Origin of the sequence: Pseudoalteromonas sp. SWYJZ98, from assembly GCF_015864495.1 — a bacterium.
Taxonomy (GTDB): Bacteria; Pseudomonadota; Gammaproteobacteria; order Enterobacterales; family Alteromonadaceae; genus Pseudoalteromonas; species Pseudoalteromonas distincta.
Map to the genome: position 1 here is coordinate 1 of NZ_JADYXA010000008.1, position 57,671 is coordinate 57,671.

Genomic DNA, 57,671 nt, shown 5'->3' on the forward strand with positions numbered 1-57,671 from the left:
CAAGCGCACAGGGCGTGCATCTGTGAAAGTGTTATGGAAAGGATGGCTTAAGTTACAAGCCATCCTGGAAGGCTACGATTTAGCAAAATCTCTTGAGTCAGACTTGTGATCAAGAGACAGCATAAATGAGCCTTTTTAATCTCTACTTTAAATTTAGCCTAAATCACCGCTAATTGCGTATTTTAAAACCCAGTTTTTTATAGGGCCTGTATTATTAGCCATTTTTAAAAACTGGCTACGTGCCCATTTAAGTGGCGCAACTTGGTTAGAAAAGCCAAAGTAACACGCGTCCATCATGCTCATCATTAATAAATTAGCCTTACGGCGAGCTCGCTCGTATTCTTTAAGCGTTAACGGGCACCCTATATCCGCTGCATTGTCTAAAACTTCAGCAAGTGCCACTACGTCCTGAAAACCTAAATTAACGCCCTGCCCTGCAAGGGGATTTATTGTATGTGCAGCGTCACCGACTAAAACTAAGCGCCCTTGTGAATAATTGTTAGCATGTTGGCGAGTAAGCGGAAATATTGCATGGGTTTGTACTTCAAAGTCTCCAGCAAGTTCAGGAAATTTATTAAGTATGTGCATTTTTAGCTCAGCTGGGTTTAGCCCTTTAAATGCTTGCAGTGTATTTGCATCATCGTACCAAATTAAATTAGCGTATGGTGCCTGCATTGGCAAAAATGCGAGTGGCCCACTTGGCGTAAACTGCTGCCATGTTTTTATTTGTTGCGGCGCATCGAGTTTAATTAATACCCCCATACAATGTTGCTGATACTGCCAGCCGGTAATTCCTATATTAGCTTTAGCACGCAGCTGCGATTGTCCGCCATCGGCGGCAATCACTAAATCAGCGGTATAGGTTTGAGCTCCATACACAAGCGTAATTAAATCATCCGTTTGCTCTATTTTAGTAATAGGTGTGGCTTGCTCAATAACCTCAATCTTATAATGATCAAATTGCTGCCATAAACTTGCTTGAATTAAACTATTTTCAATTAAGTGGCCTAAATGCGTGGTGTTTATATCGGCGCAGTCAAACAATAAATTATCACCACCGCGCTCAAATGCCTCCAATTGCTGATAAGGCGCTATGCGGTTTTGCCTTAAAAGCGGCATTGCTCCTAATTCATCAAGTAAATTTTCTGAAAAACGATTAATAGCCGACACTCTAATATCAACCTTATCACTACTAAGAATCTGTGATGGGTCTATTAGGTATTTTTCGATTATGCGTACGCCAAAGCCCTGCTGAGCAAGCTTTATCGCCATAGCCGCGCCAACCATGCCACCACCAACTACTATCACATTATTTTTAGTCATGTTTTTCATCATTTTATTATTACTTGAGTCTGTTTTGATTGTATCAAAATTAATTTGTTTTATACCAGAGGATATCCCTAACCGCTGATTAAACTCGCCTCGTATTGATTTGAGATCACAAACATGAAAACTATACTTGGATCTGGACGGGTATCCAGCTAAAATACGCCTCCTTTAAGTGAGCATGCTTGCTCCTTAATCCTGTTTCAAGCACATTTTTGTGCCACTATCGAATTGAACACGAGGCTATATTTCAATGAGCAAAAAGCTGCATATTAAAACCTGGGGTTGTCAGATGAACGAATACGACTCTCAGAAAATGGCTGAACTTTTAGATGCCACCAACGGCTACCAGCTAACTGAAGATGCAATAGATGCCGACGTAATCTTACTTAACACCTGTTCAATTCGTGAAAAAGCACAAGAAAAAGTATTTCACCAATTAGGTCGCTGGAAGTTATTAAAAGACGACAAGCCAGATTTAATCATTGGTGTAGGTGGTTGTGTTGCCTCACAAGAAGGTGACTCTATTCGCCAACGTGCGCCATTTGTAGATGTTATTTTTGGTCCGCAAACGCTACACCGTTTACCAGAAATGATTAAACAAGTGCAAGGCGACAAAGGCTCATCGGTTGTTGATATTTCATTCCCAGAGATTGAAAAATTTGACCGCCTACCAGAGCCAAAAGCAGATGGCCCATCTGCGTTTGTATCAATTATGGAAGGCTGTTCTAAGTACTGTACTTTTTGTGTTGTACCTTATACCCGCGGTGAAGAAGTTAGTCGCCCAGTAGATGACGTACTACTTGAAGTTGCACAACTTGCAGAGCAAGGCGTACGTGAAGTAAATCTTTTAGGTCAAAACGTAAACGCATATCGCGGCGATACGCACGATGGCGAAATTTGTTACTTCTCTGATTTAATTCGTCTTATTGCAGCTATTGATGGTATTGACCGTATTCGTTACACCACATCGCACCCGGTAGAATTTACCCCAGATATAATCGACGTTTACGCCGATGTACCAGAGCTTGTAGATCACTTACATTTACCAGTACAAAGTGGTTCAGACCGTATATTAAACCTAATGAAACGTGGCCATACGGCAATTGAATACAAATCGACAATCCGTAAGTTACGTAAAATTCGCCCTAACTTAAGCATGTCGTCAGATTTCATTATTGGTTTCCCAGGCGAAAGCAAAGAAGACTTTGAAGCAACCATGAAGCTTATTAGCGACATTGGTTTTGATATGAGCTTTAGCTTTATTTACAGTGCACGCCCAGGTACGCCAGCGGCAGATTTGCCAGATGACGTAACAGAGCAAGAGAAAAAAGAACGCTTATACTTATTACAAAACCGTATTACACAAATGGCGCAACAAATTAGTCGCCAAATGTTCGATACAGAGCAACGTATACTTGTTGAAGGTCCTTCTAAGAAGAACCCTATGGAATTACGTGGCCGTACCGAAAACAACCGTGTAGTAAACTTTGTTGGCCCGCACACAGTGATCGGACAGTTTGTTGATGTACGTATTACCGAAGCACTACCTAACTCTTTACGTGGTGACTTAATTCGTACAGAATCAGAAATGAACTTACGACGTGAAGTCGCTCCTTCAGCTATTTTAACTAAAGCTGCAGCTGCAGAGCCAAAACCAGACACTGTTAACGAAATTGGCGTAGCTACTTTCGTTCCTTAGTCACACAATTAGCGCCAGTTAACGCTGGCGCAGTACTATAGGAAGCAATTTTGAGTAATCAGTTAAAAACATTAGAGATTTATTTAGAACCTGCCGATAACAAACGCCTATCTTCTTTATGTGGCCCGTTTGACGAAAACATCAAACAAATTGAACGCCACCTAGCTGTTGAAATAATTCACCGTGACAACTTTTTTAAAGTAACCGGTAAACTACACAACTGCGCCGGCGCTGTAGAAATCTTAAAAAACCTTTATGTTGATACTCAGCCAGTTCGTGGTGTTTTAGGCGAAATAGAACCCGACGCCGTTCATTTAGCTATTACCGAATCAAAAGCTTTAGAGCAAGATGCATCCAGCAGCGCTTATGGCAAAGAAATGGTTATTAAAACCCGCCGTGGTGTTATTAAACCACGTAACGACAACCAAGGTGTTTATGTGGCTAATATTTTAAACCACGACATTACCTTTGGTATTGGCCCTGCAGGTACTGGTAAAACTTACCTTGCAGTTGCAGCCGCCGTCGACGCTCTTGAGCGCCAAGAAATACGCCGTATATTACTAACGCGCCCTGCTGTAGAGGCTGGCGAGAAGCTTGGCTTTTTACCTGGCGATTTAAGTCAAAAAATAGACCCATACCTGCGCCCTCTTTACGATGCTCTTTTTGAAATGTTAGGTTTTGAAAAAGTAGAAAAACTCATCGAAAAAAATATCATCGAAGTCGCACCGCTTGCTTACATGCGCGGACGTACTTTAAACGATGCCTTTATTATTTTAGATGAAAGCCAAAATACTACCGCCGAGCAGATGAAAATGTTTTTAACCCGTATAGGGTTTAACTCAAAAGCGGTGATTACAGGCGATATTACACAGGTCGATTTACCTCGTGGGACACGCTCAGGCCTTCGCCATGCAATTGAAGTACTTGATGGCGTAAACGAAATTAGCTTTAACTACTTCAAAGCCCACGACGTAGTACGTCACCCTGTTGTAGCACGCATAGTTGAAGCCTACGAGCGAAACGACGAAAGCGAGCGACTTAAGCGCATTGAAAAGCAAAATGCAAAAGACGCACTCGCTGCTCTTCAACAGCCTACTACTAAAGAGTAATACTTTGACAACCGAACTTGATTTACAAATAGCCTGTGAGTTTGACAACCTCCCAAGCGAAGAACAATTTTCACTATGGGCCGACAAAGCCCTTAGCCAATACCGTGACGAGTCCGAACTCAGTATCGTTATTAGCGACGAAGCGCAATCGCAACAACTTAATAACGACTATCGCGGTAAAAATAAACCGACCAACGTACTGTCGTTCGAATTTGAAGCACCACCAGGCATAGATATTCCTTTGGTTGGTGACTTAATTATTTGCCCAGCCATTGTATTAGCTGAAGCAATTGAGCAAGAGAAGTCATTTCATGACCACTTTGCTCACATGGTTATTCACGGATGCTTGCATTTGCTTGGATTTGACCATATAAAGAGTGAAGACGCTTTAGAGATGGAAAGCATCGAAAAGCAATTACTTGCAGAGCTAAACATAGCAGACCCATACCGGGACGATATTTAAATTAACGGAGCAATTAGACGCAATGAGCGACGGTAACTCGCAATCTAGCCAGGGTTCTTCTGGCAAAACGTGGTTGGGCAGAATAGCCCAAATGTTGCAAGGGGAACCCCAGAATAGAGAAGAGCTGGTCGAAGTTATTGCCGATGCGCAAGAACGAGACGTAATCGATCCAGAAACAAAAGAGATGATAGAAGGTGTGCTTGGCGTGTCTGAGCTTAAAGTGCGAGACATAATGGTCCCGCGCTCACAAATGATCACTCTTGAGATCGACAGCCCGCTTGAAGAACTAATTCCAATGATGGTTGACTCAACTCACTCACGTTTTCCAGTGGTGATTGAAGACAAAGATCATGTAGAAGGTTTTTTACTCGCTAAAGATTTATTGCCACTGATCTTAAATAAAGACGAGCATTTACCATCAATACGCGATTATTTACGCCCAGCAATGGTAGTACCTGAAAGCAAACGTGTTGATACATTGCTAAACGAATTCCGTCAGCAACGCTACCATATGGCTGTTGTTATTGACGAATACGGCGGCGTATCGGGCTTAGTAACGATTGAAGATATTCTTGAAATAATTGTTGGCGAAATCGAAGATGAGCACGACGAAGAAGAAGAACATCAAGATATTCGTCAACTTGCTAAACATGTCCACGTAGTGCAAGCACTCACTCCTGTAGATGACTTTAACGAGCATTTTAAAACAGGCTACAGCACAGACGAAGCCGATACTATTGGCGGAACTGTACTGCACGCATTTGGCCATATGCCAAGCCGTGGTGAAACGATTGACATAGAAGGTTACCAATTTAAAGTAACCAACGCCGACAATCGTCGTATTTTGCAACTGCAAGTCACCGTTCCTAAGGCTGATGATAACGACAGTGAAGAAACTGCTAACTAGACTTACCCTATTAGCAAAAGATAAAAAAGCATGGCTCGCACTCGTTGCGGGCCTTGTTTTAACTTTTGGCTATGCCCCTTTTGAAATTTGGCCCATCGTATTTATTAGTCTTGGCGCCATAATTTTTTGCATTAATCCCAATAATACCGGTAAAGCACACGCAAAAACCGGTGCTAAATATGGCTTTATATTTGGCCTAGGCTGGTTTGGTGCAGGTATAAGCTGGGTACATGTTTCTATTGCCACCTTTGGCGGTATGCCGCTTATAGCGTCGCTCTCGTTAATGGCTTTTTTGTGCTCATACTTAGCATTATTTCCCGCACTTGCCTTTTGGGCAACTACACGCTTTGCCAGTGGCCCTAAAAGCTTTGGCGCATTATTAATTGCCTGCTTTGCAATTAGTGAGTATTTACGTGGCACCGTACTTACCGGTTTCCCGTGGTTAAGTTTTGGCTACACACAAACCGACGGACCTTTAAGGCTGCTTGCCCCTTATATTGGCGAGTTTGGCCTAACCCTCGTGTGTATCGCGATTGGTTTTGCACTTTATCGCTTAACCCAAAAAGACTTTAAAACCCCGGTGGTTACTGCGACAGCTGTTGCGCTTATTTTTACAGGCGCAAATACCACAGGCAGCATTCATTACACAAATAAAAACATGTCAGTATTGCTCGTACAAGGCAACATACAGCAACACCTGCGCTTTGAGCCAAGTGAGTTTTGGACCACAATGAGCAAATACCAAGACATGACACGCCCACATTGGGATGCCGACTTAATAGTATGGCCAGAAGCCGCAGTTCCTGAAATAGAAATGCTTGCTGATTCCTACCTAGCCAATTTAGACAGTGCAGCCTCGTTTAATCAAACCGCCCTTGTAACCGGTATTGTTGACTACCAGCGAGACACCAAAAATATATTCAACACACTTATTGTGGTCGGTAATAAAGAACGTGGCGACGAGCATGGGCATTATCATTACCTTGATAAAAACCGCTATCAAAAACACCAGCTATTACCCATTGGCGAATTTGTGCCGTTTCAAGACTTTTTGCGCCCTATCGCCCCATTATTCGATTTGCCTATGTCATCGTTTACCCGTGGCGACAAAGTGCAAAACAACTTACGCGCCAATGGCTATAACTTACTCCCTGCTATTTGCTACGAAATTGTTTTTGCCGACTTAGTACGCGGTAATTACAAAAGCGACTCCGACCTACTCTTTACTGTAAGTAACGATGCCTGGTTTGGCGACTCTATTGGGCCTTTGCAACATATGCAAATAGCCCGCATGCGCGCGCTCGAACTACAACGCCCTCTAGTGCGTGTTACTAACAATGGTGTAAGCGCCGTATACGACCCCATAAGCCACACACAACAAACCATGCCTCAGTTTGAAGCTACCATATTGAAAGCCAACATTAAGCTCATAAAAGGCGACAGCGTGTACAGCCAATACGGAAACATATTTGTGTGGGGATTGGTGTTTTTGATGGGGCTTGTTGGGTTTGGGGTTAGGTTGAGAAAGTGAATTAAAATTAATAGCTGTCGGTGGACAGCTATTTAAAAAAGTGTTTATTGTTGGGTTTCGCTTCGCTCTACCCAACCTACGCAAATTTACTTTTTAATCTAGCCTATGCTAAAAATATAACGAGCTTCGTTCTATTTTTAATGCTTGGTGTTGCTCAATATCAGGTTTAAAAAGTTAAACTCGACTGAAATTTATAATTGGATTTTGACAGATAAACTCACCACCTTTAACGGCATACATCAATACAATATTGAGATTGAGCCTGAATGCCGACCGACTTTAACTTTATCGGTATGCGACTTTATTTCACTTACTTGCGGGAGTTTAATTAAGTATCAAATTTAAATGAGGTTAGCATACAGCATAGTAACATTTTATCGTAACCCGACTATTGGCGTCCTCGCTCCCAACTAAATAACTTTTTAGTCATAACTACTCGTTATGCTTTTTGCTTTCTATGGGGGTAGTTTACAGCAACTATCAAAACCACTTAAACTTTAGCTTTGCTGAGTGTACTCTGCTCACCTGTGGCCTCAGTAGATTACAATGAATATCAATATAGCTACTTTTATTTGGTTCTATAAAAATATCATCGCTTTTACCTAAACAATTACCAACAAACTTTCCGTTTTTATCGAATGTAGATGCTATAACACCACCTGCATATATGCTTTCATTGGTGATATTTTTTAACTCGGCAGTTATTCTTACTCGCCCATTTTCTTTAAAGATATCAGAAAGGGTAAGTTTATAATCACTATTTAAGTCGTCAGTGCCCTCCAATGCTTTATTTGATACCTGCTCTTTAAAGCCACTATCAACTTCTGCGGCTATTGTTAGCGCGTACACACTGATACCACCGAGTGTTGCTATTACAAACCCTATCCCCCAAAAAAAGCCCTTTATAGCCTCATTAAAATTATTACTCATTTAATTCCCTTTTAATTTTTCACTACTAAATTTCGTTAACAATATACCCAAAATTACTCCTTTCACTAACCTAGTATATAAATTAAGACTTATTTTTGTAATAAGCTTTTTAAACCATAGTACCAACTAAGCGCTGCCACCGTGCCATGAGTTTCTTCTTCAAAGTAACGTTGATTTATATATAAACTGTTACTCGGGTGCGCTTTTAGTTTTTTAGCAAGCTCTAAGCCCCATTTATAATTAGCCTCTCCAATTTCACCAAAAGCTGCATTATTAGCAAAAGTAAAATATACATTGCCTTTAAGCTGCTTATTTATAAGCTGTTGCTCGTCAAAATAACGATTGAGATAATTATTATCCCAAAGGTAGGTTGCATCAATAATTAAGTAATCAGTAAATAAAGAGTGATTTGTAAGTAAAACATAACTTGCGAACAAGCCGCCGAAAGATTCCCCAATTAATACCTGCTTATTTGATGTACGGTAATTTTTATTAATGAAGGGAATAAGTTCTTTTTCAAAAAAAGCGGTGTAGTTTGCGGCATTGCCAATGTTTTCAAATTTTTCGAGTAGCTTGCCGTTAAAAGTCCAATCGATATTGGTAGGGGTAAAGTCGCGCTCTCTTATCGCATTTTTACTATTAGGAACAGCGACAATAATTGCTTGTTGAATTTGTTTTTCTAGCCGCTCAGTACTGAGTGCTTCAACAAGCCCCGCTAAGGCTTTTAAATGGGTTGGGTCGCCATCAAGCAAGTAAATAACAGGATATACTAGTTCGAGGTTTTGCTTGTAGCTTGGCGGTAAATAAACACTATAACTGCGCTGCTCACCTAAAATAATAGACTTAAGCTGATGTTTTTTTGCTAACACAATATTTTCTGACGCATACGAAGCAGTAATAAAATACAGATAACTAAACGCCATTAATAAAGCTTTCATAACCATCCTTGTAATTAATAAGAGCAAACTTAACTTTTTACAGTCTCTTCTACCGTTTCAACATTTACAACTTGATTCAAGTTACCTTTAATAACCACAGTGGCTGATATTTTATCTTGAATGGCTTGTCTGTTTGGATCCCAATATATCTGTAAAAACCCTAACAAGCCTGTGGCAAAGCCTGCACCGTAGCCGCCGTAGCGACCAAAACAATCTAATAATCCTAATGGCTCACCGCTTAAGGCAACCACACGAATATTACATACCTTTTTACCCGGTGTTTGGCCGCGCCAAAGTAACGAGAACAACGTAAAGTAAACAGCAGCCCAGCCAAAACCTAAGCCCAAGTCTTGAATAATGCCTTTGCTCCACTGCAAAATACTATTTGTGCTTGTTTGTGCAGGTTTTTCTTCTATTAACTGTGCAGGCTTTATTTCGTTATTTTCACTGAGCACTAATAATTGTAAAAGTACGGTAGCAAGTTGTGGGTTTTGTAGGTCGTCCATTTCTGCTAATTTGGGAACTTGCCCAATTAAATTATCAAGCGCGTTTCGTTGACAGGGTTGCTCACAGCTGTCATCGGCTGTTTGCGCTAAATAAGTATTTAGCTGTTGTTTTTCTGTGGCGGTAAGCTGAATTTCATCTTGTATTTTTACGCCCTGAACAGCTAAACCTTGATCAGTGTTATCGTCTTCTAGGTAATCAATGCCAATTGAAAGCACAGTAAGTGCGCTTACAAATAAAATACTTGCTGCCGTTATTTTTAAGATTCTTCGCCACACATTCGACATTTTTGGAAGGTATTGCTGTGCTGTACCTTTATAAAAAGCCATTGCAGCAACAAATGCTATTAAAGCAGCGCTAAGTTTGGCTGCTAAAAATATCAGTGCAACATCAATAATAATCGCTAGTGCACGCTGAATAGGTGTAGCTAAAGGCAAGCCCAGTAAAGCGCTGTCAATTTTAAAAGCGTAGGGTGTAATAACTTCTCGGGTTTCAGAATTTGATAATTCTAATTGTTCTATTTCTGTGGCTTTCATTTATTTTCTTGTTATTAAAATAGGTAACCCGGTTAACTTACGCGTTTTTTATTTTTTGCTCAAGGTAAAGCTATTAGAATCAATGCACAAAAAAGGGCTGCATAAAATGCAGCCCTTCATGTTTTTACTCAATGTTTATTACTTACTAGCAATTATACCGTTGGATAATCGGTATAGCCTTGTTCTGCGCCACCAAATAAGGTGTCGGGGTTGTGGCTGTTAAGAGGCTTGCCTTGCTTTAAGCGTGCTGGTAAGTCTGGGTTTGATACAAACGGGCGACCAAAGCCAATCATGTCGGCCCAGCCTTCGCTAAGTGCTTCGTCTGCGCGCTCTTTGGTGTACTTACCTGCGTAAATTAATACACCACTGTAGGCTTTGCGAATCGATTTTTTAAATTCAACACTCATTAAAGGTGCGTCATCCCAATCGGCTTCGGCTATATGCATGTAACCTACACCGGCTTTATTTAATGCCTCAGAAACCGCTAAGTAAGTTTCCTCAGGGTTTTCGTCTACTGTGCCATTAAGGGTTGTTAACGGGGCTAGTCTTACGCCTACTTTGCTGCTACCAATTTCGTCGCTAACAGCATGTACCACTTCAATTAAAAAGCGTATGCGGTTTTGCACACTGCCACCATATTCATCGGTGCGAGCATTTGACTCTGAGTCTAAAAATTGATTAATAAGGTAACCATTTGCAGCATGAAGCTCTATGCCATCAAACCCTGCATTAACTGCATTTTTAGCTGCTTGGCGAAATTCGCCTATGACATGCGTAATATCTTGTTTGCTCATTTCGCGTGGGAGTTGGGTGTCTACAAACCCCGGTGCGCCGTTTGTATCTACAAATACTTTTACGTCTTTTGCGGCAATGCCCGAGGCTGAAATAGGCTGCACGCCACCAGTGTTGTCACTGTGGGTAACACGGCCAACATGCCAAAGCTGAGCAAACATCACTCCACCAGCGCTATGTACTGCGCTTGTTACTTTACTCCAGCCTGCAACTTGCTCATTTGAATAAATACCCGGAGTCCAAGCGTAACCTTTACCAAGCTCACTAATTTGTGTGCCTTCGCTTACAATTAGTCCGGCACTTGCGCGCTGTGCGTAATATGTTGCCATTAAGTCGTTAGCTATATCGCCAGGCTGTGTTGAACGCGAGCGAGTCATTGGGGGCATAACAATACGGTTTTTTAATGTTTTACCTGCAAGTTCTATTGGTTCAAAAAGTAATGTCATAATGCCTCCTAAGTTTGATTGCGCTCATAATAACGTAACCAAGCACATGCAAAAACAACAAAAACTGCAAAATAGTTTTGTTGTATCTGCAATAAAGCCACAAAGTAAAACACATTAACTTTAGGTGAACTAAATGTATTTTATTGACTCTTAACAGCACTATTAAGTTGAGGGTTTGATGTGAATAAAGGGAATGCATGGCCGTGGGTTATCTCGTTGTGTATACACGCTATTGTGTTGTACTTTTTGTTTTCGCAATCTATTAAAGTTGCGCCGCCAAAGGAGGAAAAAAACGCAATAATACAGGCCTATGTTACGGTTAATTTAGCAAGCCTACCTAAGCTAAGCTCAGTTGTTACAACAACCAATGCGCCTGATATAAAAACTGTAAACACTAAAACTGATGCACCAAATTCAGCGACCTCTAACACTACACCTATAAAAAAAGATTCTACAAAAGCCAAAGTAAGGGCAACTAAAAAAACGCAAGCCAAAACCATCACGTTACCAAAGGCACAAACAGAGCTTAAAAAAGCCTCTGTAAAACCTGTTGGACCCCTGGTAGCCGCGCCTTCAGAGTCTATAACAAAAGCCTCTCAAACATTTAAAAAGCTAAATCCATACGCGCCGCTATTTGGCACTCCTGTAAATAATATGACTCATAAAAAAATGGTCTCCTTTGGTGAAGATAAAAGCTCTGGAAATGAAGAAATAAACAATAAGCCCACAATTAAAACACCAGTAAAATCTGATAATTCAGAAGTTATTAGCCAAAATACAACAGGCACACGACGATTAGAAAAATTTAATGGTAAATGCTATTTAATTGATACTTCCACCGTATTTGGTAGCAATGGTATGCCTCAAGGTAGCGGTAAACCCTGCCCTGAGGATAAAACTGATAAAGAAATTATATTTGAAAAAATCATGAAAAAATGGAGCCGTAAAAATAATTAGCTTTAAATAAGTGAACAGATAATATGTTTATCCGTATTGATAAGCTTAAAGTAATTAGGAGTAAGCCATGATCACCAAACAACTATCCTCACTTTTTGTATTTAATTTATTAGTTGTAAGTGCACAAGCGAATGCAAACCAGCGCTGGTACGTTATTAACGACTCAGTAATGGGCGGTGTATCTAATAGCCAAGTAACACAAACTCAAGAAAGTTTGCTTTTTACAGGCAATGTTTCGCTTGATAATAACGGCGGTTTTGCATCAATACGTACAGAGCTAAATACACAAAGCCAAAATACTAAAGCTATAGCGCTGCGTGTTAAAGGTGATGGACAAACCTATCAGCTTAGGCTCAGAACTACCAATTACCTTAATGGCGCAGCGTACACTCACTCATTTAAAACAGTAAAAAATGAATGGGTAGATATAAAACAGCTAGGCTTTATGATTGCAGGCAAGCAAGAAGGTAAATTTAAACTTGAAGTGGGTAAAATTGAGTTTAAAAGCTAGCTTCTCTTATATTTAGCTTTAAGCTAAAAACTTTTCAAGCTCAACACCTTCAAACGCTTTAGGACGACGGCCACGGCCAGTCCATTCAATAGTCTCACCATTAAGTTCCATACGGTACTTAGGCTTAACTTTGGTGCGCTTGTCTGATGCTCCATCTTGTAAATCTTCTAGCGTAAGTCCTTTTTCTTTTAAAAGATCCAAAACTTCCTGTTTCGCTTTTTGCTGCTGGGTATATTTTGAAATTGCATCATTGATAAGCTGTTGAGCTTTTTCAAGCTCTGTTAATGATGCTGTTTTAATAAAAGATCGGACTTCTTTCATTTGTATCTCACTAAATAAGTAAATCAAGTTTGATAGTATTGTAATTTAATACGTTAGAACAAACCAAGTAATACTTTAAATTACTATGTTATATTAAATTTAAGTCAAATATTACAAATCAACTGGCCTCATAGCCTGTGTTAATGTTGGATCAGAAAACTGCCACTGCATATCTCTTATAAATCTTTCAATTTCAGTTGGATCGACAATAAATCCGCAATTGGAATCTTGATTTCGGCAACCCATTCCAACTACATTTGAACCCGTAGGTTTGCCTGGAGCAGGTATATATCTCAGTGCAGCTAGTAATTCATCGAACATGTCGTTTAACGATTCTGATTTAACTTCAATCCTCTCAATTGATAAGTTAGGATCTGTTTGTGGCAATTTTATACCTAAAGAGATCAAACGAAGATTAGACTCTTCTACAAAATATGCTGACTTTTTATAATACTCAACAGCTTTTTCTTGGTTATTTTCCTCTAATTCATAATACTTTGCTAAAACAAACTGAGCTTTATGATAATCATCATTGGACGCAGCCTCTAAATAAGTCTTACCTTTTTTATAATCTTTATCAATTAGCTTACCATCAATATAAAATAGACCTAAAAAGTAATTTGCTGCAGTAACGTCATTTTTAGCAGCCCACTCTAACCAATTAATTCCTTTTTTAACTTCAACATTTCCACCTTCACCATTTAAATACATTAACCCTAGTTTAAATTGGGCTGTGGGACTTCCATATTTCGCACTATTCAAAAAATAACGTCGTGCCTTACTATGATTTTTTTCTATACCATACCCTTTGTAATAAAATGTCCCTAATACCTCCGTCGCCTGTGGAATATCTTTGCGCGCATATTTTTTAAAATCTTTAAAACGTTGCTTACATACTTTTGTATCGCACTCAGTAATTTCTTCTGAACGGCCATTTTGACTAAACAGTAATACACTGAAAATGAGCAGTAACTTTACTATCGCTTTCATATTTCCCTCTTTATAAGAATTATATCCATTAATCAGTCTTAAACTCTATAAAATACTAAGTTTAAATTATATACAACATTTAATATAATCAATAATTAAGGTATTTCCAACTTTAATTAAAAATAAAAAGTTAAATACAGAAGCTTTGAGAGCTCTTGAATAGCTCCTTGGCTATGTGAGAGGCGAATTACTTTGAGAAATTCAGGTTTTTTAATGCAAACTTCTAGCTCACTCAAAATTATTAATAACATCAAACCTATTAAGTAGAAAAACTCGTAGACTTGCTTCCTTTATCGCTCACCTAAGAAACTTATAAAATGACCAGGGTTGTTACTTTAAGGTAAAGAAGGCTGACATTAGAATCAACAGTTTGATTTTTGATCTGCATAGTTATTGATAATGACAAAAAGCTGATAATAAATCTCATTTATAAATTCCACTTAAAGAATATTCTATATAAAGTTATTAACGCATTAGCATAAGTGATAAATCAATTCAACTTACATTGAGCCAGTTAACCAAGGCTTCCTTATATACTTATTGCTAGGTTAGTTAATCGAAAAGAAAATCATAAGTATACTGACCTTGATGACAGAGCCAATGCGTTACCTATCAGCCGAATATTAGCAACTTATATAATAATTGGTCATCAAGAAAAAGCATTATATGCTTGATAATCTATTAATATTAAGAAGTTTTTTACATACAGATAATGGGGTGCACAACACACTTAAGGGAGATTTCTTACGGTACCAACTGAGTTTTATTAGTCGTTTATTTAAAATAATAAGGTTAGTATATTCCTTAGTAGCGGCAATAATACCTAGTTATTTTATGCGACCACAGAAAGCTTACTTTTACGGCTTTTAGGAGAGGAAGTTTCGTCAGAATCAGCCAAGCCCTGAAAGCAATGGTATACCAGAAACAAAAATGCCGCTCACCTTAAGTGAACGGCATTACTAAATAAATTCTGCATTTGGTTACTGCTATCAGAATTTTATAGTATAGCTAACTCTATAGTCACGACCGTAGTTGTTGTACAACTCAGGGTTTGTATATTCACCCTTAGAATTTAGAACTGGATCTTCATCTGTTAGGTTATTAACAGCAAGACTGATCGAGCCTAAATCACCTGCATCATAGGTATAGTTAAGATTATGAACCAACCAGCTATCTAAGCGACCAGTCTGAATTAATACACCATCTTCATTTGGAATTTCATTTTCAGATGTTGATGCTGTGTAAGACATATTCCATGCAACACTGTGCTCATCTAATGACCAACTTATCGTTGTATTCGATTTATAATCCGGCTGGCCACTCCAATCCGCTGTATTATAGACCCTACCTCCAACTTCTTCCTCATAAGAAAAGGTAAAGCTGTTGACAGAGTTAAAGCGGAACATACCTACATTAGTATCAATATTACCATACAGAGTTAAATCTAGACCTTCAATTTCGAAACCATTACCATTGAAATATCCCGTACCAGCTTCTAGTAAGCGACCATTTTCAGCACGGATTAGATAAAAGGTCTCATTAGATGTATCTGACCCAGGTAAGAACGAAGAAATTAAGCCTGCCGACTCATCTGATAATAAACTTTGAACGGTTTTAGTTTGTATTACGTCATCGATTGATAAATTAAAGTAATCTACTTTAACGCCAAAGTTTTCAACAATATCCCAAGCAACTCCAAAGTTTAAGTATTCTGAAGTTTCTGCGCCTAAATCAGGATTAGATTTATAATATGTATCAACTTGCTGATCTGATGTACTTCCTTGAGCAAAATCTGTTGCATCCTCAGCGCTAAATGTTGTTGCAGCATTTAATTCATCTAAACCTGGAGCACGGAATGCCTCAGAATATGAAGCGCGAACAACAACAGTATCCGTTGCCTGCCAACGAATTGAAGCTTTTGGTGCTAAATTATCGCCAAAATCTGAATAGTCATCATACCTAACAGCTAAATTTACTTCAACTGAATCTGAAACCGGTAGAGCCGCTTCGTAGAAAAAGGCTGTTATATCACGCTCCCCTCTAGCACTATTACCGGCTGAACCACCGATTAGTCCTGCCTCAGATTGACCATCATAAATGTCGGCATAAGTTTGCTCTAAATACTCAGCTCCAAAATAATGTGCTACATCGCCACCTGGTAATTCAAATAAATCAAAGCCAAAACCTGCGTTAATTTGATTAAATGTTGATGATGAATTTTGTAAAGTGGTAGCTTTCATATTAGCTACACCAACGTCTGATGTAAGAGGAATACCATTCGCTTCGTTATGTGCAAGCCCACCATAACTCAGGTAATAGGTGCCAACCGATTTGTTATCAGCTTTATTTGTATGAAAATAAATATCCCAAGTAGCATTGTTCCAATCTAAATCTCCGCGTAAACCAGTTAAATAATCTTGGCTATAATCATCTACATTACCATCACGCGTACCTAAATCAGCCCAGCGCCATAAACCTAATGCTCCATCTTCGCCATAAGGATTTACTGGGTTATCAGCACTCAATGATGCCCATTGTGCAGCAGCCGGTGCGTAACGGCCGAATGAACTATTTTGTACAAACATTGCACGTCCGTACCACTCAACTGAATCACTTAACTCATAATTTGAGTCTATGTAAACTGTATTACGATCAATAGAAGCTTTATTATAAGATACATTAGCGTGCGCATACATGCAGTAATTAGAGCCTGGTGCATAATCAGTATCTGCTGCTATTTCTTTAAACGCATCGTCACCATATTTTGCAGCTTGATCTGCACAAATTGGAGATGCTTGTGCCTCAGAATAATCAGGTGATAAAACTGTTGCGCCATACCAAGACCAGCCTACAGTTTCATCATATGCTTGAATAGTACCATCACCATCACGGTCGATTAGTTGTGGTGCTGTATAAGATCTGTCGCGATCAGCAATCCCCTCTCTTTTTTGATGATCGAATGCAATTGTTACATTACCTTTATCGGTAGAGTACCCTGCCGTTACAGAAAAGCCTGTATTGGTAGTACCTTCATCTTGCTCGCGATGACCGGCTTCAGCTTGAAATTGTAAACCCTCATAATTCTTTTTCATTATGATGTTTACTACACCAGCCATTGCATCTGAACCATAAGTAGATGATGCACCATCGGTTAATATTTCGATACGCTCAACAGCAGCCATTGGAATAGAATTCAAATTTGCAGATTGACCACCTAATGTAGGTGAACCAGGCATGCGTTTGCCGTCCAGCAGAACAAGAGTTCGGTTCGAGCCAGCTCCACGTAAATTGATAGTAGCTTGAGATTGAGCTGAACTACCCGAGCGCTCAGAGAATGAGCCAAAAGAGTTAAAACTACTTCCTCGTAATGCATCAGCAACAGTAAAATTACCCTCAACCTTCATATCCGCTGAAGTAATTATATTTACAGGTGATGCACCTTCAAGATCAGTTCGCTTGATACGAGAGCCTGTTACTTCAATACGCTCTACTTTATCCACTCCCGTCTCGGCAGCAAATGAACTTGCAGAAAAAGCTGCTGTTGAAGCAGCACCAAAAGCGATCGCCAAGCGAACAGCATTTGAAACTTTATTGTTTAACATTTAATTTTCCCTAGAATACTATTTTAATTGTTTTATTTTCAAAACGGTCTGTAATTAATCACAATACCTATTTCGATTTGAATAGTAGTCCCAACTTATGCAAAAGGTCAACACTTAGCTAACCAAATAAACCCCTTTATTTACAACGCTTACAACGCTCTAACGCAACAAAAAACAAACATGATGTTATTTTTGCATTATTGCAAAACATTAACTTTTGTTTTTTTTGCAAAATTAAATCTTAATAATCATCTTAAGTAAATTACTAATTTTCTTTTAGGGATGAGAAATATAGATATAAAAGTAGCAAAAAATGATGAGATAGAAGCGAACCGGAAGCACGCACAGATATCCCGATAAAAAATGCTTAGGCACAGTTTTAGGGAACAGTAGTATAAATATGCAACATACATTGTCCCTTATTCAAAGCAACATAGGAGATATGCTATCGTTATGACTGGAGCAATGTGACGCAAATAATGACTTTTATAACTCAACGATATTAAAACACTGCCCTGATTCGTTGGACTATAGAGTAAATTTGAAGTTTGCTTTCAACAACACAATTTAATAAAGCTTTGTTTAAAGAATACGAAGACGGCTGCGACTCTATCAGTTGAAGTGACAGCCTCATTAGATATGCCCCAAGATAATTATAGATGGGGAGATTTTATTGCTTTTTAACAGGTAGGGATATTAATATTAGAATAGGCTAATAAGACTTAATTTTAGCGTTTATAGCCCCTGTAAAGTGTGCCTATATACTCTTTATTTGAATCAACAAGAACTTCTTTATACACATCCCCTCTTGAAGCTAACAGTTGTTTAAGCTGCTGGGCATTCAAAGCGGCTTGCTTTAAATCAGTTAACCTATAAATCAGCCCTTCTAACTCTTGAGAAAATAGGTAATAAGCTTTCTCGAGATCTATCTTTCTATTCTTTAAAATAAAATGATAAAAATCAGTGTACCTGGTACCTTTTATTGCAAGTGGGTGTATCTTTTTTTCTAACTCCACATATTCATTAATAATAGAAATATTGCTATTAATCAGATCTTTATCCTCTTTTTTTAGTGCGCTTATTAGTTGTTTTAAAGGAACTAATAATTCACTCTGCACCCGAATTGCAGACTCTAATATTAGTACATTTGGCTTCACTATATCCGAATCCATTTCGTGACACACAATTTGATATAGACCTCCTTTCTTTAATACCCTAAAAAGCTCTGGGATACTTCTCGCTAACTCGCTATATTCGATAGCAAACTGTGTTACTATCGCATCAAATTCTGCTGTTTCAAAAGGCAAGACTTCAGCGCTTACATTAGATAAAATATTTAATGACTCTATACCGGCTACTTTTTCATTAACAATAGCTTTATCTACACCTATGACATTAAATTGAACGCTACTATTCTCTTGAATTAATCGAATAAGAGCACCATTCCCTGTACCAATATCAAGTACTTTGTCATTAAAATTTAACTTTTCAGCAAACTCCAACCAACAAGACTTTAATTTACCCGTATAATTACTCTCTATATCTTGTCCAAATGAGGTTAGATAGCCTTGAGCCCAATAATCACTCCAATAGTTTTTCATCATTATTTTGTCCTGTTCTGAGATAAGTTGAAGATTTTAATAGAGAGCCAGTGGCTCAAGTGCCGAGCTTTTTATGCACTTAATTTGATATTTTATTTCTAATAATTAAGTACAGTCTCATTTTATTGTATATAAATATTGGCTGCTAAACGAGTATTATTATACTTTTTAATGAGTTACATTTATTCAATAAAATTTAGCTTAAACCTCCTAACCATTCTCTATGCTATGCCAATACAACTGATATAAATTGTAACTAATGAGTAGCACAGCAAACAGATTCTGAGTTGTTATTTCCAGAGTCGTGCATTACTAGAGAAATCTGTTTCATATTTCTTCTTATATTTGCACCACACTCTTTATCAATTACAGAAAGCATTTTATTATGAATGAGATTTTTCATTTTCTTTTCGAGTTGGCGTTTGTAGTGGTACAGTGAGAGGTGTAAAATCTTCGTGCGAGGATTTGGACATATTAGCTTCAAGCAACCCAGTCTATTTCAGATAAAATATACAGTATTAATCATAGGCACTCTTATACTTAGGGCTTGTTATGGTAACGATGCCTTCACTTTATCTACTTCTGCTAATTTAAAGTTCTGGATATAGTCTTATTTTAGGTATGTAGTACGCGAAGTTTTTAAGTTTTTCATTTAAAAATCCTGATGCATAAACAGACATTAATACGAAGCATTTTTATAAAAAAAGGGCTGAATAAATTCAGCCCTTTTTTATTAAAAAATTAACAAGTTAAAAGTTAATTGTATAGTTGATACGGTAATCGCGACCATAGTTGTTATATAAATCAGCGTTATCGTAAGCGCCTGTAGATGTAAGTACAGGATCTTCGTCTGTTAAGTTGCTTACTGATAAGCGAACTGTACCATAAACACCTGCGTTATAGCTGTACGTAAGGTTATGAATCAACCAATCTTCAAGTTCACCATCTTGCTCTAAAATACCATCTTCATTTGGTGCTTCATTCTCAGAAGTAGATGACGTGTAGTTCATGTTCCAAGCTACACTATGGTCGTCAAGCGCCCAAGTTAATGTAGTATTAGATTTGAAGTCAGGTTGACCACTCCAACCAGCAGTATTATAAACTCTACCGCCACGCTCTTCATCGTAAGATAATACAAAACTATTTACAGTGTTCATGCGGAACTCACCAACACTAGTATCGATATGACCGTAAAGAGTTAAATCTAAACCTTCAATCTCAAAACCATTGCCGTTGAAGTAACCAGTACCAGCTTCTAATAAACGACCAGTTTCTGAACGTATTAAGTAAAAAGTTTCATTACTTACATCAGAACCAGGTGCGAAAGCAGTTATTCTGCCAGCCGCTTCATCCGATAGAAGACCTTGAACAGTTTTAGTTTGAATAACGTCATCAATTGATAAATTAAAGTAATCAGCTTTAACACCGAAGTTCTCAATCACATCCCAAGCTATACCTAAGTTAGTGTATTCTGATGTTTCAGGACCTAACTCTGTATTTGATTTGTAGTATGTATCAATTTGCTTAGACGATGTATCACCTTGAGAGTAATCAATCGCTGATTCAGCACTAAAAGTAGTAGCGGCATTTAATTGGTCAAGACCTGGTGCGCGGAAAGCTTCAGAGTAAGAAGCACGTACTACAACAGTATCCGTTGCCTGCCAACGAGCAGATATCTTAGGAGCAACATTATCACCAAAGTCAGAGTAGTCATCGTAACGTACGGCAATGTTAACTTCTAGAGAATCTACTACTGGCATTGCAACTTCATAAAAGAAAGCGGTAATGTCACGATCACCAAGCGCAGAGTTACCTGCAGAGCCGCCTATTAAACCAGCTTCTGACTGACCATCGTAAATATCAGCATACGTTTGCTCTAAAAATTCAGCACCAAAATAATGCGCTACCGTACCGCCTGGTAATTCAAACAAATCAAATCCGATGCCGGCATTGTATTGATTGAAAGTAGAAGATGAGCTTTGTAGAGTTGTTGCTTTCATATTTGCAACACCTTCATCAGAACCTAAATCAATTCCATTTGCTTGGTTGTAAGCTAAGCCACCGTAGCTAAGGTAATAAGTACCTACAGATTTGTTATCAGCTTTATTGGTATGGTAATAAACATCCCAAGATGCATTATTCCACTCTAAATCACCGCGTAAACCCATTAGGTAGTCTTGGCTGTAATCATCAACGTTACCATCGCGATTACCAATACCTGCCCAACGCCAGTAACCAGTTGTTTCTTCATCATAAGGGTTTGCTTCATTGTCTGCAGCTAAATTATTCCATGCTGCGGCAGGTGGAGCATAACGACCAAATGAGCTATTTTGAACAAACATAGCACGGCCATACCATTCTATATCGTCATTCAATTCATAATTTGCATCTAAATAAACAGTATTACGGTCGATAGAAGCTTTATTATAAGATACATTTGCGAAAGCAAACATACAGTAAGTAGAGCCTTCACTGCCCCAGTCATTGTCAGCTGCAAACTTACGGAAAGTATCCTCACCGTACTCTGCTGTTAAGTCGTCACATATTGGTGATGCTTGAGCCTCTGAAAAATCAGGTGAAGCTACAGTCGCACCGTAGATAGACCAACCTTTAGTCTCTTCGTATGCCTGAATTACGCCATCACCATCAAGATCTGTTGCTGAAGCTTTAGTATAATCACGATCACCATCAGATATACCTTCGCGTCTCTGGTGGTCAAAAGCAAATGTTACATTACCTTTATCTGTAGAGTAACCAGCGGTTACCGAGAAACTAGCTGAAGTTGTACCTTCATCTTGATCACGGTGTCCTGCTTCGCCTTGGAACTGAAGACCTTCATAGTTTTTCTTCATGATGATGTTAACAACACCAGCCATTGCATCAGAACCATAAGTTGAAGATGCGCCATCAGTTAAAATTTCGATGCGTTCAACAGCAGCCATTGGGATTGAGTTCAAATTTGCTGATTGACCACCAAGTGTTGGTGAACCCGGCATGCGCTTACCATCTAATAAAACTAACGTTCTGCTAGAACCAGCACCACGTAAGTTAATAGTAGCTTGAGATTGTGCAGAGCTACCTGAACGCTCTGAAAATGAACCGAATGAGTTAAAACTGCTGCCTCGAAGTGCATCAGCCACAGTGAAGTTACCTTCAATCTGCATATCTTCTGCTGTAATAATGTTTACTGGCGAAGCACCTTCTAAATCTGTACGTTTAATACGTGAACCAGTAACTTCAATTCGTTCTACTTTTTCTACGCTATCTTCTTCTGCAGCAAACGAGCTTGCCGAAAATGCAGCAGTAGATACTGCACCAAATGCAATCGCTAAGCGAACTGCCTTTGAAACTTGATTATTTAACATTTGATTCTCCCTGGTGTTACAACTTTATAGAAGCAACTATTATTTAATTATTTTTTATTGCCACATGCCATTAACAGCGACCAAACAAATAGTAAACAAAAAAAACTAAAAAGCCAACCTTTGTTAATCAAACATTAACCGCAAAGAGGTTTTTTATGATATTTTTAGTGAAATAGGGGGTATCGTACGATTTACAAGCATAAAAGTGGATTGTTTAATCAAAGTCATCTAATTGTGATACTAATTAGAATAATAAAAACTGATTCTTCTTCGGATTATTTACATTTTGATTGATTAGCGGCTCTACCATATCCAAAAGCGGTACAATTTGCTTTTCTAAATAAATTGCATAGTCATAGCTATGAAGGCCTTGATACAGCTCAACTCCGCCAGTTGTGTAAACGAATGTAACAAATTCACCTCTATTAACTGTAAATTCGCTATTTTTTTTCTGATGTTTCTTAACTGCCTGAATATGAGGAGGGATATTCTTTTTATAATCGATTAAGTTTTGACCTAATCTCTTTTTAAAAATGAGTAAATGATCAAAATCACCTTGGTATAACTTTGTTGTATAGTCTTTAACAAGGTCATTTATATTTAAATTTCCATCGAAAAGACAAGTAAATAGATCGAACTGGAATTGTTGGGCAAGTTTAGTCCAATCACTTCTTACTGTTTCTAATCCTTTAAATACTAGTTTTGATTCGTTTAGTTTAATTAATTTACCTACGTAGCGCTTTTTAGAGCCAACTAGCTTTCCCCTTATGGTTGGCAAAAAGAAAGGGCTATAAAGAGATTCAAATTCTATTTCTAAATGACTTGTTAAGTTGTGCGTTTGTTTAATCTCGTTAATCCAATCTGCAGTTATCTTTTTAGCTAAAAACGCACCAATTTCATTACACTCATCTGGTGTTAAATCATTATCCAACTTAATAAACGTAGAATCGGTATCACCATAAATAACGCTATAGCCAAGTTCTTCTATCCATTTTTTAGTTTGTAGCATTATTTCGTGCCCTCTTAACGTAATAGAGCTCGATAACCTAGGATCGTAAAACCTGCACCCTTTTGAGCCTAAAACACCATACAAACTATTCATTATTATTTTAATTGCTTGAGAAAGCATTTGATCTTGATTGTCTTTGGCGAGCTGCCTTTGGGATGCTAAGCTTTTAACAAGCAAAGGTAAGTGATGCTTGTCTCGCGAGAATAGGGCTTCATTAAAGCCCTGCACACTGTGGTTCGGGTTTTTTAAACCTTCTATCAGTCCGAGTGGATCAATGTAGAAAGTTTGCATAATACTGGGGTACAAGCTTTTAAAATCTAAAACAATGACATTTTTATAAAGCCCAGGAATAGACTCCATTACATAACCGCCTGGGCTTTCAAATGTAAGTCCATGATCGCCCATATTTGGGGCGACATAACCGCTGCGATGCAGTAATGGTAAATACATATTAATAAAAGCAGCAACAGAGCCGCCCTTTTTTTCGAGCTCTAATCCTGTGAGCTTTGTTCTTATAATAGAAAAGTCGAGTAGCTTTAATTTATCAAAAATTTTATTTACCAAAATACAATCTTGTCGATTATATTTTGCTAAAGAAAGCTTATCTTCATTAAATTGCCTAATAATTTCCTGCAGACTATTAGCCGAATCGATTAATTTAGACTCACCCAACACTTGATTTGAAACATTAGCTAACGAAAAACTCTCAAAGCTATATGTGCCATTTTTTAAAGTGTCTATTCCATCAACCACACATCGCCCAGGGATTGATACTCGAGTAAAGTGTCCTTTGCGAACATATAAAGGCTGATTCCCTCTACCCAGTAATAACTTAACCCCGAGTGCTTCAGCTCTTTCGTGAATAACAGCAAAGTCGAACTCAATTACGTTCCAGCCAATTATTACATCAGGATCGCTAAGCTTAATAAAATGCTCTAACCCCTTTAACAGCTCAGCCTCATCTACACACCAAATAATATCAAACTCGAGGTTTTCAGCCTCTCTATCTGGCTCGCCAATCATTAAAACACAGTCTAAATTACAACCCACAAGTCCAACAGAAAACAAGACTCCACTTTCGTTACATTCAATGTCTAAAGAGAGCTTATTAAGGGTTGGGGAATATTCTTCATTCGCTTTTAATTTAGCGTCGGTTATTAATGTATAGCCATCTTGTTTAAATACATTACCCGTTATCCACGCTCCACCTTTTATAAAGCGCTCCATTAAATAGCGCTCTATTGGTCGAATATCTTCTTCAAATAATACAACTCCACGTTGCTTTAAAGCTTTAGCAGCAGAATAAAAGTGTTTGAGTGATTTGAAGTAACAGGCCGACATACCTTCTTGCTGAAAGTTTTTTAGCTCAAGACTTTTAATATTAAAGTTAAGTGATTCAGCTACTAATATTTCATTCGCTATTTCAGCATCTTTGCTTTTGATAAAAAACAGTGCATTTTCGTTAGCCGACACCGTTTTTATAGGTCCTTTATCACTACAAAACCACGCTTCGTAACATATGCCGTTTGCAGTATCATAAGCATGTGAGGAAACAATAAAACCGGCTGTTAGGTACACTATTACTAAACCTTATACATATATATGTAAGTTCTTACTTAATTCAAAATGCTTTAAAGCTATACATTCAACCAAAATAAACACTCAGAGACTTTATTTTGCTAAATTAATCTCATCACTTCTTGTAGTTACACTCTTATAACTCTAAAATCCATAGCACTGTAATTATATACATACTTTAGGTAAATCATCACATGCTATCGAGCTCACTAAAAAAAACAATTAGGCAAGTACACCAGCATGTGGCTAGCAACCTAAACGATTATCGCCCTCGTAGCAGTCAAAACTACCTTGTAGCCGAAATAGCAAAAACGCTTGCTGGCGAATACCATAAAAAGCAGCGTATTTGCGTAATTGAAGCAGGCACCGGTACCGGTAAGTCTCTTGCCTATTGTTTAGGCGCATTACCGCTTGCCTTAGCGCAAAAAAAGAAGCTCGTTATTTCTACCGCAACCGTTGCACTGCAAGAACAATTAATAGCAAAAGAACTCCCATTTTTTAAAAAGCATTCAGGCCTCGATTTTAAATTTGATTTAGTCAAAGGTCGCCATCGTTATATTTGTGCCCACAAATTACATAATGCTGTAAACGGCGATAGCCAAACACAAATGGACTTTATGCCAACGCTTACTTCACCATTGAGCGCAATGGAAACCAAGTGCTTGAATGAGTTATATAACGCTTATGTGAATAAAAAATGGCAAGGCGATAGAGACAGCTGGGCCGATACCGTACCCGACAGAGTATGGAACTTAATAGCGTGCGATAAACATTCATGCCAACGCCAAATGAAGGCCCATCAAACGTGTCCGTTTCAGCTTGCTCGTAATCAATTAATGCAAATGGATGTGCTGGTAATTAATCACTCTTTATTACTAGCTGATTTAGACTTAGGCGGCGGTAAAATTTTACCCGAGCCCGACAGCACCATTTATGTAATTGATGAAGCGCATCATTTAGCACATATAACACGCGACTTTTCATCAGCTGCTGCCACAATAAAAGGTACAATAGAATGGCTTGATAAGCTCACCAAGTTTAGCGGAAAAATGGCAAAGGTTTTAGTGGGGCAAAGAGCCATTGGCCAAAACTTTAAACTTTGCGACAGTATTAATGACGCGAATAAAGATTTAAAAGTAGTTCGCGATATTCTAGATAATGCCGATTTTGAATACTCAAAAGACGATACTTATCGCTTTGAGCACGGTGAAATTCCAGAATCGCTGCACAGTAAAGCAAAAGACATAAGCGAAGCCACGCAAGATGCGCTGCGCTGTTTAAACAAAATGCACGACACCCTTACCCAAGATGTAAGCGACGGCGACATAAAACCTTACGTTGCCGACCCAATACTAGGCGAAAGCGGTCAATACATAAACCGCTTAGAGCAACTAAACAAACTATGGTTTAGTTACGCAAAAAAAGGCGAAGGTGCTCCCCATGCACGGTGGATAAAACGTCTTGAATATAAAAGCCATCACGACCACTTATTAAGCGACTGCCCTATCGAGGTCGGTTATTACCTAAAAGATAAATTGTGGCGAGAATGCGCGGGCGCTGTTTTGTGCTCTGCGACATTAAGTGCACTGGGCTCGTTTGATCACTTTGCTTACGAAACAGGACTTGCTAAAGAAGAAGGCGTTAAATTTATTAAAGTACCTTCTCCTTTTGATTACCCAAAACAAGCCACTTTACGTATTCCGGTATCTAAAGTAGAACCTACCGATAAAGACTTTAGTGATCACCTAGCTAAAACTTTACCAGAGTACCTAAATGATAAAAAAGCGAACCTTGTACTATTCGCTTCTTACTGGCAAATGGGCCACGTAACAAAGTTTCTTAGAACAAAAGGTTTTAACTTATTAGTACAAGGTGAGATGTCGCGAGAAGCGTTGCTTAAATTACACACTAAAAATGTAGACGAAGGCAAAGGCAGTATTTTATTTGGAACCCAGAGCCTTTCGGAAGGTCTTGATTTACCTGGTAAATATTTAGAGAACCTAATAATTACTAAAATTCCGTTTGCTGTACCTACTTCGCCAATAGAAGAAGCGCAAGCAGAATTTGTACAAAGCAAAGGTGGTAACCCATTTTTAACGATTACCGTACCAGACGCCGCAAAGAAATTGGTACAAAGCTGTGGTAGACTGCTGCGAAAAGAGAGTGATGAAGGCTGTATTACTATTCTCGATAGGCGCTTAGTTACTAAGCGATACGGTAAAGCCATGCTCGACACCCTACCACCTTTTAAAAGACAAATAGATTATTAATGTTTGAACTCGCACTCGATCCAACAACCTGGGCTGTTTTATGTGCTGTTGCACTTGCCGCTGGTTTTATAGACGCTATCGCCGGTGGCGGTGGCATGTTAACTGTACCCGCTTTATTAACTGCTGGCTTACCTCCACATTTAACATTAGGCACCAATAAACTAGCAGCAAGTTTTGGCTCGTTAACGGCAAGCTATACATACTATAAAAAGAACTTATTTAGTCCTAAGTTTTGGGCAGCCTCTATTATTGCTACCGCAATAGGTGCATTGATAGGTACTGTTATTGTTGATCATTTAAGTATCGATTTTTTAAACAAACTACTCCCCGTTATTATTATTTTAGTTGCTGGCTATAGCTTATTTGGTAATTTAAGCACCACCGAAGGCGATGAACTTCCTAAACTAAACAAAGCGATGAAAATAAAACAATGGCTACAAGGTTTAGCATTAGGCTTTTTTGATGGTTTAGCAGGCCCAGGTACGGGTACTTTTTGGACTGCTTCTAATGGCATGCTTTACAAAATGAACCTGCTACTCAACTGTGGTTTAGCGCGTTCAATGAACTTTGTGTCTAACTTTATATCTTTAATTACCTTTGTTGCACTCGGCCATGTAAACTTTTTACTTGGCATAACAATGGGCTTTTTTATTATGCTAGGCGCATGGTTTGGGGCGCATTCAGCAATACGTTTTGGTAGCAAATTTATTCGCCCAGTATTTAATACTATGGTTATACTTTTAGCATTAAAACTAATTTACGAGGCTTACTTTTAATATGCATTCAATGGCTTTAGATAAACTACGTCAACAAGTTGCAACGCTAAAACAACAAGCTGAGCAATTTGATAAAGCTAAACTTTTTTCTAAAAATCGTTACATGCAAGCACAACCTAGCTTGTTTGACCGCGCAGTTTTTAGTACCAAAAGCATGAACCTAGTCGATTACGTGATAGAAATAGAAGATGAAGTTTCGAGGTTACCGCCAAGCGAGCATCGCCATGCTTATACCTACGCGCTTGAACGTATTGCAGCTCAAATACAAGCTGTATTCAATGTTATTAAATCAACGCCTATTTGGGTTAAAGAAAACAAAAGCCATTATAAACCACGCCCTAAGCAAACAGTTTATAAGCAAGCTGTGCAAAAAGTAATGCAATCATCCCATGAGCTTTACGACGAATTAAAACAAAACCATGAGTTTGAACGCCGTTTAGTACTTATGATTGAAGAGCGAAAAATGCAAATGGATAAAGCGTCGCCTGCTAAAGCACAAAAGCTTAACCTTGAAATATTAAGCACACACGCTCGATTAGGCCGCTGCAGAAAAGCAATTTCTGCCACCGAAGATAAAATTCAACAAGTCGAAAAACAACAGTTACGCTGATGCAACTTTTTTACCACCCGCTATATTCTGCTTTAACGCTTCCTGAGCGCCATCGTTTTCCAATACAAAAATATCAAAAGCTTAAAGCAGAAATTGAAGGCTTAGGCTTAACGCCCAATAATTTCACTTCACCTATAAAAGCAACGCCTGCTCAGCTTTCGCTATGCCATAATCAAACTTATATAAATAACTTTTTAAACGGCACGCTTAGCAATAAAGCCATAAAAAAATGGGCTTTCCTTATTCAAATGAATTGGTAGAGCGCACATTACTATCAGTTGGGGCAAGCATCCAAAGTAGTGAACACGCGCTAAAACATGGTTTTTCGGCTAATTTAAGTGGTGGCTATCATCATGCATACAGTAATTATGGCAGCGGTTTTTGTATTTTTAACGATCTAGCTATTGCAGCAGCACATTTAATAAATACAGTAATTATGGCAGCGGTTTTTGTATTTTTAACGATCTAGCTATTGCAGCAGCACATTTAATAAATACAGAGCAAGCCGACACTGTTTTAATTTTTGATTGCGACGTACACCAAGGCGATGGCACAGCACAAATCACTCAAAATCATGACCAAATTATTACCTGCTCAATTCATTGTGAACAAAATTTTCCTCGCAATAAGCAAGAGTCTACTTACGATTTTGCATTGCCCGCTAAAACAACCGACACTGAGTACCTCGCTACATTAGAGCAAGCACTCGATTTTTGCGTGCGCATTCATAACCCCGATATTATTTTGTATAATGTAGGTGCTGATATTTACACAAAAGACGAGTTAGGCTTGTTTGATGTATCGCTCAATGGCGTATATAAACGCGACTTTTTTACTCTCAACTTTTGTAAGCAACACCAAATCCCACTAATGTTCGGCCTAGGCGGAGGTTATCAGCGTAATTTGAGCTCACTAATTAATGTTCATAAACAACTATTTAAAGCCGCTATCGATTTATAGCAAGCCATAGTATAGACTCAGTTAAACGGATTATTTTAAAGCGGTGGGAATATGCGATTACACGAAGACATACACAACTATTACGAAAAGATTGTAGTCGAGGAAGTTATCAAACTTAAACTTGATGAAAAATATGATGAAGATGTAATGGCTGACTTTTGTTGTACGGTACTAAATCAGCTCCCGCCACGATATATTCGCTACGATGTAGATATGGCGTTTTATTTACCGCAATCAGAACGTATACATATGGAACAACGTGTACAAACCGCAATAAACGTTGCCATTAGCCAAATATCAAAAAAGAAAGAGTTAAATGACAAGTCCACTTGATCAAGCCCCTACACATATTAAACTTGCAGTAGATTTAATTATGATACTAGAGCAACACGATGTTGCTCCAGAAGAAGTACTAAAAGCACTTGAAATAGTTAAAAGCGACTTTGAAAAGAAGCAAACCGAAAGTTAGTTTTATTCAACCAACTCAATTAGATAAGTTGTTACAGTCCCTTCGCATTTCTCACAATCAACTTACATTTTGTGCTTTTAAACCCGATGCAGTTTAATAAAGGAACTATTTAATCAAATTGCTACTGTTGCTTTAATGAACCTGCAGCTACTGAGAATTTTTTCATTCTTATCGTTAATTTATTATTTTTATATGCCGGTTCCGAATATGGCTTACACTTTTTATAAACCCTGTTATTCTAAAATCCAATCCGCATAATTAAAATACTATCATGACCTTAGCAAGCTTACTGCGATTATTTTTTCTGGCCGCTATTTGGGGCGCTTCTTTTTTATTTATGCGAATGGCCGCCAATAGTTTAGGGCCTGCGGTATTAATTGAGTTTAGAGTAGGCTTTGCCGCACTCACCCTCTTTATTGTGGCGCTGTACTTAAAACGCCACTTAGCCTTTACTGAACACAAAAAACACTTTTTTATTATAGGCGCGTTTAATTCAGCTCTGCCGTTTTTATTTTTTGCTTACGCAGCTCAAACTATCAGCGCATCCACACTCTCAATTTTAAATTCTACAACACCAATATGGGGTGTTGTAGTTGGAATTTTATGGACTAAAACAAAGCCCACAAAAAGTATGGTGCTGGGTTTGATAGGTGTTGCAATACTTGTTGGGCAAAATCATTTTGTATTAAATAGCCAATCAATTTTGGCCATAGTAGCGGCATTAAGTGCATCACTTTGCTATGCCATTGCATCGCATTACACTAAAAACGCTCCTAAACTGGCCCCATTTGATAACGCCCATGGCTCAATGTGGGCTTCAACCTTTATGGTATTACCTCTTATCTTATTTATGCCAATACGAGAAATACCAAGCACCAACGTTATGCTAGGTGTACTCGTATTAGGAGTAGTGTGTACCGCACTTGCTTATATTTTATTTTTTAAATTAATCGACGATATAGGCCCTACCTCGGCGTTAACAGTCACGTTTTTAATTCCGCTATTTGGCATTTTTTGGGGGCATTTATTTTTAGATGAGAAAATAGGGCCAAATACGTTACTAGGCGCATTATTTGTAATTGTAGGCACTATGCTGGTTACTGGCTTCTTACCACGAAAAAAGCACTTAGCTAAAACAAGCTAAGTGCTTTTAATTTATACTACTTCTTACGTTAAGATTTACTGCTTATTCACTAATTTGCGATTGCTGAATAAGTAATAACAGCTCTGCAGTGGCGGTTGCATCAGCCAATGCGCGGTGATGGCTGGTTAAATTTAAATTAAAATGCGATGAGAGATTCCCCAGCGAATACGACTTTAAGCCTTTAAACGCTTTGCGCGATTCAACCACGGTGCACATTTTTGGCATTTTAAAAAAGTGCCCTGCAACCTCACACTCTTTTTTAATAAAGCCGTAGTCAAAGTTCACGTTATGGGCTACAAAAATACTGCCTGCGAGTTTATCTAATAGTGGCTGTGCTATATCGGCAAATACAGGCGCGTTGTAAACCATGCTATCGCTTATACCAGTTAGTGACGTTATAAATCCAGGTATATGGCGCTGCGGATTAATAAGAGTCGTCCAAGTATCTATTACTTTACCGTGCTGCACTTTAACGATGCCAATTTCGGTAATTCGGTTACCGCCTTTTAAGCCGCCTGTGGTTTCTATATCGACCACACTGTAAATACGGTTAGGATCTACAAACCATTTAACCGCAGCAATGTGTACTGTAAAGCCCACATTTTTTAAATTATCAATAGTGGTAAGTTGGTTGCGCCTAAGTTTGTCTCCCGGCGCTTTTACTTCTTCAAAATGTACTTGGCCATTATTAATTACCATTAAGTCGGGGTAGCCGTCTTTTAGCTGTAAATAATGTTTGCTCATGGCTGTTAAGTGCGCAATTAGCGCCTTAATAGGGCTGTTTAAAATAAGCGCCTCTAGTGGCTCTAATAAATTGCTGCGCCACCTAAACAAACCGTTAGGTTGCTCAAAGTATTGCGCTGCATGTTTGCATACTAAATTAAGTAATGCTTGCGACGTTTGGCACTGAGCTAAGCGCTCGTTTATCTGTGTTTGCTGCGCTTCATAAAAATTACCAAGCCTTAATACTTGCGGATAAATATCAAACTCATTGCATGGCGGATAAGGTGACTCCACAAATAACTCATGCCAAAATACTAAACCAAACAAACTTTGCCAAAGCGTGTTTTCGGTATTAAATACCTGCATACCTTGGCGAGTATAATAATCGTTTACGCCCTGCTCTACTTCACCTCGGTACAGTTCATCTATTTTTAGCACGCATTGGGTGTCGGCAAGCATGGCACTTAAACGCGAACGTGTTTTTTTATTAAACTTACGCATTAAAAAATCGTCAGCAAAATAAAGTAAATCATCAGTAAGTGGATTTTCGATAATGGCTTCTAATCGTGCTTTTACCCACTCTTTATTGCCAAGCCTGTATTGCTCTCTTATTTGAATTTCTTGTGCTTCGCTATCATCCGCGCACCCTTCAAGTAAACTAAAAGCAAGTTCGCTATCAACTGTTTTTAGCTGCCTATAAAGCCTAACTAATAGTTTGTTTTTTAATACAACGGCTATTGCACCATGTGCAGCTTGCTCTAAAACCTGCGACGCTAAAGCGACGTAATCGCTCTCATCTGTAATATTTTTAAATGCTAACCGGTAACGGTTTAATAAATAGTTTGATTGCGCTTCGTCAAGTGTTTCAAAACGCGACAAGCTCTCGCTGTGTCCTTCGCGCGTAGCGGTTAAGCCTAAGTCTCGCATTACAAAACGGTTTTGATGATTCACATCACCACTGCTTAGTTTGCCTGCAAATAAAAACTCAAAATACTCGTAGTAATCACTGCGGTTGTTAATTACATACTGGCTATAAAGTGGCGCAAGCTCTTGTGGGCATGCTTTAAAAAACTCACGCGCAACATCCACCAGCGCGCCTTTAGCGGCGCTCTTTTTAAAGCTTATTTGCTCACTGTAATTACTTAGCAACTCAACCAAAGAAGGTTTAGTTAAGTGCGCTAAAAGCTGCTGGTAATGCTGCTCGTTTGGCTCAAATAAAATACCCGCTTTTTTTAGCGTATAAATAGCCTGATGCGGCGAGGTTATTTCTTCATAATTAAGCGATTGCGCCTGCACTAAATAAGGCTTTCGCGAGTACACACGCGCCAACATGCATTGGCTTTGCTCATCTAGCTGATTAATTTTACTAATAAATTCGCGGTGTTTGGGCTCAAGTAAATGCATACATTTACTTGTTACAAACTCAATAAGCTCTCTAAAATGCGCTAAATAGTATTTTGCTGGTAATTCTTTTTTCATAATATCGCCACAACTGTATATAAAAACAGTATCTAGCATTTGTGCTTATTATTCAATCTTAAACTTGTAACTAAAACACGCTATAGTGAGCTTATAAAGCAAATTCATTAAAAATAAAGGACTTACCATGAGCGCGCACCCGTACGATATTTTATCACTCAATAACGGCGCAAATATTATTTTTACGCCTTGCCCTGGCACAAAAACACAAAACTTAGCGGATTCAATCGCAACATTAAAAGCGGCTGGCACTCACATGCTGCTTTCACTTATGCCTCAAAAGGAGCTTGAAAAAACAACGTACAAACAATTAATACTGAGTGCAATAAGCACGATATAACCTGGTTTCATTTACCAATAAATGACGACGAAGCACCCAAACAACCTTTTACATCAAGCTGGAACACCCACAAAACCGACATATTACAGGCCATACAACACAAACAAACCATTGCCATACATTGTAAAGGCGGCACAGGACGTACAGGTTTGGTCGCTGCGCTTATTTTAAATTCGGCAGGTTACACAAAAGAAGAAGTATACAGCCTAGTACAAGGCATTCGCCCTAAAGCGCTTAATATAGAATTGCAAAAAGAGTACTTTGAGGTGTAAGACAAAGACTGGGGAAGATTTAGCACTATGATTAGTGCTAAAAATATTTAATGTTAGTTATGGATTAGCGTTGATAAGCGAACAACTTGTTAGATTGTATTTTTAAAATAGTTTCAAAATTTTTCATCTGCAACTATAGCAGCGAGTTTTTCATGAAAACCAACAATATGCCTGGATTTAAACTTTTGAGGACTAAAAGAAATTATCTTTGCCATTTCAATTATCTCGTCAATTCCTCGGGTTAGATAACCCTCAGTTTCATCAACGCTTAAAATGATATCTCGACTATATAACCCGACAGAACCACACATCACAGATAAGAAATACTCATTATCATGCTCATATAGAGTCCAACTCCAAGGTTTTTCATCAATTATTCTCACGTATGGCCGCCTAAACATAACAAGGCTGCAGAATAACTCCAACAGCCAAATTCAATTAAATAATGAGTCCCTTCAATTAACTCTAAACATTTCAAAGCGTTAGATAATGCATTATTTGCAACTAATACAACAGACTGTTTTTCTTAAAAAGAGTAGTTCCTCGGCCTCACGCCCGTTAAGCGGATAAAAATGCTTGGCTATAATCGCCTGTTTCTATTCCGTTTAAACTACTTGTATGGTGAATTATGCATAACTGACCAAATTTTTATATCTAGATAAAATATCTGGATTTTTCCGTAGGCGCTCTTCCACATCAAAGGAGTTCCACCAAACAATAGAGTTTTGCTCTTTACGGTCCTTTTGTCGCTCTAGCATCTCGGTAAGGTCTCTTGTAATTTGAGTATTAACAACAAGCATATATCCTTCAGGCCTATAGTCAAAAATAGTATCTGCAACATCAACATCAGCCTTTCCGACAGATGATTTCTTCGAAGTACTTAAATTTGTTTTGCATTGAACAATCATTTTCCCAATTTTTATTGAATTTTCGTCTTTGGAAATTTGATGCTCGTTGTGAAGCATATTGTATTCACAGATTAAATCTCTACCATTATCACCTTGATTCGTCGGTGCAACCTTTTTGACAGAAAAGATCCATGCTTCTCTGTTTAGCAGCTCAAGAACTAAATCTTCAAATTCAGCACTTTTACTCCTGTCTGAAATATTCCACACAAACTTTTGACTACCAAAGAGAAGTTCTATTTCATGCTGCTGTCGAGCTCTAATCAATTCTTTCTCTGAATTGACGGACTCCATACCACTATTTGTGTACTTCATAAGTACATGCGAATCTGAAATAAATACTAGTTGATTCTCCTGCGGAATAACCCTGAATTCTGAGCAATCTCCTATGGATTCTAAAATTGCTTTAGCAAAGGCTTTTTCTTTTCGTGATATTGAGTTTTGAATATCGTTATGGATCTCGATTGATGATTCCACACCTTCAATACTTTTAATACCCCCTTCATTTTTTAAGACAAAACCATTTAGTGTTCGAGCTATATGAGAGCTTCTAAATATAGAAAACCCTGCAGAAAAGCTTCTGAAATAAAACCAATTAGGGTTCTTCCGTAGATTCGCTACATATGATTCATCTTCTCCAACAGCATTGACTATACTCTCTATCCATAAATCAAGCTCTGGTGATTCACTTGAAAAATCATCAGGATCAGAATCATTTGCACCAAGTATGTCTCCTTGATACATATGAAAAATGTATAAATCGAATAGAATATCGTAGAGGCACTTTAGGTCAGCTTGACTATTTTTTCTTATACGCTCATTGAGAGGTTGTGCTGGAAACCAGTACATCCCATATAATTCATCATCTATTCCACTAAATTCATTATGCTCACCTAAAAAGCGAAATGAACTATGGCCTTTGCATTTGGATATAGTGGTTAAAACAGTTGGTATGATGTCATGTAGATCCGTAACTTCCTCAACTCTTCTTTGACGGATATAAAAGTAAGGTAACATGCGATCTTCGTCGAGGTTTTCAAGTATCACCTGCCAAAATGGACAACAATCTAAGCCGATTTTAATACTGCCAGATTCAAGTTCCTCAGTACTAAATCCTAGTGCATCTATTTTTTTCAAAAAACCTTTAATCATAATACCTCATACATTAAAACCACGAAGTTCACCTAACAGCCCAGTCTACGATAATTATCGCTTATAAACCGATAATGTCCCTATATTCAATTTATTTACCTTAACACCAAATAACTACATGTAAACAATTGCATAACCTCATACCAGGTTATGCAATTGCAAAAAACCAAAAGGTACAGATCAGTAATATTGATTCAACAGCTACTTCCCATACAAAGCACATTGTTTATTGAGATTCAGTCTGCGCTATTCAAAAAGCGGTACTTAAGTTAAAAGTACTTAATCCAACGCCTTTAGACTAATACCTTTAATTTAAAGGTATTAGAACGGCTTAATTTATCCCCGCTAAATCGTTATACCTGCACAAATGTATTCAACCATAACGCTTTACGATATTATGCTCCCCTAAATTTAATTTAACTTTCAGGGCATATAATGACAACGCACACACCGCCTTCCCACTCAGCCAACACAGCTGAAAACACCTCTCTTTTTTACGTAATTTTTATCTCTGCCGTGGCTGCTATTGGTGGCTTTTTATTTGGTTTTGACTCAGGCGTTATTAACGGCACAGTGTCGGCACTCGGTAATGCATTTAATTCAAGCAGTGTAGCTACGGGCTTTAATGTAGCGTCTGTGTTACTAGGCTGTGCCTTGGGTGCACTTGCTGCGGGGCCGCTGGCTGATAAGTTTGGTCGCCGTGCAATTATGATCATCACTGCGATTATTTTTGCCATTAGTGCATTTGGTTCGGGCATTAGCGAAAGCTCTGCGGAGTTTATTTTTTACCGTTTATTTGGTGGTCTAGGTATTGGTGCTGCGTCAGTATTAGCGCCAGCTTATATTGCAGAGGTGGCACCACCAGCACTACGTGGTCGTTTAGCTACATTGCAACAACTCGCTATTGTATTGGGTTTATTTGCTGCTTTTTTAAGTAACTACTTAATTGCTGATGCAGCAGGCAGCGCGCAAAATATTTTAATGCTTGATATAGCCGCTTGGCGCTGGATGTTTTGGGCTGAGCTTGTGCCTGCTGTGTTGTTTTTAGTCGGTGTTTTGTTTATTCCGGAGTCGCCTCGTTATTTAGTGGCGCAAGGTAAAGTGGATGATGCAAAAGCGGTATTTAGTAAAATTTCGAACGACAACGTTGATGCGCAAATAAGCGATGTTAAACGCTCATTGCATAGCGATAAAAAGCCAAGTATTCGTGATTTATTTATTGATAACAGTAAAAAAGTACACCCAATTGTTTGGGTGGGTGTTGCGCTGAGTGTATTTCAGCAATTTGTGGGTATTAACGTGGTGTTTTATTACGGCTCTGAGCTTTGGCAAGCCGCTGGGTTTGATGAGTCGCAATCGCTATTTATAAATGTACTCGCAGGTACTACTAATATTGTATCAACCTTTATTGCCATTGCATTAGTTGACAAAATTGGCCGTAAACCACTGCTCTTAGTAGGCAGTATTGGTATGTTTATTAGCTTAAGCGCGCTTACTTATATATTTGGTAGTGCAGGCCTTGATGAAGCAGGCAAACTTGCCCTTAGCGATAACATGGGTACGTTTGCACTGATTATGGCTAACTTATTTGTGGTATTTTTTGGCTTAAGTTGGGGCCCTGTTGTATGGGTATTATTAGGCGAAATGTTTAATAATCGTATTCGTGGTGCAGCGCTTGCTGTTGCAGCTAGCGCACAATGGATTGCTAACTTTGCCATTACCATGACCTTCCCTATTATGCTGGCTAACATTGGCCTTGCCGGTGCTTATGGCTTTTATGCGTTATCGGCACTTATAAGCATATTTTTTGTTGTTAAATACATAAAAGAAACACGCGGTAAAACGCTCGAATCTATGTAATTTTTAAAAGCGGTGATATTAATCACCGCTTTGCTTTTACATACAATGGCGTTATTTAAGAGTGATTGTTTGGATGAGCTAAACGTTAATTAATAAATATATTTTAAACTGCTGTTAATACGTAAACGCTCCTTTTACCAGCAAGCTTTTACTACCAAAGTTTATAGCTACCGATTGCATACTTAAATATCACTATAGCTCAATACGTTAGCGAACCTTTTAACTTAAGTTAAGGCTGAATAGCAATCTACGCTCATTTATTTTAACTTTATAACCATTGCCGTATTACCTTTTATTATAACTAATCTATTTAAATTCCTTTTTAGAATATCAAAAATTAGCTATTGTCCGCCCATTCCAACTTTATGTATTTACTAAAATGAAAAAACAGTTAATTTCAGGCTTAGCTTTAACGTGCGCGTTAGGTTCGTTCAGTGCATTTGCTACTAATGGTTATTTTACTCACGGCTATGGCATGACCCACAAAGGCATGGCTGGTGCAGGTGTAGCGCTGTCAGAAGAGTTAATGTCTGGCGCTAATAATCCAGCAACTTTTTTACCTAAAGGAACAGAGCTATCACTGGGCTTAGAGCTTTTTTCACCTGAACGAAAATATACTGCATCAAAAGTAGATACTTTTTACCCTGGCGCATTTTATCTTGAAACAAAAACACAAAAAAGCGACAACACCGTATTTGCAATTCCAGAGTTTGCTATTGGCCATCAATTAAATGAAAAAGTAAATATTGGTTTATTAGTGTATGGCAACGGCGGTATGAATACCGAGTACGGCGCAGAATCCTCTCCTGAGGGGACTTTTTACGCTGGTACAACAGGCGTTGATTTAAAACAACTCTTTATTAGCCCAACAGTAAGCTATAAGTTGAATGAACAAACACGCCTTGGTGTATCCCCTATTTACGTGGTGCAACAGTTTGAAGCACAAGGGCTTGGGAACTTTGCTCCTTTTTCGCAATCACCAGAGGCGCTCACTGATAATGGTACCGATACAAGCACAGGCCTAGGCATTCAACTGGGTATTAGCCAAGATATAAATTCGTCATTAAGCTGGGGGGCAAGTTACCGCTCATCAGTGTCTATGCAAGAGTTTGATAGCTATAAAGGTTTGTTTGCAGAGCAAGGCGGATTTGATCTACCAAGTTCGTTTCAACTTGGCGCAGCCTACAAGCTTACCCCAAGTAATCAGGTTGTATTTGATTGGCAAAAAATAAATTACAGCGAAGTAAAAAGCATTGCAAATCCAGTCAATAATTTAATGTCAGCGCCTTTAGGAGCTAACGCCGGCGCTGGGTTTGGCTGGAACGATATGACTATTTATAAGCTTGGTTATCAATGGCAGCGTACATCGCAACAAAAGATTCGTTTTGGGGTGTCTTACACCGAGCAGCCTATTCCTTCTTCTCAAGTTATATTAAATATTTTAGCGCCGGGTGTTCAAGAGTGGCATTTTACTACTGGCTTTAGCCATTCTTTTACCAACAAGGTACAATTAAACGCTATGGCTTTTTATTCGCCAGCAAAAAAAGTAACGGGTGCTAACTACTTAGCGCCTAATCAACAATTATCAATCGAAATGAAACAAACCGGTTTAGGCGTTTCTATTGTTTGGGAAATTTAAAAATGATAACAGAATTCACCCCAGTATCGGCTGCAATAGGCGGGGCATTAATAGGTATAGCGTGTACGTTATTACTGGTTTTATACGGAAAAATTGCGGGCATATCAGGCATTGTTAAGTCTGTATTCGCTAAAGCAAATTCAGACTCTCGTTGGCAGTTATACTTTATTTTAGGGTTGTTGTTGGCAGGAGTGGCCGTAAGGGTATTTGCGCCATCTTTATTAGAAGGCGAATTGCAATTACCGCCTTGGCTTATTGTTGTTGCAGGGCTTTTAGTTGGCGCTGGTACAACGTTAGCTAATGGGTGCACAAGTGGCCATGGTGTGTGCGGCATGTCGCGCTTTTCTACTCGCTCTTGGGTTGCAACATGCACATTTATGCTTGTCGCCTTCATTACAGCAAACCTTGTAGGATAAATAATGAAAGCAATTATGATGGTTGTTATAGGCTTTATATTTGGCTTAGGACTTATTATTAGCGGGATGACAAACCCTGCTAAAGTGATTAACTTTCTTACCTATGGAAACCAATGGGACGCAAGCTTAATTATAGTGATGGCTGTTGCCATGCTAATAATGATGCTGACATGGTTATGGGTTGCAAAAAAAGAGAAGCCACTTCTTTCAGGAACGTTTAATTTAAGTGATTTAAAAAAAATTGATGCACGCTTAATTATCGGCTCGGTACTTTTTGGTTTAGGCTGGGGTTTAAGTGGTATATGCCCAGGCCCGGGTTTGGTTCAATTGGTATCTCTTAAAATGGAGTTTTTATTGTTTTTTGCAGCCGTCCTAGGCGGTATGTGGTTAGCCAAAAAAGTATAATATTTGCTGCCGACTAAACTCGGCAGCTACTTTACCCAAACAAAGGTACATAACTTGCTGCAATATATATAAAACTATATTGAACAGGTTTAAGTTATGCTAAATAAAGCGCTGGAATTTTCTAACAGCACACCTTGGTTAAGCGCAGCACCCTCCCTTTTACTTATAGCTATACTACTGTTTTTAATTCGTTTTTTTGTAATGTACTGGCTAAAAAAATGGACTTCAAAAACCACGTTTATATTCGACACTTTACTAATAGAGTCAATATCTAAGCCGCTAACACTGTGCACAATTATTGTGCTACTCACCATTTTAGAGCACGACACTTTCATTATTAGTACTTCTATTTCTCAACAGATCCCTTTTAATAGCATTAATATTGTATTAGCTCTGCTTGCACTTATTATGTTTTTAGACCGCTTTATTATTGGCACTATTAATTACTATGGTAAACAATCTGCCGTGGTTTTTAATTCAAAAAGCATAATTAAAGGCGTGATACGCGTTACATTATCGTCAGTGGGATTACTGGTTTTAATGGGCACGTTAGGTATTTCTATTACGCCCATTATTGCCTCGTTAGGTATTACGTCACTGGCTGTTGCTCTTGCTTTGCAACCCACCCTTGAAAACTTTTTTTCTGGCGTGCAGCTAGTAATAGATAAACCTATAAGGGTGGGTGATTTTATTGAGCTTGAATCTAAGGAGCAAGGCTTTGTTGATCATATAGGCTGGCGTTCTACATGGGTTAAAATGCTACCTAACAATATGATTATTATATCTAATAGCCAATTATCTAAGTCGCGTATTATTAATTACTTTTACCCTGAAAAAGAGCTAAGCGTACCTGTTGATATAAGTGTACATTACGATTCAGATTTAGAATTTGTTGAACAAGTAACACTTGAAGTAGCTCGTGAAATACTTATTTCACACGAATGGGGCGTTGATGATTACAATACCTTTGTGGTTTTTCATACCTTTGATAGATCAAGCATTAACTTTACGGTAATGCTTAGAGCTAAAGAGTACTTTAATCGCTTTTGGGTTAAATCTGCTTTTATAAAAGCCTTGCATAAACGCTATAAAAAAGAAGGTATTGTAATTCCCTTCCCTATTACGGCTATTAACACGACTCAAGAGGCCGCTAAATTTAATAGTGATAAAAAGGTGCAAGGCGACACTTAAAAAAAAGCGCGAGTAACTCTCGCGCTAATAAGTATTAAAACTTGTAGGTTATTTGCCCAATAATTTCGCGAGGGCTACCGGGAAAGTGGCCATTACGCTCAGTAAAGCCACTAACCGCGTATTCTTTATCAAACAGGTTATTAATATTTACACTCAGCAATACGTTGTCAAAGCGACTCGTCCAGCTCATATCAAATACGGTAAATGGTTTTACTTTTTGACCACCGGTACTCAGTTGCTCACTTACGTAATTTGCACCAAAGGCAATTGATGAGTCAATTGAATCAATAGCGTAGCGAGTCCATAAACCTGCCTGGTGGCGTGGTGCATTAGCAAAGCGCGAACCATCTCCAAATGTATTTGAAAGCGTATCACCCGTTACGCCGTCTACCACTTGCGTATCGTTGTATGCGTAGTTAGCCGTTACGGTCCAGTGCGCTGATAAATCGCCGACTAAAGTTGTTTCAAACCCTCGGCTTTCTACTTCACCTATATTTAAAAGTGCAGCAATGCCATCTCCAGCTCCCGTATCGTCAGGGTTGCTCATTACCACGTTTTCTTTATTAATTTGATAAATTGCAAAGGTGCTCATAATTTTGCCGTCGAGCCATTGGTTTTTCATACCCAGTTCGGTTTGCTTGCCGGTTTCTGGTTCTAAATTACCTTCGCCTTCTACATCTTCTTGGTCGGCTGACGATGTAGGGTTAAAGCTCTCTGAGTAGTTAATATATACCGATGTGTTTTCTACTGGCTGATAAGTAACAGCAACGCGCGGCGTTATATCGTTATCTGAGTAACTAAAACCAGTTTCTTGATTAAACTCTTTAAAATGGTCATAGCGTAAACCTGCAATAATTGTCCACTGCTCGCCTATGCTAATTACGTCTTGTGCATATACACCAAATCGGTCGGTATCAACGCCATCGCGGTTCATGTCGGTGAGGTTATAAGTGCTTGGGTCGGTTTCACCGTAGTTTAAATTAAAAATATTTAAATTAGCGACGCCATCGGCCTCATATCGGGCACGAAAGTAGTCATATTCGGTATCAACGGTGTGGTAATCACCACCAAATAAAAACTGATGGGTTAATTGTCCTTTTCCAAAGTTATAAACAAAGTCGGTGGTTATACTTGCTTCTTTATTGGCACGAAATTGCTTACGGTATTCTCGTTTGATGGTTTCGTCATCAATGTTTGCTTCGCCATCACCATTTACATCTACCCAACTTTGCGACTCATGGTAGCCTTGATCGCGTTCGTTATCCATGTAACGCAGTGTGCTACTTACAGAAAAATCATCACTAAAGTAATGACTTATCTCGGCTTGAAGCACCAACGCTTCCATATATTGATAATCAACCGCTTCATTAGCGTTATAACTTGGGTCAACTAAAAAGTTGCCGTTGTCATCTACCGGTACGCCACGTAAGCGGTTTCCGCCTAGGTCTTGTTTAATGTAGTCAACACTTGTGGTTAGGGTTGTTGAATCACTTAAATCAAATAACAATCCACCTGTCAGCTCGGTATTTTTTGAGTCTGCATTGTTACGAAAGCTGTCTTGCTCTTCATAGTAACCACCCAATCTATAAGCCATTGTATCGCTTAAACCACCTGTCATATCGAGTGATGCACCACGGGTGTTGTAGTTACCCAAAGTAAGCTTTAGTTCGCGTTTTTGTGTGTAGCTTGGCTTTTTGGTTACGTAATTAATCATCCCACCAGGTTCGCCACCGCCATACAAAGCAGAGGCAGGCCCTTTTAATACTTCAACACGTTCAACATTAAATAACTGCGGTACACCAAAGCCCGAATATGGGTCGCCACGCACACCATCATAAAATACATTGGCGTCATCTCTAAAACCACGAAAAGTTACACCTGAGTAGCTGTATTCACTCACACCCGCAATTGAGCGGTATAAATCGGTAATGTCGCGCGCGGCTTGGTCAATAATAAGTTGCTCGGTTAATACCTGCGCAGATTGCGGTAATTTAATAAGATCTAAATCCGTTTTAGTACCAATTTTACTTTCGGTTTCTAGGTAAAATTGCTGGGCACGGCCAGTTACTTCTATTTTTTCAATATCGTCGTTTTGTTGTGAAAAAGCTATATTAGAAAAAACAGATAAAGACGCAGCAATACTTAATGCCAAATAATTAGGGTTAAACATGATAATTCCTGGGAAAAGTGCAGATAGCCAACAATCTAAATGATAACTTTTATCATTTTCATAATCAACACAAGGGCGGGTTTAATACATCTAAATATTAGAACTAATATTACTTAAAACAGAGCGCTAGCCCTTTTATTGCAGTTAAAATAAAACCCCTACTGTATTAAATACAGTAGGGGTTATTAAGTAATTCTTAAATTAGTTTTAGCGTGTAATTTACCCAGCAATATTGCTAATTTGAATTACTGGAGACACGTTAGTAAAATTAACTAAATCAGCCGCTATTACTTCTTGATGAGGTGCAAAGGCTTGCTGAAAAGATTCTACCGATTCAAACACTAAATGCCCCATAGCAATATAAGTTGGCGCTTCGCCCGGTGCGCCACCTGCTAAACCTGCATCTGCACTACTTGATATAAGCGCTTTACCAACTAACTCTGCAACTAGGGGTAAATGTGTTTTACAGTAGTAGTCCATATCGAAAGTAGCACCTTCATTATTTGGGTATAATACGCTTACTTTAATCATTACATTCTCTCTTTTATTTACTAAAAAATTTAAAGCGTCTTTTGAAACAGTATGAATCATACATAAGTAAAAAAACGCATAAGTGAGCAGTCGCTCAATTATGCGTTATTCATACTCATAGCGCCAGTAATTTGATTGCAGTGCTTATTTTAATTAAGGTGATACTTCGCTAATTTACTTAAGTGCGGGTCGTTTTTTAAAAGGTTTGGGCGGTAAAGACTCTACAAAGTTAACGCACGTATTTACCCAATATGCTAAATCAGAATCAGACTCAAAACCTTCAGGCAAAATATAAACCAAGCCCTTAACTAGTTTTACTGTAAGGTCGCTCTTCTAACCCTCTGTCAAACGCCATTTAAGCATCTCTATTTTTTAATAAACACATTACACACTTAATAACGGTAATAGCACCTAAACCTAAGTAAATAAAATAATAAAAGGTGGCTGGGAAAGGTATGCAAAGAGTAGGTATAAAATTATTTTGGGCTTAAAGTTTTTATTAAACCGCACTAATCAAAGCTGATTGAGCTGACACTAGTGCGGTTCAAAAGTAAGTATAAAACTTACTAATTCAATATTAATAAACCAAAATGCTCATGCAGACAGTTGCACTTGAGCATCGGTTACAGATACTTTTTTCATGCTGCCTTGTTGTTCAAGACGAATATGCCAGCTAAACGCTTCTTCTAGTAAATGAGGGGTATGCCCGCCACGCTCACAAGCGCGCTCATAATAGTCTAACATCGCTTCGCGATATTCTGGGTGCACACAATGCTTAATAACTTGTACAGCACGCTCACGCGGTGCTAAACCGCGTAAATCAGCTAAACCTTGCTCAGTTACTAATATATCAACATCATGCTCGTTATGATCAACGTGGCTCGCCATAGGCACTACGCTTGAAATAGCGCCATTTTTAGCAATCGATTTAGTCACAAATATTGCTAAATGAGCATTACGAGCAAAATCACCAGAGCCGCCAATACCATTCATCATTCGTGTGCCACAAACATGCGTTGAATTTACGTTGCCATACATATCAAACTCAAGTGCAGTGTTTATTGCAATAATACCTAAACGGCGCACTATTTCAGGGTGGTTCGAAATTTCTTGAGGGCGTAACACTAGCTTGTGTTTGTATTGTTCTAAATTATTAAATACTTGCGCGTTACAACGCTCTGACAAAACAATTGAGCTGCCTGATGCAAAGCTCAGCTTACCTGCGTCAATTAGGTCAAACGTCGAATCTTGTAGTACTTCAGAGTACATTGTTAGGTCTTTAAAGTCAGAGTCGAGTAATCCCATCATTACCGCATTTGCAATGTTGCCAATGCCTGCTTGTAGCGGACCTAAATTAGCTGGCAATTTATTTTGAGCCACCTCATCTTTAAAAAAGTTAACTAAATGGCGCGCGATAGATGCGGTGTCTTCATCTGGGTCGGTAACGGTAGAAAACGAGTCGCTTTGGTTAGTAAAAACAATACCAACAATTTTTGCAGGATCGATAGGAATAGCAGTACTACCAATTCTATCATCTACTTTAACTAACGGCATTGGTTGGCGAGTAGGACGATACGAAGGAATGTATATATCGTGCAAACCTTCAAGATTCGGGTTATGCAGCATATTAATTTCAACGATGACTTGTTTGGCAAAAATAGCAAAACTGGCTGAGTTACCGACCGATGTAGTAGGCACAATATGCCCTTCTTCGGTAATAGCGACGGCTTCAATAACAGCTACATCAGGCATGGTTAATTGATGATTTCGTAGATGCTCAACCGTTTCAGATAAATGCTGATCAATAAACATAACTTCGCCGTTATTAATCGCTTTACGCAAAGTACTATCTACTTGAAAAGGCATACGACGCGCTAAAATGCCCGCTTCCGTTAATAGCTTATCGAGATCATTACCTAATGATGCGCCCGTCATTAAATTTATTTTGATAGGATTTTTTTTGACTTGCTCAATTAATGCTCTGGGTACTGCTTTAGCTTCTCCGGCACGAGTGAAGCCACTCATCCCTACAGTCATTCCATCTTTAATAAACAGACTTGCCTGCTCAGCAGACATAACTTTATTATGCAGATTACTATTGCGAATACGTTCCAAGTTCATTTTGAGCCCCTTTCTAAATTTGGCATTATTCTAATCCTAACTTCGTACTACACAATCTAGACTTAAGTCGTATTTACGAATCGAGGATGAACAAAATGTTTAAAAGGGAGGTTATTTTACTTTTAGTTAACACTATAATGTGGTTATTAGTAATAATTTTTACAAAAACGACACAAAAATCTATAAGGAAATTTATAAAGTAATCTATGAACAAATCGTATTATTAAATAAGATGAATTATTTTGAAGAGATAAATTTATTAGTTCAAACACCCAATGTTGTTTGAAGTATAAGCTGGCATAATAACATACGTTTTTACTGGTCTACAGCGCCGTAAGTGAAGTATAACTTGGCATAATATTGAAGCTTATAATGGCATAAAGTGCCCAAATAAAGTTTTGTGTAATGAGACTCCTTTAAGAAAAGAGTACATAAAAGATTACTCAGCACCAAAAGTAAAAAAGATAAAAATAGTTAGGATGGTAATAACAGTGCAATATACTGCCCATTTGGCTTAAACTCAGAAATCCTTAAGCTTGGACTTCCCAGCTCTGTATAAACAGCTTAGAGAAAGAGCACGTTCAGAATTCTGAACGCCCTCGATTAACCCTCTTTACGCTTTAAAGTCGATCTAACTTAATGTGCCCTGCTGTTTGCCCACCAATATTCCATTTCCTGTTAGTCCAATAGTTACCTTCAAAATGATATTCGTAGTCATTCCAAAGCAACTCTAGCCTGGCCGAACCATGAAAAAACTGTTCATCTGTTGGAAGTGGATCTTTAACACAAACCTTATAATTATAGTAAAGGTAAAGATTACCCTCTTCAGTTTTTAGCCAAGAAGAGAGCACCTCACTTTTCATATAGTTATTCTCACTTACTCCTGTCATTTTAAAAGTTAAAAAAGACATTTTGATATCGAAGTCAACACGAACATGCTTTTCTTGAACTTCATCATCGTCAGGTAATTTATATCTAGCTTTTAAAGTGCCTTTCCACTTACCACTTAGATTTGGACAAAAATGCTTTTGTATCAAAGATATTTTCCAAACATATTCCCAAAGTTTCAGGTTGAATAAAAAAATTAAAATTACAATAGGCACCACTACATACCTTACAGATGTATATTGTAATCCTAACGTGGCGACTAAAAAGCCAAGTGATATTAAGGATAAAATTATAAACTTTTGTACAGTACTGCCATATTTACTAATAATAAGAGACCACATCATTACCCCCTGACGTATAAGTGTTTAGCTTGTATGAATTAGCTATGACATAGATTAGTGGAGTTTTTGTTAGCTTTTGTGAGCTTCTAAAGGCTAACAAATCCTTTATAGATGGTTTTATTGATGCTCCACCAGGGTGGGTATGCCACTCCCCAAGGTAATCTCCATAACCATTGGTATCCCTGTGGAATTGTACAGCTTGTTCTAAATGACTCTTATCTCTTCTTTGAAATAAAGCACGCGCCCTAATATCCATAAAAGAAGGGGTTGTGATTTTAATTATTTCGTACTCAACTGATCCTTCTTTGATGTACCTATGTCCAAGTAGCAAGCCTCCAGCCTCATTTCTTTGCCTAGAATAATCCATTATTAAAGATACTACTTTTGGATCAAAATGGACTTTAATCACCTCACTCATTTTTTTTCACCCTACAAGCTGGGCAATAAGGTGAACGTTGCAACGGCTTATTTTTATGTTCTGCTGCTTTTTTTCCTAGAGTTTTAAAATATATGTAAGCATTTTTTTTATCTGAATACTCGCTGTCTAAAATATTTGCAGCAATGAATGATGCAGCACCAATTGAACTATCAACAGGAAATTGCACATTGCTTTCACCACAATTTCTTGTAATCAATGCTTTATGTTCTGCTTTTTTGAACTCTTTATCTATGTGTTTATGTTGGTTATCAAATAAACACCTATAGCATCCGCCATCACCTTGTTTAAATAACCTAGCAGAGTGACCACCGGCACACAAATACGAATGGTAAAGTTTAAAAGGGAACTCATTACTTATATATTGATGATTCAATGTCATTGCCGTTGAAAATTCACCTGTAGCATCTATTACAATATCTGTTCCTTGAGGGATTTGGTTCAAATTAGTAAATTTTTCCTTATGAGAAAATAAATTGTTATTCGGTGCTAATTTTTTTTGTGAATTGACTAAAGCTTGTGCCTTATTAATAAATAACGATTCAGACCCGAGTAAATGTCTTGAAATATTTTGAGGTAGTAACACATCATCATCATAGATGTGGAGTGACTTGGACGAACCTGCACCATGTTTCATCAAAATATGTGCTAAGTAGCTACCTAAAGTTCCAGCCCCAATAATACAAATTTGCTTATCTACTAAGTTTTGGGAATAGTTTCTTTTGATCAGAGTGCTTTGGGAACCATCTAAAAAATGAACATTAGTTACTTTTTTTAACTCCCCACCAAAGTTATTCGACATAATACGCAGTTGACCACGCAATAAGCGCTCAATGAAGTTTTTACTTCTATTTTGTAGTTGCTTAATCTGTGCCTGAGCTAATTTAATAATATAAGCATATATATTGCCATTATAATAAAAACATAAAGCGAAACCTCCGAACTGTTTTATATCGTCTTTTTCTCTGTGGATTAAGTTTTTTAGCTTTTCTTTTAAAGTAGTTAAAGTCTCTTTATTTGTGCCTCTAACTATATCAATAAAGCCTGTAACCTGAGCAAGACCTGCTTGCCCCTCAGGTGATGTTTTAATCTCTTCTAGGTTGGTAATTATTGTTGGAATGGGTGAGTAATTACCTTGGGTAATATGACTTATACAACCTTGACTAGACTTTGCGACATATGCAAGTTTATTGCTTGCATCTGAAGATTCGTATAATCGAATGGATAAAGTAGACTCTGTTGGACTTTTTACAAAGTAGCTAAAGAAGTCTCTTGGAAAATATGCTGTTACCTCTGCTTTAAATGCATCAAAGCGGTCTTCGGGACTACGTGCAACAATGTCTTTTACCCTCTTTAAATATATTTCAATAACCTCTTCAATTGCATATGGCTCTAGTTTATGAGTTGTAGTATCGAATACACATAGCTTATGTAGGCCATTTTCTGGCTTTTCGATATTAGGCCAAAACTTATCTAAAGGGGGTGGCCGGTTGGCAAGATATATCGTGGGCGGTTCAAAAAATGGAACTTCGTTAAAACCAAAAATGACATCAACGAATCCTTGCTGAACTTGAGGTATACTAACTCTCCCCTCGTAGCAGTAATCATGAATACATGTGTATGTCATTATATTGAGTGAGAACCCTTTTTGAATGAGGGTATTATGAGCTATTTCTAAATATTTTTTCATCCGAAAGTGTTGTGCTCTTGTATGGGAGTTATAACTTCAGATTTTTTTGTTTTAAGGTCACTATCTCGACTACAACGAATAATTCTTGTTTGATCATTTGGCATTCTAATTCCAAATAGATTAATTAGAATATCCAAAGTTTCACGTTCAGTAAGTGATGTAACAAGTGCTTGCTTAAATGACATCGCGAAACTATCAAACTTCATTCGTAATTCTTGCTTCTCTAATTCTGTAGGTGAGTGAATTGTCAAATGTGCTGACTCAGGATGTGGATGCTTTAATTCATCTGAAATCACAGCAGGTAATTTCTGCACCACGTTATATAGTTCTTCAGTCAAATCTCCGTGTTTGGGAGAGTTCGACATGATTTTTTCAATAGCTACCATTAAAGATATTGAACTTGGTCCACCTGTTGGATAATTATGATCTCTAAGACCTTTAACAACCATTACAATATCTTTAAAGTTAGGGTGAAGTTTTTTTGCTCTACTTACCCAGTCTTTTATATGCTCTGGGTTCGATTCTAGCCATTCGCCATTTCTAAGAGCTAGATTGACAGTGTGGGTTTTTAACTCTGTGTCTTGAGCTGAATTTGATTCCATTGATGCAGATTCGAACAACCATAAACGGTTGAAGTCTTCATCAGGAATAGCATAACAAGGAATGTCAAGATGAATAGCTTCATTGGTCTGTAAGCGACTGCAAGTTTTCTTTGGTATTTGCTTCCAGCCATTAGCGCTAGCCATTTTCTTGAGTACCCTATCTACAACTTCAAACATCGCGGTACTCATGGTTTTATCATCATACTGTACAACGCTCATAGGTATATACATACCATCATCTAAATCAATATCTTGAGAATTGTGGGCTGGCTGTACTATAGTGCCGTATACATAACTACCTTGCATTTTGAAGCGAGGCTTCAACTTTATAAGCTGTTCCAATTTACTTAAAGGTACTCTTTCATAAAGGTCTTTGTCTTGTTTTACTTGTTCTTTAGCGTATGACCAAGCTTCCAATATCCCGCTCCGAGCATCATCTCTAAGAGATACGAGCTTTGAGCGTATTTCATCAGATATTCTTAAGTTATCGAGATAATATTCCCTATCCCTTAAACCTGAAGAACTCAAAAGTTTGTTAATTGAAAATTTAAGCATATTCATAACCTCAAAATCTATATCTAGTATTTAATGTAATACTGAAATACCACATACAGTGTTACATGCTTTTGTAATTAATTGGGGTTGTATTTTAAAACTCAACCGTCAGTTCATACTTTATTCAAAAAAGTATTTTTATAGTCAATAGTCGAAATAAATTACCTTATTAATCTAGACAGCTAACTTTTTGTAACTTGTTTAGCTATATAAATTATAAAATATTCTAAAATCGCGACATGCAGCTAAAACTTAAAGCTTCAAATAATATAAGTTTAGTTAGGTCTACTTTCGCAAAAATAGTCAGTGCGGAATTTTGGAACCCTTGAGCAGCCCAAGTTTTGTACTAGACTAAAATGAATAATTACAACGGAAGATAATATGAGTATTAAACCAGGTCCAAAACCTAAAGCTGACTCTACAGGTAAAACTGATAAGAGAAGACGTGTTACCCCAGAGAATAAAAGTAAACACCCAAGTCTTAAAAAGCATGATCACAAAAAAGGTGAATGAGATTAAAATTATTATTCGGCTTTAGAACAAAAGACCCCAGCGTTTGCTGGGGTCTTTTTATTTAGCCTCTGCCTTTTCGGCAGTTAAGAGTCACAATTTGTGGTTGTTCAATTCCTGGCCTAATTTCAGCTGCCTACTCGGCAGTTCACTTAATGGTGAAAAAGGCGAAAAAGGCGAAGATATTTCCAGCTGCCTACTCGGCAGTTCACATGCGCCTGTATGATGCTAATAATGCCTAACAATTTCCAGCTGCCTACTCGGCAGTTCACTATAAAAAATAGTTTAAATTTCTATAAATACCAAACTGTTAAACGAATTTAAATTATTTACCCTTATTTTTAACCAATCAAATAACTCATTGAAAATTAAAAGAGTGCTTTAAAATTATTAAAAAAGGGTATTCAAAGAGGGAACCGTGCCTTGAAATGTTTGATTTGTAGCAAAGCCATAATTATTAAATTGATTTTCTATCGCATTAGTATTTTCAATTTTTTGTATGTGAAGTATAAAATCTTCCCCGTTACCTTTGCTTGATACAGGTATTGAATGAAAGTGGCCTATGTCCTTTGCCTCAAATTTATATTCAGGGTTGTAAACTTCGCCTCTGGCTTCAGCTCGTTTTTTAGCGCGTCTTAACCGTCTTTGCTTTTCGCCAACAAAAGCTTTGGCTACTGATTGGTTGCGGACAAACATGACTTCACTTTGGTTTACTGTTACTTCGAGTATTTTTGATAAGCCAAATAACTTATCATGAGCCATCATCTCAAAATAGCTTTGCTGAGATAGATTGATTAATTGCTTTTTATCTGTTGATACAAACGCTATTTGATTGCCTATCGTTTGCTCATTCCATTTAGGAAAGCACACACCAATATTACTTATTTCGCGTGAACTCATAAACCCATGCAAAATACCAATACAACGCCCAGAAAGAAGGCTTACATCACAATTTTTAGGTAAATAAGTAATAGCAAAATAATAGCGCTTCAAGCTTTACTCCTTTGGAACAAGCCACCTTTGATCAACACTGCCGCAATAAAATGAACTGCATTTGACTTCTCATCTTGCCCTAAACCATGCTTTTCCATGTGTTTAATATGCAAAGCAATGCGCGGGAGTAATGAATAAAAGTCTGAATGGCTCTTAGGTGTTCTGTGTGCAACTAATATTTGCTTATCTGCGCCATACTCGTGAGTGCGTAAAGGTTTGTAACCTCCCTCATACCAATCATCAATAGTTTGAATCGCAGCCCCTACTTTTTGTGAATTCAAACTTGCTGCTTTTTTATCGCCGACTTGAGTGTATGCAAGTTGTTTAGATGACATGCCTTGTTCAACATTGTCTACAAACTTTTGACTAGGATGAACCTCTTGGCTAAATGCATTTTTAATTTTTGTGGTTATATCTAAGTAACAATAATTTTGAGGGTTGCTGAGCCCTTCTTGAATAGCTTCTGATAATGTTATTAGTGCTGTTTGATTATTTTGCCAATTGCCCTGCCACTTTAGCTTTTGTACACCTTTAATGATGATCGGGGCTGCATTCTCAATAAGGATTTCAATATCAACATTTGGTGATTGACGGTTGCGCCAAAGCCAGTTTCCCATCAGTATATTTTTAGCATAGCGAGTTGCCACTTCATTAAGGCCATTGTGCTTTTTATAGGTTTCAAAAAAACGTTTTAACCAATAAATAACTTTAGGGTCATCACATACATGTGGCTCAATACAATTAGCCTCAACCCTGAGTGAAAAACGACAAAATAGCTCATTTACCGTTGGAGGAACGTAACACACATCAATTGTTTGAGGGTTTCCAAACGCGAGATCTTGTGGCGCTAAATTTTTAGCCACATTTTGCTTTTGATACGCATCGCCAAACCCTGACTTTTGCCCAACTAATTTATTTTGCTCTATTTGTAACGGTTCAAAATCAGACTCCGGTGTTTTATAAAAAAACACCGCTTTACTGGGTGAGAGCGAACGCGTGTAACTTAAGTGCCGAGGTAATTGCATTATTCATACTCAAACTTAGACTTTTTCATAAGCATAGACTCTTTTTGAACATCCATAACCCAAAATGCGTCATGGAAGAACTGCTTAGCCCCTGCGTACTTAACTGATGTATTGCTAACACACTCTAAAAGCCCAATTACGGGCTCTGCATAACAATGGTGTTCATGTAATGCTGCATCCCGCTTTACGGGTTCTTCAAGCGCAGCAAAACCAATTGCAGCGGGTCTTAAATTAAAGTTACCGTTAAGGGCATCAATCAATTGTTCAAAACTTTTAACTACTTTTTTCGAAGGGTATAACCAACTGCCATTTAACGATTTTGCCTTTATATTTTTAAACAGCTCACTTGGTTTAGTATGTAAATGGCACCAATCAATATTTTGATATAACGAAGGTGGATGCATAGTCCCGCCCGCAAACATAGATGGTAGTGCGGGCTTTATAAGCTGACTATTCAACTTATCTAAAAGCTCAATATTTGGTACAAAAAGCCTAAATACTAAATCGAGTGTTATATCGCATTTAGGCTTATCGATAATACCGGAACTTATCACATGAGTATGGCCAGCAACTTGTTTTAACTTACTTGGCTCGGGTAATGGTTTACCTGTATGTAGTTGATAGTTTTCAATGTAAATAGCACTGCCAATACACTTAATTGAAGGGTCTATAAAGTTTTTTAGCTTACGCTCAAAGTTATGAGCAAGCCCATTTAAAGCTGTAAGTGACGGCATGCCTTGAATATATGGGTTAGCCATTGCCTCGGCATCAAACACTCGCATATCTTGGCAATGTACATACACTATTTGCTCATCATTTAATGTTTCTTGTTCAGTTGTACAATGAGTAAACACATAGTTTAACTGCGTTTTAAACAACCCCATTAAATTAGGGTGATATGCAAAGCGTTTGAGCTTACTTAAAGTACCTAGGCTCTCATTTAGTATGTTACTAAATTGGCTAATACAGTTAGTAATATTCTGATCTAAGTAATGCTTAGCCCACTCAGGATAAGCTTGCTCTTGCGCGTTATTTTTAGCTTCAAGAATGTTATCAAGCCATAACTGCAAGCTAATACGTACTTGCCTAATAGCTGCTACTCGCGCTAATCGCTTTTGCCTTAACGTATTAAACTGCTTAATACCCACTAACACCAAAAGCGCCTGTTGAAATTGACTGCTTAATAGCGCACGAATTTTAAATGCTTTTTCAATATCATCATTGGCTACTTTAGAGCGGTTAATAGCCTTTGAATTTGTTTTAGGAAAGTAACGCAAGGCTCTTATATTGCCACCTACTGAGCTTGCTAAATCGCCTACATTGGCTGGCCTTGAGTGCTCAATTAAACCAAAGTTTAACTTACGTTCTGTTGTTAATTGCTGAATTTTAGCTAGCATTGCATGGCTTACTACAGGCGTAATCGCAAGGTAGCTTTGCTGGAATGGCATTTGTAGTTGTGGTGAAAAAGAGCTTACTTCTAATGGGAGTTCTGCCACTGGCAACTGTTGTTTTATTTTAGCCGCGATGTCTAAAACAGCCTTTTTAGTAAACCCGTAGGCTCTTATTAAATTAATCCAAACAGGCTCTTCAGTTATTAATAACTTTGCTAAACAAGTCACTTCACCTTGCCAATTAAACGAGGTTAAAAATAACTTTGCATGATTAATTTCAGCACTGTTGTGCGACCAGCCAAAACTTAAAGGTAATGATCGGCTGCAAATACCCGCAATATCTTCACTTACAACCTCACTAATTAAACGTTGATGGCTTACGCGTATATCGGGGTATTTTAAGTTATGAGTATGAAACCATTTAACTTCGTTAATGCACTTACTCAGTAACACTTCATCGCGTAATACACTTTTAGCGGTTCTTGTACTTGTTAAATCATCAATCTCACTTCGCTTATATACAAGATTAATGAGCACAACGAGAGCTTGTTCTTCAAAGCCATCTACCTCAACATGAGACGTGTATGGAACGAACAATTTTCTAAGTGCTGTGGTTTTTTCTTTTAGTGGTTCAATTGCAAATGCATCTTGTAAGTTCATAAGTTACCACGGCGCTATAAATTGTTTTTTTGTTAGAGGCTTTTCAGTCGCAAATGCTTGTTGTAGTTCAATCACTTGGCGTAAATAAAATACATGGCTATCAGCTCTGAGCTGTTCGTGCTTTTTTTGGGGATAAGCACAGTTTAAAAAGCCTTCTTGATGAAGCCTGTAAACTTGCTCTGTAGTAGTGTTTAATAATACTGCGGCATCAAAAGTACAAAGCAGTAAGTCACCAATATTTGGATGTTTAGCTTTAGGGTTACTATCAACTAATTCGACAAAGTAATTAATAATCTCATCAAGAACTTTGTTTTTACGGTTACTTGTTGCAGCTATTTGACCATCACGGATCACACTGCCATACACAGAGTTAAACTTAGTTTTATTAAAAGGGTTAAGTTGTTTGAGCCGCGCATTGTTTGTGATTAAATCTAATTCAGCGGTAAAGCCATCAGGCCAAGTACTAAAGTAATCAACAAAAGTTCGATTAAAGTCAGTATCGCTTACATCAAGTTGCTTAATTTTCGCAAACCACGATATTAACCCCACTATTTTTTGGCTGTTATTACCTGCAAGCGCAATTGCAATTGCAATTGCAATTTTAAAGTCTGCATCGTTTAACTGTTCACTACTGGTTATTTTTAAACCACAACTGCACTCTAAAAACGTCTCAGAAGCTCTGTAATCAATTAAATCATAGCATTCCTCACAATGTGTAATTAATTGTGTTTTATGCTTATGGCACGCTTTATAGGGCTTTAAATGCCAATAAAAAGGAACGTAAGAAGATTCAGACAAGCATTCAATGCAAACAGGTATGTTATCAGTGCGAAGTAACTCAAGGGGAATAGTCAGTTCATTTCGGCTTACTGCTGCTAAGTTGCCAAATTTAAAGTTACTGCGCCGCCATGCAAGCGAAAGAATATTACCAGCGTTTATATCTGCTAATTGGGCTACTAACTTGAGCGCTCTTATTCTAAAGCTGCTCGCTTGTCTAGCATGATAAACATCAACTTTACTAAGCTCCAACGGCAAGGCACCTTCAAGCTCATGATCTTGCTCTGCAAGCCATTGCCACAAAATATCAGCAAGCTCACTATAGCCATAGTATGAATTATCTCTTGCAAGCCTTAGTAAATAGCTTTCAAGCGCCTCATCTGGGTAAGGTTTTGTTTGAACTAAAAAATGCATCGCCAACCTAAACTAAGAAAATCTTAGTTTAGGTTTAGGCTAAATAAATTAGATAGTCAAAAATAATTATCGTTAAATCATTCGTACTTCACAAAAGTATAATATCTGATACTGTAGAGAGCGTTACGGCATTTCTAAAGGATGTATTAATAGCCAGTAACATAATAAAAACTCAAATTTAAAAATATAAAGCTAACTTATAAGGAGATTCTTATGGCTTGTAACTGCTGTGGTAAAGCTTTAAATAGCGGCATGGTTCAAAAGAAAGATTCATCAACCGGTCAAAAGTTTAAATCATGCCCTCATTGTTCAGACGCTAATAGTTCTGAACATATATTCCATCCATATCCGGCTTCTTTTGGTATTACTCCTGCTCGTAAAACGGCTCGCAACCCTGATGGATATCAAAGCTATTGCATTGATTGTCGACGATTAAAAAAGGGCGTTGCTTCGAAAGCTTTTCACAATGGCCGTTTGTGTAGCACACTTTAACTAAAGAGAATTAATGCAAGTATTTAAAGATGATGCGGTAAATTGGTTATCAACACTTTCAACCGAAAGTGTTGATCTTTTAATTACTGACCCACCCTACGAATCATTAGAAAAACATCGAAAAATAGGAACTACCACTCGCCTAAAAGTAAGTAAATCGTCAAGCAATCAATGGTTCGACATATTTCCAAATAATCGCTTTGAAGAACTACTAATAGAAATTTACAGAGTACTTAAAAAAGGTTCGCATTTTTATCTATTCTGCGATCAGGAAACAATGTTTTATATTAAGCCAATAGCTGAAAAAGTAGGTTTCAAGTTTTGGAAGCCAATAATTTGGGATAAA

General features: G+C 38.0%; 46 protein-coding genes and 2 pseudogenes (1 of these 48 running past the window's edge). 23 read left to right on the forward strand and 25 right to left on the reverse strand.

Annotation, left to right across the window (positions count from 1 at the left end; all coding sequences use genetic code 11):
* Window positions 1–153 precede the first annotated feature (153 nt).
* Entirely contained in the window at window positions 154–1,335 is a 1,182-nt protein-coding gene (locus I6F10_RS07730) for an FAD-dependent monooxygenase (RefSeq protein ID WP_197098691.1), read from the reverse strand.
* Window positions 1,336–1,579: 244 nt separating this feature from the next.
* On the opposite strand from I6F10_RS07730, the gene miaB reads away from it, so the two are divergent.
* The 5 genes from miaB to lnt are packed head-to-tail and all read left to right on the forward strand — an operon-like array spanning window position 1,580 to window position 7,038.
* On the forward strand, window positions 1,580–3,028 hold the full coding sequence (miaB, locus tag I6F10_RS07735; RefSeq protein WP_197098692.1) for a tRNA (N6-isopentenyl adenosine(37)-C2)-methylthiotransferase MiaB: 1,449 nt from the start codon (window positions 1,580–1,582) through the stop codon (window positions 3,026–3,028).
* A gap of 50 nt (window positions 3,029–3,078) precedes the next feature.
* Window positions 3,079–4,137 (forward strand): PhoH family protein, encoded by a 1,059-nt coding sequence (locus tag I6F10_RS07740; RefSeq protein ID WP_002958543.1) that lies wholly within the window; start codon window positions 3,079–3,081, stop codon window positions 4,135–4,137.
* 4 nt (window positions 4,138–4,141) lie between these two features.
* Window positions 4,142–4,600: an rRNA maturation RNase YbeY gene (gene ybeY, locus I6F10_RS07745; RefSeq protein ID WP_197098693.1), complete on the forward strand. Its 459-nt coding sequence runs from the start codon at window positions 4,142–4,144 to the stop codon at window positions 4,598–4,600.
* Between the two features lie 22 nt (window positions 4,601–4,622).
* Window positions 4,623–5,507, forward strand: a complete 885-nt coding sequence (gene corC / locus I6F10_RS07750) for a CNNM family magnesium/cobalt transport protein CorC (protein WP_002958541.1) — start codon at window positions 4,623–4,625, stop codon at window positions 5,505–5,507.
* The gene (gene lnt, locus I6F10_RS07755) at window positions 5,488–7,038 is read left to right on the forward strand and encodes an apolipoprotein N-acyltransferase (RefSeq protein WP_197098694.1); all 1,551 of its coding nucleotides are present in this window, start codon (window positions 5,488–5,490) and stop codon (window positions 7,036–7,038) included. The genes corC and lnt overlap by 20 nt, the downstream gene beginning before the upstream one ends.
* A gap of 480 nt (window positions 7,039–7,518) precedes the next feature.
* Here lnt and I6F10_RS07760 read toward each other — a convergent pair whose 3' ends face one another.
* From I6F10_RS07760 to I6F10_RS07775, 4 genes are all read right to left on the reverse strand, one after another.
* Window positions 7,519–7,968: a hypothetical protein gene (locus tag I6F10_RS07760; protein WP_039489341.1), complete on the reverse strand. Its 450-nt coding sequence runs from the start codon at window positions 7,966–7,968 to the stop codon at window positions 7,519–7,521.
* Window positions 7,969–8,057: 89 nt separating this feature from the next.
* Window positions 8,058–8,906 carry an alpha/beta hydrolase gene (locus tag I6F10_RS07765; protein WP_197098695.1) on the reverse strand — a complete coding sequence of 283 codons (849 nt, stop codon included), beginning with the start codon at window positions 8,904–8,906 and terminating at the stop codon, window positions 8,058–8,060.
* A 29-nt stretch (window positions 8,907–8,935) separates the two neighbouring features.
* Window positions 8,936–9,946 carry an RDD family protein gene (locus I6F10_RS07770; protein ID WP_197098696.1) on the reverse strand — a complete coding sequence of 337 codons (1,011 nt, stop codon included), beginning with the start codon at window positions 9,944–9,946 and terminating at the stop codon, window positions 8,936–8,938.
* Between the two features lie 152 nt (window positions 9,947–10,098).
* Window positions 10,099–11,184 carry an alkene reductase gene (locus tag I6F10_RS07775; protein WP_197098697.1) on the reverse strand — a complete coding sequence of 362 codons (1,086 nt, stop codon included), beginning with the start codon at window positions 11,182–11,184 and terminating at the stop codon, window positions 10,099–10,101.
* Between the two features lie 180 nt (window positions 11,185–11,364).
* On the opposite strand from I6F10_RS07775, the gene I6F10_RS07780 reads away from it, so the two are divergent.
* Entirely contained in the window at window positions 11,365–12,141 is a 777-nt protein-coding gene (locus I6F10_RS07780; protein ID WP_165743016.1) for a hypothetical protein, read from the forward strand.
* 67 nt (window positions 12,142–12,208) lie between these two features.
* Window positions 12,209–12,652, forward strand: coding sequence for a CIA30 family protein (locus I6F10_RS07785; RefSeq protein ID WP_197098698.1), 444 nt, complete (start codon window positions 12,209–12,211; stop codon window positions 12,650–12,652).
* Window positions 12,653–12,670: 18 nt separating this feature from the next.
* Here I6F10_RS07785 and I6F10_RS07790 read toward each other — a convergent pair whose 3' ends face one another.
* The 6 genes from I6F10_RS07790 to I6F10_RS07815 all read right to left on the reverse strand — a co-directional run bounded on the left by I6F10_RS07790 (window position 12,671) and on the right by I6F10_RS07815 (window position 25,118).
* The gene (locus tag I6F10_RS07790) at window positions 12,671–12,973 is read right to left on the reverse strand and encodes an H-NS histone family protein (protein WP_002958250.1); all 303 of its coding nucleotides are present in this window, start codon (window positions 12,971–12,973) and stop codon (window positions 12,671–12,673) included.
* Window positions 12,974–13,084: 111 nt separating this feature from the next.
* The gene (locus tag I6F10_RS07795; protein ID WP_165743014.1) at window positions 13,085–13,963 is read right to left on the reverse strand and encodes a tetratricopeptide repeat protein; all 879 of its coding nucleotides are present in this window, start codon (window positions 13,961–13,963) and stop codon (window positions 13,085–13,087) included.
* Window positions 13,964–14,952: 989 nt separating this feature from the next.
* Window positions 14,953–17,565 carry a TonB-dependent receptor gene (locus I6F10_RS07800; protein ID WP_165743013.1) on the reverse strand — a complete coding sequence of 871 codons (2,613 nt, stop codon included), beginning with the start codon at window positions 17,563–17,565 and terminating at the stop codon, window positions 14,953–14,955.
* A 728-nt stretch (window positions 17,566–18,293) separates the two neighbouring features.
* On the reverse strand, window positions 18,294–19,169 hold the full coding sequence (locus I6F10_RS07805) for a class I SAM-dependent methyltransferase (protein WP_165743012.1): 876 nt from the start codon (window positions 19,167–19,169) through the stop codon (window positions 18,294–18,296).
* Between the two features lie 746 nt (window positions 19,170–19,915).
* A complete protein-coding gene (locus tag I6F10_RS07810; protein WP_121954055.1) occupies window positions 19,916–22,531 on the reverse strand; it encodes a TonB-dependent receptor domain-containing protein in 2,616 nt (871 codons plus the stop codon).
* 244 nt (window positions 22,532–22,775) lie between these two features.
* Window positions 22,776–25,118 (reverse strand): DNA polymerase II, encoded by a 2,343-nt coding sequence (locus I6F10_RS07815; protein WP_197098699.1) that lies wholly within the window; start codon window positions 25,116–25,118, stop codon window positions 22,776–22,778.
* 194 nt (window positions 25,119–25,312) lie between these two features.
* On the opposite strand from I6F10_RS07815, the gene dinG reads away from it, so the two are divergent.
* The 7 genes and pseudogenes from dinG to I6F10_RS07850 all read left to right on the forward strand — a co-directional run bounded on the left by dinG (window position 25,313) and on the right by I6F10_RS07850 (window position 31,347).
* Entirely contained in the window at window positions 25,313–27,388 is a 2,076-nt protein-coding gene (gene dinG / locus I6F10_RS07820) for an ATP-dependent DNA helicase DinG (RefSeq protein WP_197098700.1), read from the forward strand.
* Entirely contained in the window at window positions 27,388–28,164 is a 777-nt protein-coding gene (locus tag I6F10_RS07825) for a sulfite exporter TauE/SafE family protein (protein ID WP_149602359.1), read from the forward strand. Before dinG ends, I6F10_RS07825 begins: the two co-directional genes overlap by 1 nt.
* A gap of 1 nt (window position 28,165) precedes the next feature.
* On the forward strand, window positions 28,166–28,774 hold the full coding sequence (locus tag I6F10_RS07830; RefSeq protein WP_149591895.1) for a primosomal replication protein: 609 nt from the start codon (window positions 28,166–28,168) through the stop codon (window positions 28,772–28,774).
* A pseudogene (locus I6F10_RS07835) lies at window positions 28,774–29,734 on the forward strand (histone deacetylase family protein). Before I6F10_RS07830 ends, I6F10_RS07835 begins: the two are co-directional and overlap by 1 nt.
* Before the next feature lie 51 nt (window positions 29,735–29,785).
* Window positions 29,786–30,067, forward strand: coding sequence for a late competence development ComFB family protein (locus tag I6F10_RS07840; RefSeq protein WP_002958257.1), 282 nt, complete (start codon window positions 29,786–29,788; stop codon window positions 30,065–30,067).
* Window positions 30,051–30,203 (forward strand): YbaM family protein, encoded by a 153-nt coding sequence (locus tag I6F10_RS07845; protein WP_149591893.1) that lies wholly within the window; start codon window positions 30,051–30,053, stop codon window positions 30,201–30,203. Before I6F10_RS07840 ends, I6F10_RS07845 begins: the two co-directional genes overlap by 17 nt.
* A 271-nt stretch (window positions 30,204–30,474) precedes the next feature.
* Complete coding sequence (locus I6F10_RS07850) at window positions 30,475–31,347, forward strand: DMT family transporter (RefSeq protein ID WP_165743009.1); 873 nt, start codon at window positions 30,475–30,477, stop codon at window positions 31,345–31,347.
* A 42-nt stretch (window positions 31,348–31,389) separates the two neighbouring features.
* On the opposite strand, the gene I6F10_RS07855 is transcribed toward I6F10_RS07850, so the two are convergent.
* Window positions 31,390–33,588: an exonuclease domain-containing protein gene (locus I6F10_RS07855; protein WP_165743008.1), complete on the reverse strand. Its 2,199-nt coding sequence runs from the start codon at window positions 33,586–33,588 to the stop codon at window positions 31,390–31,392.
* A gap of 88 nt (window positions 33,589–33,676) precedes the next feature.
* On the opposite strand from I6F10_RS07855, the pseudogene I6F10_RS07860 reads away from it, so the two are divergent.
* A pseudogene (locus I6F10_RS07860) lies at window positions 33,677–34,161 on the forward strand (phosphatase domain-containing protein).
* A gap of 113 nt (window positions 34,162–34,274) precedes the next feature.
* On the opposite strand, the gene I6F10_RS07865 reads toward I6F10_RS07860, so the two are convergent.
* Window positions 34,275–34,544, reverse strand: coding sequence for a hypothetical protein (locus tag I6F10_RS07865; protein WP_165743007.1), 270 nt, complete (start codon window positions 34,542–34,544; stop codon window positions 34,275–34,277).
* 243 nt (window positions 34,545–34,787) lie between these two features.
* Window positions 34,788–36,218: a restriction endonuclease gene (locus I6F10_RS07870; RefSeq protein WP_165743006.1), complete on the reverse strand. Its 1,431-nt coding sequence runs from the start codon at window positions 36,216–36,218 to the stop codon at window positions 34,788–34,790.
* A gap of 435 nt (window positions 36,219–36,653) precedes the next feature.
* Between I6F10_RS07870 and I6F10_RS07875 the strand changes: the two genes are divergently transcribed.
* From I6F10_RS07875 to I6F10_RS07895, 5 genes are all read left to right on the forward strand, one after another.
* Window positions 36,654–38,078: a sugar porter family MFS transporter gene (locus tag I6F10_RS07875; protein ID WP_165743005.1), complete on the forward strand. Its 1,425-nt coding sequence runs from the start codon at window positions 36,654–36,656 to the stop codon at window positions 38,076–38,078.
* 379 nt (window positions 38,079–38,457) lie between these two features.
* Complete coding sequence (locus tag I6F10_RS07880; protein WP_165743004.1) at window positions 38,458–39,717, forward strand: OmpP1/FadL family transporter; 1,260 nt, start codon at window positions 38,458–38,460, stop codon at window positions 39,715–39,717.
* Window positions 39,718–39,719: 2 nt separating this feature from the next.
* The gene (locus tag I6F10_RS07885) at window positions 39,720–40,133 is read left to right on the forward strand and encodes a YeeE/YedE family protein (RefSeq protein ID WP_021032090.1); all 414 of its coding nucleotides are present in this window, start codon (window positions 39,720–39,722) and stop codon (window positions 40,131–40,133) included.
* Window positions 40,134–40,136: 3 nt separating this feature from the next.
* The gene (locus tag I6F10_RS07890; RefSeq protein WP_002958285.1) at window positions 40,137–40,538 is read left to right on the forward strand and encodes a DUF6691 family protein; all 402 of its coding nucleotides are present in this window, start codon (window positions 40,137–40,139) and stop codon (window positions 40,536–40,538) included.
* 96 nt (window positions 40,539–40,634) lie between these two features.
* On the forward strand, window positions 40,635–41,729 hold the full coding sequence (locus I6F10_RS07895; protein ID WP_165743003.1) for a mechanosensitive ion channel family protein: 1,095 nt from the start codon (window positions 40,635–40,637) through the stop codon (window positions 41,727–41,729).
* A 34-nt stretch (window positions 41,730–41,763) separates the two neighbouring features.
* On the opposite strand, the gene I6F10_RS07900 is transcribed toward I6F10_RS07895, so the two are convergent.
* The 7 genes from I6F10_RS07900 to I6F10_RS07930 form a co-directional block, all read right to left on the reverse strand.
* The gene (locus I6F10_RS07900; protein ID WP_165743002.1) at window positions 41,764–43,899 is read right to left on the reverse strand and encodes a TonB-dependent siderophore receptor; all 2,136 of its coding nucleotides are present in this window, start codon (window positions 43,897–43,899) and stop codon (window positions 41,764–41,766) included.
* 219 nt (window positions 43,900–44,118) lie between these two features.
* Complete coding sequence (locus tag I6F10_RS07905; RefSeq protein WP_165743001.1) at window positions 44,119–44,430, reverse strand: EthD family reductase; 312 nt, start codon at window positions 44,428–44,430, stop codon at window positions 44,119–44,121.
* 594 nt (window positions 44,431–45,024) lie between these two features.
* Window positions 45,025–46,551 (reverse strand): acetyl-CoA hydrolase/transferase family protein, encoded by a 1,527-nt coding sequence (locus tag I6F10_RS07910; RefSeq protein ID WP_165743000.1) that lies wholly within the window; start codon window positions 46,549–46,551, stop codon window positions 45,025–45,027.
* Between the two features lie 620 nt (window positions 46,552–47,171).
* On the reverse strand, window positions 47,172–47,783 hold the full coding sequence (locus I6F10_RS07915) for a hypothetical protein (RefSeq protein WP_133120265.1): 612 nt from the start codon (window positions 47,781–47,783) through the stop codon (window positions 47,172–47,174).
* Window positions 47,761–48,198, reverse strand: a complete 438-nt coding sequence (locus I6F10_RS07920) for a Mov34/MPN/PAD-1 family protein (protein ID WP_010388203.1) — start codon at window positions 48,196–48,198, stop codon at window positions 47,761–47,763. Before I6F10_RS07920 ends, I6F10_RS07915 begins: the two co-directional genes overlap by 23 nt.
* Entirely contained in the window at window positions 48,191–49,906 is a 1,716-nt protein-coding gene (locus I6F10_RS07925; protein ID WP_197098701.1) for a ThiF family adenylyltransferase, read from the reverse strand. The genes I6F10_RS07920 and I6F10_RS07925 overlap by 8 nt, the downstream gene beginning before the upstream one ends.
* Window positions 49,903–51,063, reverse strand: coding sequence for a CBASS cGAMP synthase (locus tag I6F10_RS07930; protein ID WP_101217215.1), 1,161 nt, complete (start codon window positions 51,061–51,063; stop codon window positions 49,903–49,905). The genes I6F10_RS07925 and I6F10_RS07930 overlap by 4 nt, the downstream gene beginning before the upstream one ends.
* A gap of 381 nt (window positions 51,064–51,444) precedes the next feature.
* Here I6F10_RS07930 and I6F10_RS20385 point away from each other — a divergent pair, with 381 nt between their 5' ends.
* Window positions 51,445–51,576, forward strand: a complete 132-nt coding sequence (locus tag I6F10_RS20385; RefSeq protein ID WP_267135521.1) for a hypothetical protein — start codon at window positions 51,445–51,447, stop codon at window positions 51,574–51,576.
* A 387-nt stretch (window positions 51,577–51,963) separates the two neighbouring features.
* Here the strand turns inward: I6F10_RS20385 and cas6f are convergent, their stop codons facing one another.
* From cas6f to I6F10_RS07950, 4 genes are read right to left on the reverse strand one after another with little or no spacing between them, the layout of a single operon-like run.
* Window positions 51,964–52,566 carry a type I-F CRISPR-associated endoribonuclease Cas6/Csy4 gene (gene cas6f / locus I6F10_RS07935; protein WP_024590749.1) on the reverse strand — a complete coding sequence of 201 codons (603 nt, stop codon included), beginning with the start codon at window positions 52,564–52,566 and terminating at the stop codon, window positions 51,964–51,966.
* Window positions 52,563–53,591, reverse strand: a complete 1,029-nt coding sequence (gene csy3, locus I6F10_RS07940) for a type I-F CRISPR-associated protein Csy3 (RefSeq protein WP_197098702.1) — start codon at window positions 53,589–53,591, stop codon at window positions 52,563–52,565. The genes cas6f and csy3 overlap by 4 nt, the downstream gene beginning before the upstream one ends.
* Window positions 53,591–55,642, reverse strand: coding sequence for a type I-F CRISPR-associated protein Csy2 (locus I6F10_RS07945; RefSeq protein ID WP_197098703.1), 2,052 nt, complete (start codon window positions 55,640–55,642; stop codon window positions 53,591–53,593). The genes csy3 and I6F10_RS07945 overlap by 1 nt, the downstream gene beginning before the upstream one ends.
* Window positions 55,643–55,645: 3 nt before the next feature.
* Window positions 55,646–56,833 carry a TniQ family protein gene (locus I6F10_RS07950; protein WP_197098704.1) on the reverse strand — a complete coding sequence of 396 codons (1,188 nt, stop codon included), beginning with the start codon at window positions 56,831–56,833 and terminating at the stop codon, window positions 55,646–55,648.
* 213 nt (window positions 56,834–57,046) lie between these two features.
* On the opposite strand from I6F10_RS07950, the gene I6F10_RS07955 reads away from it, so the two are divergent.
* Together I6F10_RS07955 and I6F10_RS07960 are read left to right on the forward strand one after the other, a co-directional pair.
* Window positions 57,047–57,325 (forward strand): hypothetical protein, encoded by a 279-nt coding sequence (locus I6F10_RS07955; protein ID WP_024590745.1) that lies wholly within the window; start codon window positions 57,047–57,049, stop codon window positions 57,323–57,325.
* A 13-nt stretch (window positions 57,326–57,338) separates the two neighbouring features.
* Window positions 57,339–57,671, forward strand: the 5' portion of a protein-coding gene (locus I6F10_RS07960) for a DNA-methyltransferase (RefSeq protein ID WP_197098705.1). It continues 324 nt past the right edge of the window; only the first 333 of its 657 coding nucleotides appear in the window; the start codon lies at window positions 57,339–57,341; its stop codon lies off the right edge, out of view.

Bases quoted from the DNA above. Each gene is read 5' to 3' on its own strand.
- I6F10_RS07730 (WP_197098691.1), bottom strand. From the start codon at position 1,335: ATGATGAAAAACATGACTAAAAATAATGTGATAGTAGTTGGTGGTGGC.
- miaB (WP_197098692.1), top strand. From the start codon at position 1,580: ATGAGCAAAAAGCTGCATATTAAAACCTGGGGTTGTCAGATGAACGAA.
- corC (WP_002958541.1), top strand. From the start codon at position 4,623: ATGAGCGACGGTAACTCGCAATCTAGCCAGGGTTCTTCTGGCAAAACG.
- I6F10_RS07760 (WP_039489341.1), bottom strand. From the start codon at position 7,968: ATGAGTAATAATTTTAATGAGGCTATAAAGGGCTTTTTTTGGGGGATA.
- I6F10_RS07765 (WP_197098695.1), bottom strand. From the start codon at position 8,906: ATGAAAGCTTTATTAATGGCGTTTAGTTATCTGTATTTTATTACTGCT.
- I6F10_RS07770 (WP_197098696.1), bottom strand. From the start codon at position 9,946: ATGAAAGCCACAGAAATAGAACAATTAGAATTATCAAATTCTGAAACC.
- I6F10_RS07775 (WP_197098697.1), bottom strand. From the start codon at position 11,184: ATGACATTACTTTTTGAACCAATAGAACTTGCAGGTAAAACATTAAAA.
- I6F10_RS07785 (WP_197098698.1), top strand. From the start codon at position 12,209: ATGATCACCAAACAACTATCCTCACTTTTTGTATTTAATTTATTAGTT.
- I6F10_RS07790 (WP_002958250.1), bottom strand. From the start codon at position 12,973: ATGAAAGAAGTCCGATCTTTTATTAAAACAGCATCATTAACAGAGCTT.
- I6F10_RS07795 (WP_165743014.1), bottom strand. From the start codon at position 13,963: ATGAAAGCGATAGTAAAGTTACTGCTCATTTTCAGTGTATTACTGTTT.
- I6F10_RS07800 (WP_165743013.1), bottom strand. From the start codon at position 17,565: ATGTTAAACAATAAAGTTTCAAATGCTGTTCGCTTGGCGATCGCTTTT.
- I6F10_RS07805 (WP_165743012.1), bottom strand. From the start codon at position 19,169: ATGATGAAAAACTATTGGAGTGATTATTGGGCTCAAGGCTATCTAACC.
- I6F10_RS07810 (WP_121954055.1), bottom strand. From the start codon at position 22,531: ATGTTAAATAATCAAGTTTCAAAGGCAGTTCGCTTAGCGATTGCATTT.
- dinG (WP_197098700.1), top strand. From the start codon at position 25,313: ATGCTATCGAGCTCACTAAAAAAAACAATTAGGCAAGTACACCAGCAT.
- I6F10_RS07825 (WP_149602359.1), top strand. From the start codon at position 27,388: ATGTTTGAACTCGCACTCGATCCAACAACCTGGGCTGTTTTATGTGCT.
- I6F10_RS07830 (WP_149591895.1), top strand. From the start codon at position 28,166: ATGCATTCAATGGCTTTAGATAAACTACGTCAACAAGTTGCAACGCTA.
- I6F10_RS07840 (WP_002958257.1), top strand. From the start codon at position 29,786: ATGCGATTACACGAAGACATACACAACTATTACGAAAAGATTGTAGTC.
- I6F10_RS07845 (WP_149591893.1), top strand. From the start codon at position 30,051: ATGACAAGTCCACTTGATCAAGCCCCTACACATATTAAACTTGCAGTA.
- I6F10_RS07850 (WP_165743009.1), top strand. From the start codon at position 30,475: ATGACCTTAGCAAGCTTACTGCGATTATTTTTTCTGGCCGCTATTTGG.
- I6F10_RS07855 (WP_165743008.1), bottom strand. From the start codon at position 33,588: ATGCTAGATACTGTTTTTATATACAGTTGTGGCGATATTATGAAAAAA.
- I6F10_RS07870 (WP_165743006.1), bottom strand. From the start codon at position 36,218: ATGATTAAAGGTTTTTTGAAAAAAATAGATGCACTAGGATTTAGTACT.
- I6F10_RS07875 (WP_165743005.1), top strand. From the start codon at position 36,654: ATGACAACGCACACACCGCCTTCCCACTCAGCCAACACAGCTGAAAAC.
- I6F10_RS07880 (WP_165743004.1), top strand. From the start codon at position 38,458: ATGAAAAAACAGTTAATTTCAGGCTTAGCTTTAACGTGCGCGTTAGGT.
- I6F10_RS07885 (WP_021032090.1), top strand. From the start codon at position 39,720: ATGATAACAGAATTCACCCCAGTATCGGCTGCAATAGGCGGGGCATTA.
- I6F10_RS07890 (WP_002958285.1), top strand. From the start codon at position 40,137: ATGAAAGCAATTATGATGGTTGTTATAGGCTTTATATTTGGCTTAGGA.
- I6F10_RS07895 (WP_165743003.1), top strand. From the start codon at position 40,635: ATGCTAAATAAAGCGCTGGAATTTTCTAACAGCACACCTTGGTTAAGC.
- I6F10_RS07900 (WP_165743002.1), bottom strand. From the start codon at position 43,899: ATGTTTAACCCTAATTATTTGGCATTAAGTATTGCTGCGTCTTTATCT.
- I6F10_RS07905 (WP_165743001.1), bottom strand. From the start codon at position 44,430: ATGATTAAAGTAAGCGTATTATACCCAAATAATGAAGGTGCTACTTTC.
- I6F10_RS07910 (WP_165743000.1), bottom strand. From the start codon at position 46,551: ATGAACTTGGAACGTATTCGCAATAGTAATCTGCATAATAAAGTTATG.
- I6F10_RS07915 (WP_133120265.1), bottom strand. From the start codon at position 47,783: ATGATGTGGTCTCTTATTATTAGTAAATATGGCAGTACTGTACAAAAG.
- I6F10_RS07920 (WP_010388203.1), bottom strand. From the start codon at position 48,198: ATGAGTGAGGTGATTAAAGTCCATTTTGATCCAAAAGTAGTATCTTTA.
- I6F10_RS07925 (WP_197098701.1), bottom strand. From the start codon at position 49,906: ATGAAAAAATATTTAGAAATAGCTCATAATACCCTCATTCAAAAAGGG.
- I6F10_RS07930 (WP_101217215.1), bottom strand. From the start codon at position 51,063: ATGCTTAAATTTTCAATTAACAAACTTTTGAGTTCTTCAGGTTTAAGG.
- I6F10_RS20385 (WP_267135521.1), top strand. From the start codon at position 51,445: ATGAGTATTAAACCAGGTCCAAAACCTAAAGCTGACTCTACAGGTAAA.
- csy3 (WP_197098702.1), bottom strand. From the start codon at position 53,591: ATGCAATTACCTCGGCACTTAAGTTACACGCGTTCGCTCTCACCCAGT.
- I6F10_RS07945 (WP_197098703.1), bottom strand. From the start codon at position 55,642: ATGAACTTACAAGATGCATTTGCAATTGAACCACTAAAAGAAAAAACC.
- I6F10_RS07950 (WP_197098704.1), bottom strand. From the start codon at position 56,833: ATGCATTTTTTAGTTCAAACAAAACCTTACCCAGATGAGGCGCTTGAA.
- I6F10_RS07955 (WP_024590745.1), top strand. From the start codon at position 57,047: ATGGCTTGTAACTGCTGTGGTAAAGCTTTAAATAGCGGCATGGTTCAA.